Annotated in this window: 53 protein-coding genes, 1 riboswitch and 1 other annotated feature (2 of these 55 running past the window's edge); of the genes, 49 read left to right on the top strand and 4 right to left on the bottom strand. The window is 37.1% G+C overall.

Annotation, left to right across the window (positions count from 1 at the left end; translation table 11 throughout):
* From parE to EPJ90_RS00965, 9 genes are all read left to right on the top strand, one after another.
* Window positions 1-1,667: the 3' portion of a DNA topoisomerase IV subunit B gene (gene parE, locus EPJ90_RS01005; protein WP_125164448.1), read on the top strand. 244 nt of this gene lie to the left of the window's left edge; the window shows 1,667 of its 1,911 coding nt (coding positions 245-1,911); the start codon falls outside the window, past its left edge; it ends in the stop codon at window positions 1,665-1,667.
* Window positions 1,657-4,125 carry a DNA topoisomerase IV subunit A gene (gene parC / locus EPJ90_RS01000; protein ID WP_161636402.1) on the top strand — a complete coding sequence of 823 codons (2,469 nt, stop codon included), beginning with the start codon at window positions 1,657-1,659 and terminating at the stop codon, window positions 4,123-4,125. Before parE ends, parC begins: the two co-directional genes overlap by 11 nt.
* Window positions 4,126-4,225: 100 nt before the next feature.
* Window positions 4,226-5,530 carry an adenylosuccinate lyase gene (gene purB, locus EPJ90_RS00995; RefSeq protein ID WP_200542442.1) on the top strand — a complete coding sequence of 435 codons (1,305 nt, stop codon included), beginning with the start codon at window positions 4,226-4,228 and terminating at the stop codon, window positions 5,528-5,530.
* Entirely contained in the window at window positions 5,520-6,542 is a 1,023-nt protein-coding gene (locus EPJ90_RS00990) for a GTPase (RefSeq protein WP_200542441.1), read from the top strand. The genes purB and EPJ90_RS00990 overlap by 11 nt, the downstream gene beginning before the upstream one ends.
* Window positions 6,542-6,826, top strand: coding sequence for a YhbY family RNA-binding protein (locus EPJ90_RS00985; RefSeq protein WP_125164452.1), 285 nt, complete (start codon window positions 6,542-6,544; stop codon window positions 6,824-6,826). The genes EPJ90_RS00990 and EPJ90_RS00985 overlap by 1 nt, the downstream gene beginning before the upstream one ends.
* Window positions 6,823-7,833 (top strand): nicotinate (nicotinamide) nucleotide adenylyltransferase, encoded by a 1,011-nt coding sequence (nadD, locus tag EPJ90_RS00980; RefSeq protein ID WP_161636405.1) that lies wholly within the window; start codon window positions 6,823-6,825, stop codon window positions 7,831-7,833. Before EPJ90_RS00985 ends, nadD begins: the two co-directional genes overlap by 4 nt.
* The gene (gene rsfS / locus EPJ90_RS00975; protein ID WP_200542440.1) at window positions 7,826-8,164 is read left to right on the top strand and encodes a ribosome silencing factor; all 339 of its coding nucleotides are present in this window, start codon (window positions 7,826-7,828) and stop codon (window positions 8,162-8,164) included. The genes nadD and rsfS overlap by 8 nt, the downstream gene beginning before the upstream one ends.
* Window positions 8,145-8,816, top strand: a complete 672-nt coding sequence (locus EPJ90_RS00970; RefSeq protein ID WP_200542439.1) for a class I SAM-dependent methyltransferase — start codon at window positions 8,145-8,147, stop codon at window positions 8,814-8,816. Before rsfS ends, EPJ90_RS00970 begins: the two co-directional genes overlap by 20 nt.
* Window positions 8,813-9,490 carry a 5'-methylthioadenosine/adenosylhomocysteine nucleosidase gene (locus EPJ90_RS00965; protein WP_161636407.1) on the top strand — a complete coding sequence of 226 codons (678 nt, stop codon included), beginning with the start codon at window positions 8,813-8,815 and terminating at the stop codon, window positions 9,488-9,490. The genes EPJ90_RS00970 and EPJ90_RS00965 overlap by 4 nt, the downstream gene beginning before the upstream one ends.
* Window positions 9,491-9,542: 52 nt before the next feature.
* Here EPJ90_RS00965 and EPJ90_RS00960 read toward each other — a convergent pair whose 3' ends face one another.
* Window positions 9,543-10,067 (bottom strand): hypothetical protein, encoded by a 525-nt coding sequence (locus tag EPJ90_RS00960; protein ID WP_161636408.1) that lies wholly within the window; start codon window positions 10,065-10,067, stop codon window positions 9,543-9,545.
* Between the two features lie 124 nt (window positions 10,068-10,191).
* Here EPJ90_RS00960 and EPJ90_RS00955 point away from each other — a divergent pair, with 124 nt between their 5' ends.
* The 8 genes from EPJ90_RS00955 (at window position 10,192) to EPJ90_RS00920 (ending at window position 21,671) form a co-directional block, all read left to right on the top strand.
* A complete protein-coding gene (locus EPJ90_RS00955; protein ID WP_161636409.1) occupies window positions 10,192-13,116 on the top strand; it encodes an AAA family ATPase in 2,925 nt (974 codons plus the stop codon).
* Entirely contained in the window at window positions 13,116-14,075 is a 960-nt protein-coding gene (gene ftsY / locus EPJ90_RS00950) for a signal recognition particle-docking protein FtsY (RefSeq protein ID WP_161636410.1), read from the top strand. Before EPJ90_RS00955 ends, ftsY begins: the two co-directional genes overlap by 1 nt.
* Window positions 14,065-14,382, top strand: coding sequence for a YlxM family DNA-binding protein (gene ylxM / locus EPJ90_RS00945; protein WP_125164458.1), 318 nt, complete (start codon window positions 14,065-14,067; stop codon window positions 14,380-14,382). Before ftsY ends, ylxM begins: the two co-directional genes overlap by 11 nt.
* On the top strand, window positions 14,375-15,577 hold the full coding sequence (locus EPJ90_RS00940) for an acetate/propionate family kinase (protein WP_161636411.1): 1,203 nt from the start codon (window positions 14,375-14,377) through the stop codon (window positions 15,575-15,577). Before ylxM ends, EPJ90_RS00940 begins: the two co-directional genes overlap by 8 nt.
* Window positions 15,564-16,487, top strand: a complete 924-nt coding sequence (locus EPJ90_RS00935) for a DHH family phosphoesterase (RefSeq protein WP_200542438.1) — start codon at window positions 15,564-15,566, stop codon at window positions 16,485-16,487. The genes EPJ90_RS00940 and EPJ90_RS00935 overlap by 14 nt, the downstream gene beginning before the upstream one ends.
* A 39-nt stretch (window positions 16,488-16,526) precedes the next feature.
* The gene (locus tag EPJ90_RS00930; RefSeq protein ID WP_200542437.1) at window positions 16,527-19,592 is read left to right on the top strand and encodes a DNA polymerase III subunit alpha; all 3,066 of its coding nucleotides are present in this window, start codon (window positions 16,527-16,529) and stop codon (window positions 19,590-19,592) included.
* 20 nt (window positions 19,593-19,612) lie between these two features.
* Entirely contained in the window at window positions 19,613-20,281 is a 669-nt protein-coding gene (locus EPJ90_RS00925) for a response regulator transcription factor (protein ID WP_003773749.1), read from the top strand.
* Between the two features lie 127 nt (window positions 20,282-20,408).
* A complete protein-coding gene (locus EPJ90_RS00920) occupies window positions 20,409-21,671 on the top strand; it encodes a sensor histidine kinase (RefSeq protein WP_244660359.1) in 1,263 nt (420 codons plus the stop codon).
* A 37-nt stretch (window positions 21,672-21,708) separates the two neighbouring features.
* Here EPJ90_RS00920 and EPJ90_RS00915 read toward each other — a convergent pair whose 3' ends face one another.
* The gene (locus EPJ90_RS00915) at window positions 21,709-23,079 is read right to left on the bottom strand and encodes a polysaccharide deacetylase family protein (RefSeq protein WP_200542436.1); all 1,371 of its coding nucleotides are present in this window, start codon (window positions 23,077-23,079) and stop codon (window positions 21,709-21,711) included.
* 369 nt (window positions 23,080-23,448) lie between these two features.
* Window positions 23,449-23,519: a sequence feature (ribosomal protein L21 leader region), on the top strand.
* A gap of 18 nt (window positions 23,520-23,537) precedes the next feature.
* Here EPJ90_RS00915 and rplU point away from each other — a divergent pair.
* From rplU to rbfA, 19 genes are all read left to right on the top strand, one after another.
* On the top strand, window positions 23,538-23,852 hold the full coding sequence (rplU, locus tag EPJ90_RS00910; RefSeq protein WP_125164464.1) for a 50S ribosomal protein L21: 315 nt from the start codon (window positions 23,538-23,540) through the stop codon (window positions 23,850-23,852).
* A gap of 4 nt (window positions 23,853-23,856) precedes the next feature.
* Window positions 23,857-24,177: a ribosomal-processing cysteine protease Prp gene (locus tag EPJ90_RS00905; protein ID WP_125164465.1), complete on the top strand. Its 321-nt coding sequence runs from the start codon at window positions 23,857-23,859 to the stop codon at window positions 24,175-24,177.
* Window positions 24,174-24,458: a 50S ribosomal protein L27 gene (gene rpmA, locus EPJ90_RS00900; RefSeq protein WP_003773744.1), complete on the top strand. Its 285-nt coding sequence runs from the start codon at window positions 24,174-24,176 to the stop codon at window positions 24,456-24,458. Before EPJ90_RS00905 ends, rpmA begins: the two co-directional genes overlap by 4 nt.
* Before the next feature lie 53 nt (window positions 24,459-24,511).
* Window positions 24,512-25,795 (top strand): GTPase ObgE, encoded by a 1,284-nt coding sequence (obgE, locus tag EPJ90_RS00895; RefSeq protein WP_200542435.1) that lies wholly within the window; start codon window positions 24,512-24,514, stop codon window positions 25,793-25,795.
* Window positions 25,796-25,809: 14 nt separating this feature from the next.
* Window positions 25,810-26,397, top strand: coding sequence for a Holliday junction branch migration protein RuvA (ruvA, locus tag EPJ90_RS00890; RefSeq protein ID WP_161636416.1), 588 nt, complete (start codon window positions 25,810-25,812; stop codon window positions 26,395-26,397).
* On the top strand, window positions 26,398-27,408 hold the full coding sequence (ruvB, locus tag EPJ90_RS00885; protein WP_161636417.1) for a Holliday junction branch migration DNA helicase RuvB: 1,011 nt from the start codon (window positions 26,398-26,400) through the stop codon (window positions 27,406-27,408).
* Between the two features lie 9 nt (window positions 27,409-27,417).
* Complete coding sequence (gene murG, locus EPJ90_RS00880) at window positions 27,418-28,509, top strand: undecaprenyldiphospho-muramoylpentapeptide beta-N-acetylglucosaminyltransferase (protein ID WP_200542434.1); 1,092 nt, start codon at window positions 27,418-27,420, stop codon at window positions 28,507-28,509.
* The gene (locus EPJ90_RS00875; protein ID WP_161636419.1) at window positions 28,493-29,305 is read left to right on the top strand and encodes a cell division protein FtsQ/DivIB; all 813 of its coding nucleotides are present in this window, start codon (window positions 28,493-28,495) and stop codon (window positions 29,303-29,305) included. Before murG ends, EPJ90_RS00875 begins: the two co-directional genes overlap by 17 nt.
* A gap of 32 nt (window positions 29,306-29,337) precedes the next feature.
* Window positions 29,338-29,697, top strand: coding sequence for an Asp23/Gls24 family envelope stress response protein (locus EPJ90_RS00870; RefSeq protein WP_016357183.1), 360 nt, complete (start codon window positions 29,338-29,340; stop codon window positions 29,695-29,697).
* Window positions 29,697-31,322: a DAK2 domain-containing protein gene (locus tag EPJ90_RS00865; protein WP_200542433.1), complete on the top strand. Its 1,626-nt coding sequence runs from the start codon at window positions 29,697-29,699 to the stop codon at window positions 31,320-31,322. The genes EPJ90_RS00870 and EPJ90_RS00865 overlap by 1 nt, the downstream gene beginning before the upstream one ends.
* A gap of 25 nt (window positions 31,323-31,347) precedes the next feature.
* Window positions 31,348-33,306, top strand: coding sequence for an ATP-dependent DNA helicase RecG (locus EPJ90_RS00860; RefSeq protein ID WP_200542432.1), 1,959 nt, complete (start codon window positions 31,348-31,350; stop codon window positions 33,304-33,306).
* Between the two features lie 27 nt (window positions 33,307-33,333).
* Entirely contained in the window at window positions 33,334-34,014 is a 681-nt protein-coding gene (gene rnc, locus EPJ90_RS00855) for a ribonuclease III (RefSeq protein ID WP_003773729.1), read from the top strand.
* A 16-nt stretch (window positions 34,015-34,030) separates the two neighbouring features.
* Complete coding sequence (locus tag EPJ90_RS00850) at window positions 34,031-38,332, top strand: PolC-type DNA polymerase III (RefSeq protein ID WP_200542431.1); 4,302 nt, start codon at window positions 34,031-34,033, stop codon at window positions 38,330-38,332.
* Window positions 38,333-38,481: 149 nt separating this feature from the next.
* Window positions 38,482-38,913 (top strand): ribosome maturation factor RimP, encoded by a 432-nt coding sequence (gene rimP / locus EPJ90_RS00845; protein WP_125164473.1) that lies wholly within the window; start codon window positions 38,482-38,484, stop codon window positions 38,911-38,913.
* 12 nt (window positions 38,914-38,925) lie between these two features.
* Window positions 38,926-40,491: a transcription termination factor NusA gene (gene nusA / locus EPJ90_RS00840; RefSeq protein WP_200542430.1), complete on the top strand. Its 1,566-nt coding sequence runs from the start codon at window positions 38,926-38,928 to the stop codon at window positions 40,489-40,491.
* A 16-nt stretch (window positions 40,492-40,507) separates the two neighbouring features.
* A complete protein-coding gene (rnpM, locus tag EPJ90_RS00835) occupies window positions 40,508-40,762 on the top strand; it encodes an RNase P modulator RnpM (protein ID WP_161636424.1) in 255 nt (84 codons plus the stop codon).
* Complete coding sequence (locus tag EPJ90_RS00830; RefSeq protein ID WP_125164476.1) at window positions 40,752-41,078, top strand: L7Ae/L30e/S12e/Gadd45 family ribosomal protein; 327 nt, start codon at window positions 40,752-40,754, stop codon at window positions 41,076-41,078. Before rnpM ends, EPJ90_RS00830 begins: the two co-directional genes overlap by 11 nt.
* Complete coding sequence (gene infB / locus EPJ90_RS00825; RefSeq protein ID WP_200542429.1) at window positions 41,071-42,927, top strand: translation initiation factor IF-2; 1,857 nt, start codon at window positions 41,071-41,073, stop codon at window positions 42,925-42,927. Before EPJ90_RS00830 ends, infB begins: the two co-directional genes overlap by 8 nt.
* Window positions 42,928-42,944: 17 nt before the next feature.
* Complete coding sequence (gene rbfA, locus EPJ90_RS00820) at window positions 42,945-43,280, top strand: 30S ribosome-binding factor RbfA (RefSeq protein WP_125164478.1); 336 nt, start codon at window positions 42,945-42,947, stop codon at window positions 43,278-43,280.
* Window positions 43,281-43,367: 87 nt separating this feature from the next.
* Here the strand turns inward: rbfA and EPJ90_RS00815 are convergent, their stop codons facing one another.
* Together EPJ90_RS00815 and EPJ90_RS08670 are read right to left on the bottom strand one after the other, a co-directional pair.
* Window positions 43,368-44,102, bottom strand: coding sequence for an amino acid ABC transporter ATP-binding protein (locus tag EPJ90_RS00815; RefSeq protein WP_125164479.1), 735 nt, complete (start codon window positions 44,100-44,102; stop codon window positions 43,368-43,370).
* Window positions 44,103-44,104: 2 nt separating this feature from the next.
* On the bottom strand, window positions 44,105-45,703 hold the full coding sequence (locus tag EPJ90_RS08670; RefSeq protein ID WP_342671841.1) for an ABC transporter permease subunit: 1,599 nt from the start codon (window positions 45,701-45,703) through the stop codon (window positions 44,105-44,107).
* Between the two features lie 76 nt (window positions 45,704-45,779).
* Window positions 45,780-45,946: riboswitch (Lysine riboswitch) on the bottom strand.
* A 100-nt stretch (window positions 45,947-46,046) separates the two neighbouring features.
* On the opposite strand from EPJ90_RS08670, the gene truB reads away from it, so the two are divergent.
* The 13 genes from truB to EPJ90_RS00745 all read left to right on the top strand — a co-directional run.
* Entirely contained in the window at window positions 46,047-46,880 is an 834-nt protein-coding gene (truB, locus tag EPJ90_RS00805; protein WP_161636428.1) for a tRNA pseudouridine(55) synthase TruB, read from the top strand.
* Window positions 46,880-47,818, top strand: coding sequence for a bifunctional riboflavin kinase/FAD synthetase (locus EPJ90_RS00800; RefSeq protein ID WP_161636429.1), 939 nt, complete (start codon window positions 46,880-46,882; stop codon window positions 47,816-47,818). The genes truB and EPJ90_RS00800 overlap by 1 nt, the downstream gene beginning before the upstream one ends.
* A complete protein-coding gene (locus tag EPJ90_RS00795) occupies window positions 47,802-49,097 on the top strand; it encodes an RsmF rRNA methyltransferase first C-terminal domain-containing protein (protein WP_161636430.1) in 1,296 nt (431 codons plus the stop codon). The genes EPJ90_RS00800 and EPJ90_RS00795 overlap by 17 nt, the downstream gene beginning before the upstream one ends.
* Window positions 49,098-49,112: 15 nt before the next feature.
* Complete coding sequence (locus EPJ90_RS00790) at window positions 49,113-49,631, top strand: DUF4303 domain-containing protein (protein ID WP_161636431.1); 519 nt, start codon at window positions 49,113-49,115, stop codon at window positions 49,629-49,631.
* 90 nt (window positions 49,632-49,721) lie between these two features.
* Window positions 49,722-50,051: an Asp23/Gls24 family envelope stress response protein gene (locus EPJ90_RS00785; protein ID WP_003773701.1), complete on the top strand. Its 330-nt coding sequence runs from the start codon at window positions 49,722-49,724 to the stop codon at window positions 50,049-50,051.
* Window positions 50,052-50,095: 44 nt separating this feature from the next.
* Window positions 50,096-50,494: a transcription antitermination protein NusB gene (locus EPJ90_RS00780; RefSeq protein ID WP_228410241.1), complete on the top strand. Its 399-nt coding sequence runs from the start codon at window positions 50,096-50,098 to the stop codon at window positions 50,492-50,494.
* A complete protein-coding gene (gene xseA / locus EPJ90_RS00775) occupies window positions 50,491-51,981 on the top strand; it encodes an exodeoxyribonuclease VII large subunit (protein WP_200542427.1) in 1,491 nt (496 codons plus the stop codon). Before EPJ90_RS00780 ends, xseA begins: the two co-directional genes overlap by 4 nt.
* Window positions 51,974-52,183 (top strand): exodeoxyribonuclease VII small subunit, encoded by a 210-nt coding sequence (gene xseB, locus EPJ90_RS00770; RefSeq protein WP_123171450.1) that lies wholly within the window; start codon window positions 51,974-51,976, stop codon window positions 52,181-52,183. Before xseA ends, xseB begins: the two co-directional genes overlap by 8 nt.
* Window positions 52,176-53,015 carry a polyprenyl synthetase family protein gene (locus tag EPJ90_RS00765; RefSeq protein WP_200542426.1) on the top strand — a complete coding sequence of 280 codons (840 nt, stop codon included), beginning with the start codon at window positions 52,176-52,178 and terminating at the stop codon, window positions 53,013-53,015. The genes xseB and EPJ90_RS00765 overlap by 8 nt, the downstream gene beginning before the upstream one ends.
* 12 nt (window positions 53,016-53,027) lie before the next feature.
* Window positions 53,028-54,806, top strand: coding sequence for a 1-deoxy-D-xylulose-5-phosphate synthase N-terminal domain-containing protein (locus EPJ90_RS00760; RefSeq protein ID WP_161636434.1), 1,779 nt, complete (start codon window positions 53,028-53,030; stop codon window positions 54,804-54,806).
* A gap of 15 nt (window positions 54,807-54,821) precedes the next feature.
* On the top strand, window positions 54,822-56,477 hold the full coding sequence (recN, locus tag EPJ90_RS00755; RefSeq protein WP_161636435.1) for a DNA repair protein RecN: 1,656 nt from the start codon (window positions 54,822-54,824) through the stop codon (window positions 56,475-56,477).
* Complete coding sequence (gene dinB, locus EPJ90_RS00750) at window positions 56,465-57,646, top strand: DNA polymerase IV (RefSeq protein WP_200542425.1); 1,182 nt, start codon at window positions 56,465-56,467, stop codon at window positions 57,644-57,646. Before recN ends, dinB begins: the two co-directional genes overlap by 13 nt.
* Window positions 57,627-57,671, top strand: the 5' portion of a protein-coding gene (locus EPJ90_RS00745) for a tyrosine-type recombinase/integrase (RefSeq protein WP_161636437.1). 870 nt of this gene lie beyond the right edge of the window; the window shows 45 of its 915 coding nt (coding positions 1-45); the start codon lies at window positions 57,627-57,629; the stop codon falls past the right edge of the window. The genes dinB and EPJ90_RS00745 overlap by 20 nt, the downstream gene beginning before the upstream one ends.

Genomic DNA, 57,671 nt, shown 5'->3' with positions numbered 1-57,671 from the left:
CTCACACAAGTGGTGTTAGTGCATTGCAGGTCATTTTTACTGTGCTTCATGCCGGCGGAAAATTTTCAGAGGCAGGTGGATACAAAACAAGTGGAGGTCTTCACGGAGTTGGTGCATCTGTTGTAAATGCGCTGAGTGAAGAAGTTAATGTAAGTGTATTCCGTAAAGACGGAACTTATAATATGACGTTTAGAAATGGTGGTAAAGAAATCGAACCCCTTAAAAAAACAAGTGATCGGGGTCCGATTGGAAGTCGCGTTCGTTTTAAAGCTGATCCAACTATTTTTAAAAATTCAAAATTTAGTTTTGATACCATTTGTGAACGTGTTCAAGAGAGCGCATTTTTACTACAAGGGATTCAGTTTATTGTTACGGACGAGCGTGTCAATATCACACGAGAATATCGTTATGAAAAAGGACTTGAGGCCTTTATGGAGTATATTCATGAAGATCAAGAAGTATTAAATGATGTTATTTTACTAAATGGTTCTGATCAAGGAATTTCAGTTCAAATTGCATTGCAATATAATGAAGGCTATAACGAAGACACCTATTCATACGTTAACTTGGTTCGAACCCATGATGGAGGGACTCATGTTGCAGGTTTTCGTTCTGGATTTACGAAAGTCATCAATGAATGGGCTCGTAAACATAACCTTTTAAAGGAAAAAGAAAAGAATTTTGAAGGAAATGATGTTCGTGAAGGGCTTTCTGTCATTCTATCAGTAAGTATTCCTGAGAATCTTCTTCAATTTGAAGGACAAACAAAAGGGAAATTAGGAACGCCTGCCGCAAAAGGTGTTGTTGATGCGGTAATCTCAGAGCAGTTACCTTACTACTTGGATGTTCATCATGAAGAAGCTACAAAGATCATCACTAAAATTCAAAAAGCTTCGCATGCCCGTTTAGCGGCTCGTAAAGCACGTGAACAGGCACGAAATGGAAAACGAAATAAGATTGAACGTATTTTGTCAGGAAAACTTGCGAATGCTCAAACGCGAAATAAAAACAAGAATGAATTGTATTTAGTCGAAGGGGATTCAGCGGGTGGTAGTGCTAAGCAAGGACGTGATAGTAAATTCCAAGCGATTCTACCGTTGCGTGGTAAGGTTTTAAATACGCAAAAGGCAAAATTTGAAGATATTCTCAAAAATGAAGAATTAAATACAATTATTCATTGTGTGGGTGCTGGTGTTGGGAAAGATTTTGAGTTAAAAGATTGTAACTATAATAAAATCATTATTATGACCGATGCGGATACAGATGGTGCTCATATTCAAGTGCTGCTTTTAACCTTTTTCTTTAGACACATGCGTCCGCTTGTTGAGGCAGGGTATGTTTATATTGCGCAACCGCCGCTTTACCGTGTTAAATCCGGTAAAAATGTCCATTACGCTTATACTGAAGAGGAATTGGATGCATACCGTAAACAGTATGGTAAGGTTGAACTTCAACGCTATAAAGGACTCGGGGAAATGAATGCGGATCAACTTTGGGAAACCACGATGGATCCAGCGAGCCGTTCGTTAATTCAAGTTCAAATCGATGACTTTTTAGTCGCTGATAAACGTGTCTCCGTACTTATGGGTGACAAGGTTGATGTTCGTCGCGATTGGATAGAACAAAATGTCGCATTTACGTTAGAGGAGGATCCACATGTCGCATGATTCATTAATTAAATTACCGATCGAAGACATCGTTGGTGAACGCTTTGGCCGGTATTCTAAATACATTATTCAAGAACGTGCGCTCCCAGATGTGCGTGATGGATTAAAACCTGTACAACGTCGTATTTTATATGCGATGTATCATGATAAAAACTTCTATGATAAACCATATCGAAAATCCGCAAAAACAGTGGGTCTTGTTATTGGTAATTATCATCCTCATGGAGATAGTTCAGTTTATGAAGCAATGGTTCGAATGTCTCAATCATGGAAGATGAATATGCCCTTGATTGATATGCAAGGAAATAATGGTAGTATTGATGATGATCCCGCAGCTGCGATGCGATATACAGAAGCTCGTATTTCAAAATTGTCTCAAAAACTTCTTGAAAACATTGATGAAGACGTCGTCCCTTTTGTACTGAACTTTGATGATATGACGACTGAGCCTTCCGTTTTACCAGCACGATATCCAAACCTTCTTGTGAATGGTTCGACAGGGATTGCGGCTGGATATGCAACCAATATACCGCCATTCAACCTTAATGAAATTATGGATGCTTCAATTTATCGCTTACATAATCCAGAGTGCGGTGTAGATGAAATCATGACTATGGTTCAAGGCCCTGATTTTCCAACAGGTGCCATTATTCAGGGTAGAGATGGAATTGAAGATATTATTCGTAAAGGAAAAGGACGCATTGTAGTTCGCGCTAAGGCAGATATCGTAGAAAATAAAAGCATGAAGCAAATTGTTATTACCGAATTACCTTATGAAGTGATTAAGTCTAATGTTGTTCGTAAAATTGACGAATTGCGTTTTACTAAAGCCAGTGAGGGATTTGGTGATGTGATGGATGTCCGTGATGAATCCGATCGTACAGGGTTACGGATCGTCATTGACTGTAAACGTGATGCTAATGTAGAAAGCATTCTCAATCTTTTCTATAAATACACGGAATTACAAGTTTATTACAATGCGAATATGGTTGCGATTGTTGATCAACGTCCACAGGTTTGTGGTCTTTTAGAAATTCTTGATGCCTACTTAAAATTTAGACAAGAAGTTGTGCTTAACCGTAGTAAATATCGTTATGAACAAAAAGAAAAACGATTACATATTCTTGAAGGGTTAATGAAAGCAACATCAATACTTGATGAGATTATTGCAGTCATTCGTCGTTCAAATAACCGCTCTGAATCACGCAATAATATCATGGCCGAGTTTGGATTTACCGAAGCGCAAGCAACCGCAATCGTTGATTTACAACTGTATCGTTTATCTTCAACGGACATTAATGCCCTTCGCGATGAATTCGCAAAACTGGCAAATGAATTAGAATATCTCGATTTAGTCATTAACAATATCGATATGTTAAACAATCTTATTGTTAAAGAATTCATGGAAATCAAAGAAACTTTTGATACGCCACGCAAATCATCAATAGAAGCGGAGATTTCAGAACTTGAGGTCGATCACCTCAGTCTTATTACAAATGAAGCGGTTATGGTTACCGTCTCGCGTGATGGATATCTCAAGAAAGTGTCATTACGTTCATACGGTTCAAGTCAAAAAGATGTGATAGCACTTATGGATGAAGACATGCCAGTATTTAGTTCAGAAGTAGAAACAACCGATTATCTCGTCTTTGTAACGTCTAAAGGTCGATATGGCATGATTCTTGTGCATGAAATTGATGAGGCTCGTTGGCGTGATACGGGTTCACACATTAACCAATACATGAAATGTGATCCAAATGAAAAAATCATCAGTGTCTTTACATTAAAATCGTTTGATACCTATCAATTTATCGTGACATCAACAGCATCGGGTATGGTGAAGAAAACAGCCATTTCAGAACTTGAAGTTAAGCGTACAAATCGACTTTACGATGTCATGAAGTTAGGGAAACATGATGAGTTGGTGGGTGCTGTCATTACTTCGAATGAAGATCATTTACTACTTGTAAGTAAAGAAGGACAATGCATGCGCCTTGATCTCTCAGAAATTAATCCAATTGGTTTGCGTGCTAAAGGTGTTATTGGAATGAAACTCAAATTAAATGATCGCATTGTCTCGACAATAGGATTATCGGATGAAAGTGACGTTGTTTTCGTATCAGATCGATTCCAAATGAAACGTATTAAGGCGCAAGATATTGCAATCAATAACCGTGCAACTCAAGGGACTTCAATTGTGAAAACGGTTAAGAGCAATCCGCACTATTTAGGTGAAGTTTTTGTGGGTAATATACAAGATCATATCTTAATATATAATGACCATACATCAATTATTTCAATTAAAGATGTGCCTATTATGTCATCAGATGCAACATTCTCAACGGTTACGGATGAAAAAGATTTCTCAATACTGAGACCGCTTGTTCATGTTGTAAAGGTTGCGTTTCCTAAATCAGAGGCGAAAAGCATTGATGAACCTTTGAAACTTGATTTATAATTATGTATAATTGTAGGGTAGAGTTATTACGTTCGACCTTACAAAACCAAGTCTGGCGGTTGTATACTTCCAGACTTTATTATTTCAATTAGGAGGTTTTATGATTAATCGGTATTCAAGAGATGTAATGAAAACAATATTTAATGATCAATTTCGTTTTGAAGCGTGGCTAAAAGTTGAGATCCATGCTGCAGAGGCATTCAATCAATTGGGCGTTGTTCCTGATAATGATTTAAAAGCATTACAAGAAAATGCTTCCTTTGATATCAATCGAATTTATGAAATTGAAGCGGAAACACGTCATGATGTTGTCGCATTTACCAGAGCCGTAAGTGAGACACTGGGTGATGAAAAACGATGGGTTCATTACGGCTTAACGAGTACTGATGTTGTTGATACGGCATATGGATATATTTATAAGCAAGCAAATGATATCCTGGAACAAGGTCTTATTGATTTTATTGAGGTGTTAAGACAACAAGCCATTCGCTATAAAGATACTCCATGCATAGGACGTACGCATGGAATTCATGCTGATATTACAAGTTTTGGCTTAAAGTTTGCGCTTTGGTATGATGAGATGAATCGAAATTTAACGCGCTTTCAAAGTGCACGTAAAGATTTAGAAGCAGGTAAAATTAGTGGTGCTGTTGGAAATTTTGCGAATACAGATCCTTATGTACAAGATTATGTATGTGCGCAATTAGGCATTACGTCCACAAATATATCAACCCAGGTACTTCAGCGAGATCGCCATGCATTCTATATGTCGACACTGGCATTAATTGCGACAAGCATTGAAAAAATTGCAACAGAAATCCGACACCTTCAACGAACAGAAGTTGGTGAATTGGAAGAATTCTTTAATAAAGGTCAAAAAGGATCTTCTGCGATGCCTCATAAACGAAATCCAATCAGCAGTGAAAACATGGCGGGTTGTGCACGTGTGATACGTGGCTATATGATGACATCCTTCGAAAACGTCGCATTATGGCATGAGCGTGATATTTCACATTCCAGTGCGGAACGTATCATTTTCCCGGATGCAATCACCTTATTGGATTATATGTTGCATCGATTTACACGAATTGTTGCGAATTTAGTTGTTTATGAAGACAAAATGATGGATAATATCAACTTGACACACGGTGTTATTTTTGCACAACGTGTAATGACAACATTGATTGATAGCGAGGGATTAAGTCGAGAAGCGGCGTATGATTTAATACAGCCACTTGCAATGGAAGCATACAATACGCATACATCGTTTTTGGATGTGCTTCTTAAAAATGAGAATGTTTTAACATTGATGACTGAAGATCAATTAAAAGAGTGTTTTGATTTAAACTACTTCTTAAGAAGAGTTGATACCATTTTTGAAAGGGTAAATATATATGGAAAATAAAAAATGCGTTGGTTGTGGTTCAGTCTTACAAACTGAAGATACAATGGGACGTGGTTACGCGAAATCAATTGAGAATGATTATTGTCAATCATGTTTTCGTTTAAAGCATTATCGCGATTTTAAACGTGTTAAAGCTGATGTTAATGATGGAACAACGCTTGAGTTTATTGAGCGTTTTGATGGCCATATTCTATGGGTTTTAGATATTATGCATTTAAATCAAAGTATGCACACAGGGTTGCTTCGTGCATTAAGAAATAAAAGTGTTGTACTTGTCGTGAATAAGCGTGATCTTTTACCGAAGTCTGTTTCAAACAACAAACTTACAAATGCAATTATGCGTGCACTGAAAAATGAAGATGTATCGTTGATGGATGTTGTTTATGTTTCAGCCTTGAAAAAGAATACACTTGAAGCGTTGACACCATACTTGGAGGATGCTCCGTGTGCGTTTGTAGGATGTGTCAATGCAGGGAAGTCTTCTTTACTCAATGCATTAATGGGAAAAAACGATTTATCGGTATCGCCGGTTGCATCCACAACTGCGGATGTGTTACATATTGAAACGGAACATTACGATGTTTACGACACACCGGGATTAAGCAATGAAACTGAATTGCTCTCTAAGTTTACAGATGAGAACTTGGTGATGTTAGCGCCACAAAAAACACTGAAACCTGCTGTATATCAATTATATGAAAAACAAACGATTTTACTGGGGAATCTTGGGGCAATCACGGTTACTCCTAAGTCACACGTTCACGTTGTTTCATATCTTCCATTTGAGCTGAAACGGATAAAACCGGAACGGTTGGAAGCAAATTTTGAATTGGACCATGATTTTATGATTCAAAATCCTTCATACCGTAAGAAAAAATGGCCGGTAACGGATAAGCACATTGATATTGAAATTTTCGATGTTGGATTTATCAGTATTCAAGGTGAGTTAAAAGAATTAGAGACTCGTTTCGATAAAGAAGCGGAAGTCGTAATCAGAAAGGCGATCATTTAATGTTAAGTAAAGATCAAAAAAAAGAATTAAAACGTATTTCTCATGAAGAAAAAACAACTGTATTTATTGGAAAAAATGGATTAACTGAAACTGTTTATGAAACGTTTGAGACATCTATGTTAGCTCACAATCTTGTGAAGGTAAGTATTCAAAAAAATTCAGATGTTACAATTTTAGAAGCAATTGAAGCATTTGAAGATCGATTTAGTTGTGATTTAGTAAGTAAAATAGGGCGCGTTGCAGTTTTCTATCGTTACAGTAAAAACGGACGAATTAAAGTTTGAGAAAAATAATCTTGTTTGGCGGGAGTTTTGACCCCATTCATGATGGCCATTTAACGATGGCGAAGCACGCCCTAAAACAACGTAATGCGGATGAGCTTTGGTTTATTGTCAGTGCACAAAATCCGTTTAAAGAAGGAAGTTCCGCATTCCATCATCGATTTGAGATGGTGAAGTTGATGACTCGACCTTTTAAAAAAATGAAGGTTCTTGATCTAGAATCGAGAATGCCTTTACCCTCGTACTCAATCGATACCGTAAGGGTATTAAAAGCCCAGTATAATGATTGTGAATTTGAGTGGTTAATTGGTTCAGATCAACTGCCGACTTTAAATCAATGGAAGGCATTTGACGAACTACGTCAACAGGTACAATTCGTCATTTATTCACGCGATTCAAATGTTGATACGCAATTTCCACGTGTCATCGGTCCAGTTCTACCGATAAGTTCGACTGAAATTCGAAAAGGTTTCATTACCAAGACGGCACCATGCGTCCTTCAATACATGACGGAACGTGGTTTATATCTCGACGAAATTTTACGGAATCGTGTGTCAATGCGACGATATGAACATGTATTAAGAGTAAAAGATCTCGCATTAGAAATTGCAGCTGTACATCATGTTGATGCGCATCGCGTTGCGCTCGCATGTATGATTCATGATTTGTGTAAAGAAGATTCTGATGAAATCTTACTTAACATCATGAAGGCAACGTTTCCCCATCATATCGATTTGCATTCTGCATTTTACCATGGTTTTGCGGCAGCGTCAGAATTATCAAAAAAATACTATGTGCGAGATAAACAAGTATTAAATGCTATTAGAGGACATGTTAATGGTGCTTCGACTCATAAAATTGGAATGATTTTATATATTGCTGATAAATGTGAGCGAGGCAGAGGCTATGACAGTGAACCTTTAATATCTTTATCAAAACGTAATTTAGTTGAAGGATTTCAAGAAGTGAAAAGGGCACAAGGTGCCTATCTAAGGAGAAATAATGAATAATTTATTAGATGTAATTGTGAAAACAATTGACGAAAAAAAAGCAAATGACATTGTTACAGTTGATTTTAAACGAGAAAATCCATTATGTGACTATTTTGTAATTGCGGATGCACCAAGCGTTCGCCAACTTAATGCTATTGCTGAGTTTGTTGAAGAAGCGATTGAAAAAGAAGGATATAAAATTCGCAGTATTGAACGTCAACATGGTTCAACCTGGATTCTTATTGATGCATACGATGTAGTAGTTCACCTGTTTTTAACTGAGGAACGTGGCCACTACAACTTAGAAAAACTCTATCAGGACTATATTAATGAAAACGTATTACGATAGTCTTTTTTCCTCAAAAGAAGGTACTCAGTTATACAAAGCGTTTGTTCGAAAACATGCTGTTGGTAATACCCTTTTAGAAATGGCATGTGGAACGGGTGATTTGCTTCATGAACTTGATGATTATTTTGATGTTAAGGGTGTTGACCTCGATGATTCCATGCTCGCGTTAGGGTATGAAAAGTATCCTGAATTAGCCAATAAAATGGTTCAAGGTGATTTTCTTACGTATGAAGATCAAAAAACGTATGACACACTTATTTGTGTTGGAGACAGTCTTAATTACATATTAACTGAAGAAGATTTATTAAACTTTGTTGAGCGAAGCGTTGCTTTATCATCCAATATTATTTTGGATTGTCACCATCCCTATCGCTTAAATGAATTTGCCGATGATTACTATGAAGAAGGGTCAACCGATACCTTTGATTATGCATACCAAATTGAAGTGGATGGATCTCATTTAGTTCATGTCATTAATTTTTTAGATGGAACCTTTGACAGTGTTTATCAATGGGTATTTGATCCACAAATTTTAATTGATGCGTATGAAAAACATGGTTATTCTGTAAAAATATATACGGACTTTAATCACAAGGGGATTTGTGATGAGGGTGAGAAAGTAATGCTTGTCATTACAAAGGAGCGCTTATGATTCTCATTATTGGTGCGATGCAAGAAGAAGTTCAAGCATTGACGTCACTTATGTCGGGGGTAACATCGAGCAATGTTGCCGGTATTGATGTTTATATGGGTGTCTTGTCTCGTCAAGAAGTGGTTGTTGCACAAAGTGGTGTTGGTAAGGTTAATGCTGCTTACACTGCTTCTTGTTTGATAGGCATATACAATCCGCATCTTGTCTTGAATATTGGAAGTGCCGGTGGATTAAAAGCTGATCAAAAGCATGGTGATATGGTTGTGGCAACACATCTTCAATATCACGATTTGGATATTGGACCGGGAACCGACACGGACCCACGCTTTATTTTTAAAACAGATTCAAATCTTTTCCAAATTGCAAAACAAACTCTTGAAAGCATGGGAAAACGTTTCCATGTTGGATTAATCGTTTCGGGAGATCAATTTGTGACAAAATCATCACAAGCTTTCCTTAACATCCAAAAACATTTCTCAGATGCAATTTGTGTCGAAATGGAAGCGACTGCGATTGCTCATGTGTGTTATCGAAGTCAAACACCATTTATCGTTTTAAGAGGGCTCTCTGATGTTACACATGATCCTGAAAACGATCTCGATTTTGAACAGTACTTACCTCTTGCAAGTAAAGTGAGTGCGATGTTGTGCCAACAATTTATTCTGAATTTGTAAAAGAAAAAGTACGAGATGATCTCGTACTTTTTGATTGCTATCGTAAGATAGTTTATGATTTTTTGCTTTCGATTCCATAAGGACCAGTCCAAAGACCGTTATCGAAGAACCATGTTTTTAAATCATCGCTTGTAAAGGGATTATCTTGTTTAAATACAAGTGTTGACTTAACATCAACTTTATCCTTTTTAGCTTCAATTACGACAAATGCAGGATATTTCTCAACACCCAATAATTGTTTTAAGCGTGTTACTGAGATGTTTTGAGCATCAGACATATCAATCGTTGTAATTTCAGGTGTGGGACGTACTTCTTGTTCTGTTGTTAAAGGGGCAAGTAATGCATCTTCAACATAATCGGAGTCGGAATTACCATCTTTTAGTAAGAATACGTGTTGTCCTGGATTATCATTTAAAAATGTCTGAATTTCATTAAGTTTAATAACCGTTTCGCTTTTAGGCATACCGGTACTCAGCGTTAGAGCACTTGTTTTTGGTTTGAATTGATCGTATAAAACGACAAATAATGAAACGAGTGCAACTGCAGTAAACGCAATTAGAATAATTCGTTTTCGCATATTTCCTCCTAACGTAGCCAATAAAAGAATAGCACTTTGTTCAGAGAAAATCAAATTGTAGGATACATCTTTCATGTTTCATCATATTACGGTATAATAAGTTCATATGAGAATGGGGGTTTCTATGTTCCTCAAAAAGATAGAAATGCAGGGTTTTAAATCCTTTGCGGATAAAGTAGTTATAAATTTTGATGATGCCGTTACGGGTATTGTAGGTCCAAATGGATGTGGTAAAAGTAACATTAGTGATGCGATACGTTGGGTTTTAGGCGAACAGTCCGTAAAATCAATGCGTGGCTCGAGTATGACTGATGTTATTTTTAATGGGTCTGAAACGCGCCGGAAGGTCAATCTTGCGGAAGTTACTTTAGTCTTCGATAATGAAGCACGGCCTTTAAACAGTGATTATGAAGAATTAGAAGTAACACGAAGACTCTATCGGGATACTCGTGAGTCTGAATATTTAATCAATAAAGTTCCATGTCGATTACGCGATGTTCATGATTTAGTAATGGATACGGGTTTGGGTAGAGATTCATTATCCATCATCTCGCAAGGGACAATTAGTTATTTTGCCGAAGCAAAACCTATTGAACGTCGTGTGATTTTTGAAGAGGCAGCTGGTGTCTCCAAATATAAGAAACGTAAAATTGAATCCATCAATAAACTTGAACGGACAAAAGAAAATGTTGATCGTATGCAAGATATTGTGGATGAGATAACACGTCAGGTTAGTTCATTGAAACGTGCTGCTAAAAAGGCAGAACAATATAAAGAAAAAAAAGCGTTGCTTGAATCGATTGAAGTTTCAGTTATCTGTCGAGAGATCAAAGAACTGGAAGAACTTATTAACTCAAATAAAAACGATACCTATCGTTTAGAATCGGAGATTGCAACCTTAGAAACAAATATTGGCGTCTATGATCATGAACTCCAAGAGAAACGTCAAGAAATTTTTAAGATGGATCAAGATATCGTTAAAGGGCAAGAAAAGGTTATGCAATTTGTCCGTGAGATTGGTATCTTAGAAACGCGAAAAGTTGAAATTGATGAACGCCGTAAGTACACATTGGAAGTCGGCGATAAACAAGCAAAGGCACAAGAACTCTTTGCTGCTATGAATGATGCGAAGTTGGAATATGATGAACGTAAAGAACGTCATCAGAAACTAAATGCTGAAGTGGAATTGTTAACTGAAACAACGTATGAAAAAAATCGAGAACTTGCAGATAAACAACAATCCCTGAATACGTTGTTGTCATCTCTAAACCAATTAAAAAACAGATTGGAACTTGTGGTGCATCGATTGGAACGCCCTTTTGAATCTCAAGCAGGTGTTCAAGCTGTTATGAATAACAAAGCATCGCTTTTTGGGGTTCTTGATGCTGTGGGGAATGTTTTTACCCCTAAAGAGGGTTTGGAAGTCGCCATCACAACGGCTTTGGCTGGTTCGATGGTTCATATTGTTACTGAGAATGATAAAGCAGCAGTGAATGCGATTAACTTTTTAAAGAAAAATATGTCAGGGAGAGCAACTTTTATTCCTCTTACATCATGTAAATCACGTTCTGTTGCGGATGATGCCTTAACGGTTTGTGAACATGCTCCAGGATTTATGGGCGTTGCTTCAGATTTTGTATCCAATGATCCGGTATTTGAAATCTTAAAAGAGAGTTTGCTGGGCAATGTTCTTGTCGTATCCACAATTGAAGATGCTAACCGTCTTGCGAAACAATTACACCATTCCTATAAAATTGTCACGCTTGATGGGGATGTTATGCATCGTGGTGGAACAATGTCGGGTGGTAAGACTAGAAATAACCAACAGTCCATGTTGACGCTTAAACGTGACAAGGAATCTTTAGAAGAAGAAATCACAAAGCTTAAAGATCGAATTGTATTCTCGGAAAACGAAGTGCGAATGTTGCAAACAACGATCAAAGAAACGAACGACATCTTAATGCAACGCCGAATTGCTTTAGCGCAATTGGAACCATTGCTTGATGTCAAACGATCGAAGTATGAGCGTTTACAACAAGAGTATGAAGAAATAAATCCAAATGATGAGTTTATGACCGAGGATGTTGTTGACGAAGTTGTAGGAAAGCTTAATCGTGCTTATATGGAGCGTGATGAGTTAAGTTCTAATCTTGCCTTGATTCGCGAACGTCGTTTGGCACTTGGGAATGATGTTCAACGTAAAGAAGTCTTGATGCGTCAATATCGAAGTGAGTTAAATAAATTGACGCAAGAAAAACATGAAGTGAATTTGAGTGATACCAAGAATGCAACACGACTTGAATCAAATCTTGAACGTTTATCAAGTGAGTATCAAATGACCTTTGAATATGCGCTTGAAAATATTTATGATGAATCGGCTGCAAACGGTCGTGATGAAGTTCTTAAGCTGCGCGGCGAAATTGCTGCATTGGGAAATGTTAACCTTGAAGCCCCAGAAGAATATCAAGAAGCGTTTGAACGTCATGAATTTCTAACGAAACAGCTCGATGATCTTATTTCTTCTCGTGATAAACTTCTTAGTGTCATCGAAGAGATGGATCAAATCATGGTTAAACAATTTAAAGAAATGTTTGATAAGATTAACGGGGAGTTGGGTTCAGTATTTGGTGCTTTGTTTGGTGGAGGGAAGGCGAAACTTGTGTTGGAAGATGAAGATGATCTTCTAAATACCGGAATCGATATTGATGTACAGCCACCAGGGAAATCGGTTCAAAATATTCGTCTGTTTTCAGGAGGCGAAAAGAGTTTAATCGCAATTTCAGTTTTGTTTGCGATATTAAAAGCACGACATGTCCCATTATGTATTTTTGATGAGGTTGAAGCTGCGCTGGACCAAGCAAATGTTGAGCGTCTTGCAAACTACATCAAAGATTTCAGTGATGACACCCAATTCTTAGTAATTACGCATAGATCGGGAACGATGGCACAATGTGATGTCTTGTATGGTGTAACCATGCCGACACGTGGTGTTTCATCCATGTTGCGTGTACGTTTGGATGAGGCAATTGAATTAAAGGAGGAAGTATAATGGGATTTTTTGATATGTTTAAAAAATCAAATAAAAAAGATCAAAAAGAACAAGCACTTTATTCCACCGGGTTGGATTCAACCAAAGCATCTTTTGGTAATAAGCTTAAACAAATGTTTACAGGTAAACCTAAGTTTGATGATGCTTGGTATGATCATCTTTTAGCGGTTTTGATTCAAAGTGATGTATCTTTAAAAAGCGCTCAAAAAATTATTAAAACATTTCGAAAAAATGTGAAAACTTCGATGAGTGAAGAAGAAGCTTTGGAAACGCTTGTGGAAGTGATTTTAAGACAGTATGGGGATAATTTGGAACCATATGCCATTGAACCAGGACGCCTCAATGCAATTCTTGTTGTGGGTGTGAATGGTTCGGGAAAAACGACGACTTGCGCAAAATTGGCGTATAACTATCAACAAGAAGGTCATAAAGTATTGTTGGTAGGTGGAGATACTTTTAGAGCAGCTGGAAGTAACCAACTAAAAGTATGGGCTGATGAGCTTGGTGTTGATTTTATTGGCGGTAAGGATAATCAAGATCCGGCATCGGTCTATGTTGATGCAGCGCGGTATGCCAAAGAACATGATTTTGATGTCATGATTTGTGATAGTGCAGGTCGCTTACAAAATAAAGTAAACCTTATGAAAGAACTCGAAAAAATGAAGCGTGTTTTAGAGCGTGAAGTGGGAAGTATTGATCATACCTACCTAGTGATTGATGGTAATACCGGACAAAATGGACTATCTCAAGCGAAAATGTTTACTGAGGTCACGCCTGTTGATTCCTTAATCGTTACGAAACTGGATGGTTCACCTAAAGGTGGGGTTCTGCTAAGTATCAAAGATGAATTGGATTTAAAGGTAAGTCATATTGGTTTGGGTGAATCGGTCAGCGATTTAAGAGCGTTCGATATCGAGAGTTATCTCTATCATCTTGTGAATGATAACCATGAGCATTGAGAAAGCAATCGAATTAAATCGGCTTTTTGATTACTACGAAAGTTTGTTAACAGAAAAACAAATACAAGTTTTTCAATATTATTACCAAGATGACTTGTCATATCAAGAAATTGCGGATATCCTTAATATTAGTCGTTCGGCTGTTTATGATAACTTAAATCGAACAACCAAATTACTCGAAGAGTATGAGCAGAAGTTGGGAGTTGCGACATCCTATCAAAAATTATTTGATAAACTTTATGCCCTAGGGGATGGGGAAGTCAATAGAATCTTAGATGATTTCAATAGAGGAGGAAATTATGAGTAAAGTTTTAGCGGTAAATGCCGGAAGTAGTTCATTGAAATTTCAATTATTAGAAATGCCAGAAGCAGAAGTGCTTACAAGTGGTATTGTTGAGCGTATTGGTTTAAATGATGGAATTATCACATTTAAATATAACGATCAAAAAGATACAGATACTTTAGATATTCCAGATCACCATGTAGCGGTAGATCTTGTATTAAAAGGTCTTGTCGAAAAAAATATTGTTTCTGATTTATCAGAAATCGTTGCAGCGGGTCACCGTGTTGTTCATGGTGGTGAGTATTTCCAAGGGAGTGCATTATGTGATGAAGTGTCTGTAGCGCAAGTTGAAGAACTTGCTGATTTAGCTCCTTTACATAATCCAGCAAACCTTATTGGTTATCGCGCATTTAAAGAAGCGTTACCAAATGCTACACATATTTTCGCATTTGATACAGCATTCCACCAAACAATGCCTGAAGAAGTGTTTATGTATGCATTACCATACGAATACTACAGCGATTTAGCGGTTCGTCGTTATGGTGCACATGGTATTTCTCATGAATATGTTGCACAACGCACAGCAGAATTAATGGGTAAAAACGTTGAAGATGTTAACTTAATTACACTTCACTTAGGTAATGGTGCTTCGATTTCTGCAGTTGAAGGCGGAAAATGTGTTAATACATCAATGGGTTTCACACCATTAGCAGGACTCATGATGGGTACACGTACAGGTGATTTAGATCCTGCAATCGTGACTTATTTAATGCGTAAGCTTGATATTACAGCCGAAGAAGTTTTAGATATTTTCAACAAAAAATCTGGAATGGCTGGAATTAGTGGGATTTCAAGTGATGCTCGTGATATCGAAAATGGTATTGATGACGGCAATGAACGTGCAATTTTAACACGTAAGATGTATGCACAACGTGTATTACAATATGTGGGTGCTTATGCACTTCAATTAGGTCATGTTGATGGTCTTGTCTTTACAGCGGGTCTTGGAGAAAACGATACAGGAACACGTGAAGCAATTTTAGATGTGTTACAACCAGGATTAAAACTTGATTATGACCGTGAATTAAATAGTAAAACACGTGGTAAGGAAGTTAAATTGAGTACCGATGCTTCTTCAATGGATATTTGGGTTTGTCCAACAAATGAAGAACTCGTAATCGCAACAGACGCTTACCGAATTCATAATGAACAAAACTAAATTTCAAGAATATGTCGAATCTTATGATAAGATTTGCTTATTTCGCCATGTCCAACCAGATGGGGATGCTTTAGGTTCCCAGGTTGGTCTGGCAAAATGGTTGAAGTTAAACTATCCTGATAAGGAAATCTTAATGTTAGGAAGCGATCTCCATAATTTTACGATTTATGAACCCATGGATCAGGTAGAAAATCTTGGCTCGTTTTTAGCGATTGTTTTAGATAGCGCAAATCAAGAACGTATCGATGATCAACGTTTTCAAGAGGCAAAAGCGATTATTAAGATTGATCACCATCCAGAAGTAGATATTTATGGTGATTTACAAATCGTGGATTCGAGTCGAGGCAGCGTTTGTGAAATTGTCGCGGATTTATTGCGAGAACTTCAGATGAACATGGATGAAACGATTGCTAATACGCTTCTTTCGGGTATTTTGACCGACACACAAAAGTTCTCAATTGAAACAACTTCTTCTAAAACACTCCGTGCAGCAGCTTGGCTTATGGATGAAGGGGCGAACATTACAAAACTTAATCATGCGCTTTTCCTGCGTTCGCGCAGAAATTTTGAAATCAATCGCGAGATTCAAAATCATATCCAAGTAAAAGATGCTTTTGCATATGTTATCATTGACCAAGCATTGCTTGATCAAATGGGAATTACTGAGTCTGATGCGAAAATGTTTACAGGTTCAATGGCAGGTGTGCGTGAGTTTAAGATTTGGGGATTGTTTATCCAAACTGAAGATGGAACGTTTAAAGCATCGTTAAGATCTCAAAATAATACAATTAATACCATTGCGCAACGCTATAACGGTGGTGGACATCGTCTTGCTTGTGGTATTAAAGGTTTGACCTATCAAACGATGGAATCACTTATTCAAGAATTGGCAGAAACATCGCTATTATAGCGATGTTTTTTCATGTATAATAATGATAGAGGTGGCAAAATGGCGACACATTTAATGGTTCGCAGTCATTATTCGCTCTTAAAAGGAATGATGTCTGTAGACTTAATCTGCGAAAAAACAAAAGAATTTGGTATGAAGAGCATCGCCCTGACTGATCGGCATGTTCTTTTTGGTGCACTTGATTTTTATGTAGAAGCACAAAAACGTAATCTTAAACCGATTTTCGGTATGGAAATTACGATTGATGCTGATGATTTTCAATATGATTCACTCGTTCTCGCACGTACGAATGAGGGGTATCAAGGGCTTATTCACTTATCCTATCTTCTTTCACAACAAGAATGTGTATCGGAGGCGGATGTGATTCCTTTTCAATCCGATTTAGTGTTCATTGCATACTCCGAACAAGGGCCCTTTGAAAAAGGGATGCTCGGTAAAGATTTGGATGATGTTGCAATCGTAATGGAACGACTCAACGCTTCGTTTTCGCATTTCTATATTGGATTATCACATCAAGAGTCCGGTTTTTTTGCAACTGTTAACGATCAACTTCGTCAAATGGCGGCTTTAAGAGGGATTGAATGTGTTGCGCTTCCGAAAGTATATTACGAAAATAAAGATGATGAGGAAGCGTTTCGAGCTTTGCAAGCAATCGATAAAGGAACTTATTTAGAAGATAAAACGCTTGTTTCTTCCCCGAATCGGCATTTTACGACGTGTGATGATTTTACGGTGCTTTATCAGGAATCTGAAATTGAACTTACTAATGCCATCGCGGAAATGTGTCATGTATCGATCCTTGATTTGACAACAGAATTACCGGAGTTTGAAACGCATCAAGATGTAAGTAATAAGATTTATTTAGAACAGTTGAGTCATTTTGGCTTGAAGCGCAGATTAAATCAATCTGTACCTGTGAAATACCAAGAACGTTTGGACTATGAGTTGAAAATTATCAATGACATGAATTTTACAGATTACTTCTTAATCGTCTATGACGTGATTCGCTATGCGAAAAAAGAGGGGATTTATGTAGGACCAGGTCGTGGGAGTTCTGCGGGTTCCCTTGTTGCCTATTGTTTAGGTATCGTTGAAATTGATCCGATTGAGTATGATTTGTTATTTGAACGATTTTTAAACCCTGAACGTGTATCAATGCCCGACATTGATATAGATTTTCCAGATGATAAGCGGCAATTTGTAATTGATTACGTAAGGGAAAAATATGGTGATAATTATGTTGCTCATATTGTGACATTTGGGACACTCAAGGCGCGGCAAGCGTTTCGGGATACAGCTCGAGTATTGCAAGTTCCAATTCGTAAGGTTGATCAAGTTTCAAAACTTATTGATCCACTTTTAGATTTGCGTCAAAATTACAATCAGAACAGTCGATTTAAATCGCTTCTACAATCTGAGAATATCTTAACCAAAACGTTTGAGCTTGCGTGTAGTCTTGAAGGTATGCCACGACATACGTCGACCCATGCTGCTGGAATTGTGTTGAGTAAAAAACCACTTGAAAATGTGGTCCCTATTATTCAATTAGACTCAGAGACCAAAGCGGTCCAATATGATATGAGTCGTCTTGAGTCAATTGGTCTTGTGAAGATAGATTTTCTGGGGCTCAGAAATTTGACGATTATTGACAATATCAGTCGTCAAATTAATGAACAGGAGCCATTTGACATTATGGCAATTCCTCTTGACGATAAAAAAACTTACGATTTAATTTCACGGGCAGAAACGGTTGGGGTGTTTCAACTTGAATCCGATGGGATGAAAGCATTGTTAAAAAAAGTGAAACCGTATAAGTTTAGTGATATTGTAGATACCATTGCACTGTTTAGACCGGGACCTATGGAAAATATTCCATTGTACCTCGAAAATCGTGCGCATCCCCAAAACGTCAAGTATATTCATGAGGACTTAAAAAAAATTACGGAAAGTACCAATGGGATTCTGATTTATCAAGAGCAGATTATGCAAGTTGCTCAAATTATGGCGGGATTCAGTTTAGCTCGAGCGGATATTTTACGTAAAGCAATGAGTAAGAAAGATGCTAAAGAACTTGATGGTTTAAAAGCGGAGTTTGTTCAAGGATGTATCGATAAAGGTCATAGTAATGTTTTTGCGCAAGAGCTTTTTGCGCTTATCTATAAATTTGCGAATTATGGATTTAATAAATCTCATTCGGTTGCATATGGTTTAATCGCCTATCAATTGTCTTATTTAAAAGCAAATTATCCGCATTTATTCTATACTTATTTACTCACCAGTGTGATTGGAAGTGAGGTTAAAACACGACAATATATTGATGAATGTCGTCGTAGGAAGGTTGAGTTACGACCGGTTAACTTGGAACAAAGCACTAATCATTATACACTTGAGGGATTTGCGATTCGCTTGCCATTTACCGTTATTAAAGGTATTAGTAAAAGTATCGGGGCTAGAATAAGCACTGAAGTAAATAAAAATGGACCATATTTGAGTTACTACAACGCAATTAGCAGACTGAATTTAGTAGGCATCAAGAAAAGTCAGTTTGAGTTATTGATTCAAGCAGGTGCGTTTGACTATTTAAATCCTGATCGTTTGAGTATGATTGCATCTCTTGAAGAAGCGTTACGCTATGCGAACATCATTCGAGTTGAGAAAGATGGTCAATCATCCTTGAATATGGATTTAATCAGTGAACCAATCTTTACAATGGTAACTGAAAATCGGCGACAGGTTCTCAATGATGAACTGCTTGTTTTGGGCTTTTACTTTAGTGAGCATCCAACATTCCGCTTAAAACAGAAACATGAAGCGGACTCAGTCATTGATGTTAAAGTTCGTGATAAATATTTCAGAATCATCGCAATGGTTGATCGGATAAAGCTCCATCGAACCAAAAAAGGGGACCAAATGGCCTTTATTCAATTAAGTGATGATACAGGTTTGATTGATGGAGTGGTATTTCCGTCAGTATATGATAAAATAAAAGTGAACCTAGAAATAGGAGCACTTGTCTTAGTGAAGGGGCAGATGCGTGAACCGGGCTCTTTGATCATAATGGATATGTACCGATTTGATTCAAATCCGGAATTTCACGAATCATAAAATGAAAGAGGTGAATTCACATGGTTAGATTTTTGATTGTAGATGATGAAGAGAAAATTAGAGAAGTTGCCAAGGAATATGCAAAGGCGACGGGGTTATTATGTGATGAGGCGTCCGATGGAGCTGAAGCAATAGAAATGGTCAAAAGCAATGACTATGATGTTGTTGTATTGGACATCATGATGCCAAATCTTGATGGTTTTACTGCATGTCGTGAAATAAAGAAAATCAAAGATGTTCCGATAATTATGTTATCTGCACGTCAAGAGGAGTTCGATAAGCTTCTTGGTTTTGAATTGGGAATTGATGACTATGTCACCAAACCGTTTTCGCCAAAGGAATTAATGGCTCGAATCAAAGCGGTAAGTGAACGCGCTAAAGGAATGAAACACAGTGTTTATTCATTTGGTGGTCTTGAAGTGGATATTACAGGCCGTAACTTAATTATCGATGGTGAACGAATTAATGTCACCCCTAAAGAGTTTGACCTATTGGTCTTTCTCATTCAGCACAAAGATCAAGCGCTTTCGCGTGATGTATTGTTAGACAAAGTATGGAATTATAATTATTATGGTGACTATCGTACCGTCGATACTCATATTAAAATGTTAAGACAAAACTTAGGTCCGTATCGTGACTATATCGTAACGGTACGTGGAACAGGCTACAAGTTTGAAATCAACAACTAAAAATATGGCCTTTCGTATTTGGTTCTACTTCCTATTATTAACAGGAATTATGCTGTTATTTTTATGGATGTTACAGATTTCATTTATAGGACCATATTACGAGCGTAATCGATCTCAGACGATCCAAATGAAGGTCACAGAGATTGAACGGTTGTTAGAACGATCGGATATTTCGATAGTCGAAGAAGCAACAGGAAAAATTCTTGCAACTGAAAACATGTGTATTAGTATTTATAACGATCTTGGGGTTCGTACTTATATTGGTGAGAACCCCAATATTCCTTGTCAGTTAAACAATCTAAAAAATTCTACGATGAAAGAGTATATGATTATGGCTGATAATGCTTCTACACATGATTTTTCGATTAATTTTAATAATGGAATCCATGAGCAAGGGATGTATTTTTATGGGAGAAGTACACTCATAAATGGGAAACCGAATTACATTTTTGTTATTTCTCCGATAAAACTTTTAGATTCAACGGTATTTGTTTTAAAAAGACAATTTGGATTGCTAGCACTTGTAGTATTTAGCGTTGCGACAATTGTTGCTTTTATCTTATCGAAGCGACTATCAAGTCCAATTACAAAAATTACCAACAGTGCTAAAAAGTTGGCGGATGGCGATTTATCAGTAGATTTTGAAGGGGATGATTATTCTGAAGTTGAAACTTTGGCAAGCACATTGAATTATGCAACCCAAGAGTTTCGTAAAACCGATGAATTACGAAGAGACCTAGTCGCTAATGTCTCTCATGATATCAAAACACCTTTAACCATGATAAAAGCATATGCAGAGATGATTCAAGATATCTCCGGCGATAATCCAGAGATGCGTGAACAGCATCTTCATGTTATTGTGGATGAGGTTAATCATTTGGAACGTCTTGTAAATGATATGTTAACCTTGTCAAAATATGAAGCCAATGTATTCGATATTAAAGAAACTGAGTATTTTATGTTACAACAAATTCGCAGCACCACCCATTTGTTTTTAGCAATGGATTTACAATTTGAAGTTCATTGTGATCCTAACTTAATGGTGATAGCAGATGAAATTAAAATGGGTCAGGTTCTCTATAATTATATTAATAACGCTACCAAATATGTTGGTGAAGATAATTTAATCATCATTAAAGCAGAAGTTGAAGGGGATTTTGTTGTCGTTTCCGTTACAGATCACGGAATTGGGATTAGCCCTGATATTATTGATCATATTTGGGATCGGTACTATAAGATTGATAAAAACTACCAACGTAGTGGATCAAGCAGTGGGCTGGGTTTATCCATCGTTAAAGCGATTTGTGATGCCAGTGGATCAAAATATTGGGTTGAATCGGAATTGGGTTCGGGAACTTCGTTCTATTATTCTGTAAAAAAAGCAAATTAAAAAGTTAGGTTTAACCCTAACTTTTTTTGACTTCAATTTATTGAATTGGATCAGCATTAAAATAAATAGCATTTGTTTTAACGCTGTCATTGCGAGATTCAAGTAATTCTTTGACCGTTACAAATTTATAGCCTTGATCATGCAGTTTTTTTGCTGCACATTTAAAGCCTTCGTAACTGGATTCATAAATATCATGGAGTAAAATAATTGCACCATCATGTTTATATTTATCGATGGTATTACAAATCTGTTGAGAATCTCGAGATACCCAATCTTCACTGTCTACAGACCAGTTTACAAATGTTACGGGTGCTCCCTCGCGAACCGCTGCATTTGCATTTCCATAGGGTGGACGGACCATAAATGGACCTTTTAATCCTGATGCTTTATACAGTGCATCGTCGGTATCTTTGATTTCCTTATTTACATCCTTAATATCCATTGAATTAAAATCAGGGTGTGTATAAGAGTGATTTGCTATTTGGTGACCACGACGAACAATTTCTTTTACGATTGATGGGTTTTGATTTACCCGCTCCCCAAGCATAAAGAATGTTGCTTGACCTTCATATTTATCCATTTCATCCATAATTAATTGAGTATTACGATGATGTGGACCATCATCAAATGTGAACGCAACCAATTTCTCTTTTGGATCAATACCGCGATCGAGGTAGACAGGCGAAATTTCGCCATTTGTTTTTTCATACGAACCGATCGAATGGGAGAAGTAATCTGTAATTTTAGATAGTTCAAATGAAACGGGATTTTTAAATCCGTCGATTGTAAAGACTACACTTGAATCCGATAATGAAATCGACGCATTTTCGTCAAGTGATGTTGCCTTGAGATAGCTAAGTCGATCCATTTCTTTGGGTTTGGTAAGTGTTGCTCTTACATCGCTGATGAGTTTCTTTCGACCAAGATCATTAAATAAGTCAGTTGCTTTTACAAATTCTCCACTCTCAATATCGTAAGTTCTAGAGATTTGATCTGTAATTTCGTTATTTAATAATGTTTTAATATCTACAGTTACATATTTATCATGGACTTGATAAATTGAGTAATCTTGGAATATTTCAGATTTCTTTCCATCTTTATTTGATAATCCTTTCGAACGCTCTTTGCTTTGAGCGGTAATCGCTTCAATCCAAGTGTTTACTTTTTCATTATCGAGTGTTGGATAATGTAAAACCATGACGTTATCATCGGTTGCTTCTTTGATGACTTCATGATGACCAATTTTTTTATACTCGTTTGAAACACGGGTCATGTATCTCGGATACTTTGAGAAAGGATTAAATATCAAAGTCACGATGATTGTTACAACAACGAGTAGGGCGGCGATAATTGACGCCACTGCCTTCATATTGAGTTTGCGTACCTTAATGCTTCGTTTAGCTTTCATAGACGCACCCACAAAATAAAAATGCTTTCATCCCAAATCCACCTTTCGTTAAGATTTTAACATATAAACAGTGGAAATTAATGATATTATCGGAAACTTAAGAAGAATTTAAGGAATAAAAATCGAAAATGATTTGTAATTCAAAAAAAGAGCTTCTTAACTAGATTTTAAACACAAAAAATCGCTTAATGATTGTATAAATAGCCTTTTGATTTTATTGGGCTTATGTTAAAATTTCTCTTTAAACAAAGCGGTGTTTGAGCTGAAAATAGAGAATAGTCAATATATTAAATAATTTCGATATAGACTAGACATTATATTGGGACTGTTATATAATGTTAAGGCATTTAAAGGCGTAGTTGCATGTCTCTGGACGTACAACCGCACACTGTAAGGTTTAAGTGATTCGTCCACCTTACTTGGCGAGTCTTATGGCAAAAAATTGAAGGAGGTGTACTATGTACGCAATTATTGAAACAGGTGGAAAACAAGTTTTAGTTGAGAAGGATCAAACAATTTTTGTAGAAAAATTGGATGTTCAAGAAGGTGAAGAAGTTGTTTTTGAAACAGTTGTTGCTGTTAAAAACCGCACACTTAAAGTTGGTACTCCATACGTTAAAGGTGCTACTGTAACTGCTAAAGTTGAAAAACATGGAAAAGGTAAGAAAATTACTATCTTCAAGTATAAAGCTAAAAAAGGTTCAACACGTAAAAAACAAGGTCATCGTCAACCGTATACTAAGTTAGTTGTAACTGACATTAACGCAGGATAGTTCGATGATACATGTATCTGTTTTAATTAGTGAAGGCATCTATAAAAAAATGACCGTAACAGGTCATGCTGGTTCAGGTGAACACGGATTTGATCTTGTGTGTGCGGGAGTTAGTTCCATAATGGTTGGTGCTCTCAATGGTTTTGATTCATTAGATGATTCAGTAGAATTGGTCATGACTCAAGAACCACTAATTGAAATCGAAATTAAACATAGTAATGAACTAAATCAAAAACTATTTGAGTTTGTCTTGTTGCAACTTAAAACAATGGAACAAACTCAATCTAAATATATCGAAATAAATGAAAAGGAGGTTACTTCATGAAATTCGTATTAGATATCCAATTATTTGCTTCTAAAAAAGGTGTTGGTTCGACAAAAAACGGTCGTGACTCACATTCAAAACGTTTAGGCTCAAAGCGCGCAGATGGTGAATTCTGTACAGCAGGTTCAATCTTATACCGCCAACGTGGTACAAAGATTCATCCAGGTGTTAACGTAGGCCGTGGTGGCGACGACACTTTATTCGCTAAAGTGGATGGTGTTGTTAAATTCGAACGCATTAGCAAAACTCGCAAATGTGTTTCAGTTTATCCAGTAGCTTAATCTGAAGCCCCCTTAAATAGGGGGTTTTTAATTGAAATGGAAAGGGTGATTTAATGTTTGTAGATCGCGTTAATATAAAAGTAGTAGCCGGAAACGGTGGCGATGGAATGACATCATTCCGTCGCGAAGCATTTGTTCCACTTGGTGGACCTTATGGCGGTGATGGTGGAAAAGGCGGCGATATTATTTTTGTTGCCGATTCGAATAAATCAACATTGCTTGATTTAAGATATAATCGTGTTATCAAGGCTTCACATGGTACACCGGGTAAGAATAAAAAAATGCACGGAGCAGGCGCAGAAGATGTAGTTTTAAGAGTTCCTGTAGGCACTATGGTTATTGATAACGAAAAAGGTATTGTTATTGCTGACTTGACAGAAGTAGGCCAACGTGAGGTTGTAGCGCATGGCGGACGCGGTGGTAGAGGTAATGCTCGATTTGCAACAGCAAATAACCCTGCACCGACTTTTTCAGAAAAAGGTGAATTAGGTCAAGAACTTGATATCACAATTGAGTTGAAACTGCTGGCTGATGTAGGAATAATTGGTTATCCTTCAGTTGGGAAATCAACATTACTTTCTGTGATTTCAAGAGCCAAACCAGAAGTTGCTGATTATCATTTCACAACAATTGCGCCAAATCTTGGGATTTCAAGCAGTCCAGATGGACGATCATTTGCGGTAGCCGATTTACCAGGTCTTATCGAAGATGCCCATCTTGGAAAAGGTCTTGGTCATGTATTCTTGAAGCACATTGAACGATGCCGTGTTTTAGTCCATGTTGTCGATATGGGTGCAGAAGATGGACGTGATCCGATTCAAGACTATAAAGTTATTAATAATGAATTGGAAAAATACAATGAATCGTTATTGAAAAAACCGATGGTTGTGGTCGCCAATAAGATGGATTTAGATGTTGCGCCTTCAAATTTAGAGAAGTTTAAAGCAGCATATCCCGATTTAGAAATTTTTGAACTTGTAACGATGGTTGGGGAAGGGATTGATTCACTTCTTTACCGCCTTGCAGATATTCTTGACGAACATGTTGAAGAGCGTATTGAAGAACAAAGTGAATCCGTTGTCTATAAATATGAAGCTCCAAAACGTAATTTTGATATTGAACAAATCAATCAAACAAAATGGCGTGTTACGGGTGATATTATTGATCGTCAGCTCCGTCAATATGAATTTGATACAGAAGAATCTGCCATCCAATTTGGCCTTGCTATGAAGCGTTTAGGTGTTGATCAAGCACTTCGTGATGCTGGCGTAAAAGATGGAGATATTGTAATTGTTGCAGATATTCAATTTGTTTTTGAAGAAGGTATGGTAGAATAATAATAGGTGATAATATGATTGCATTTATTTCAGGTGTTGCAGTGGATCGAGGAATCGATTATGTTGTGGTCGATAACCATGGTATTGGTTATCAAGTTTTTTGTGGGAATCCAGAAATGGTTACATTAAATGAGAGCATAATATTTCACACTTACCAGCATGTGAGAGAAGATGCAATCATTTTATATGGATTTGTCGATAAACGTGAGTTGGATATTTTTCGCCAATTAATTACGGTTAAAGGCGTCGGACCTAAAACGGGGATTACAATTTTAAGCCGTTTTAGTGGTGAGGATATCATTCGCGCGATTGACCAAGAAGATATGGCTTTCCTTAAGAAACTGCCAGGTGTGGGTCCTAAGATGGCTTCTCAAATGATGTTAGATCTTAAAGGGAAATTTGTCGCATCCGATACACCGTCAACAAAACATGTGGCAATGCCACTTGTTGATGAAGCGTTGGATGCACTGGCCGATCTTGGATTTAAAAAAGTAGAGTTAAACAATATAAAGCAGGAGTTGTCGCTTCTAAATCTTGATTCCGTTGATGAGATGATTAAAGAAGGCTTAAAACTCTTACATTCAAGAAAGAGGGGATTGTAGATGGAAGAACGTCTTATGTCGGGTGAAGCCGTTTTATCCGGTCAAGATTACGAAGAAAGTTTACGTCCCCAAACACTTTCTGCTTATGTTGGTCAAGAGGGATTGAAAGAAAACTTAAAGATTTTTATCGAGGCTGCGAAGTCACGGAATGAAGCACTTGATCATCTCTTGTTTTACGGTCCTCCGGGATTGGGTAAGACTACCATAGCGCATGTTATTGCAAATGAGATGCAGACCGGCATCAAGGTTACAAGTGGACCCAGTATTGAACGAAGTGGTGACCTTGCTGCTATTTTATCAAGTTTAGAACCAGGAGATGTGCTATTTATCGATGAGATTCATCGAATGCCAAAAGCTGTCGAGGAGGTTTTATATCCAGCGATGGAAGATTTTACTTTGGATCTTGTTGTTGGTAAGGATTCATCAACAAGAAGCATTCAAATTGATTTACCACCCTTTACACTTATTGGAGCGACGACGCGAGCAGGGGATCTGTCCTCTCCATTACGTGATCGTTTCGGCATTATTTCTAAGCTCGAATATTACAGTCAAGAAGAACTTGAAACCATTGTTGCCCGAACCAGTCGAGTTTTAAATACGGTTATTGACCGTGAAGGTGTCAGTGAAATTGCAAAACGTTCGCGTGGAACACCTCGAATTGCCAATCGTTTATTTCGTCGTGTTCGTGATTTTGCTCAAGTCTTAAACGATAATGTTGTTGATATTTCAATCACAAAACTTGCGCTCGATAAGTTGAAAGTTGATAATTTAGGGCTTGATGATGTCGATTTACGGTATCTGCGTGGGATTATTGAACGATTTGATGGTGGACCGGTTGGAATTGAGGCTATAGCCGCTTCAATATCCGAAGAAACAATGACGCTAGAAGATGTATATGAACCCTACTTATTACAACTGGGTTTTATAAATCGCACTCCCCGAGGTCGTGTTGTTACGACAAAAGCATATGAACATCTTAAAATTGATGTTAATCAAAGGCTATTTGAATAGAGGTAAAGTATGAAAGTTTGTATAGTTACAGGTGGTAGTGGCGGTCATATTTACCCCGCAATTACTTATGCTGATTTCATTAAGAAAAATCGAAATAGTGAAGTTGTTTTCATTGGAAATGACCATAAAATGGAATCATGGATTGTTCCAGAAGCGGGATATCCGTTTTTTGCGATTCATAACCAAGGACTACAAGGCTCTGTTTTGGATAAAATTAAAGCTGTATTTTCTCAGTTTGGTGCATATCGTTCAGCAAAAAAACATCTTAAAACAATTCAACCAGATGTTGTATTTGCTTTTGGAGGTTATGTATGTGGACCGGTTACTTTTGCGGCAAAATCCCTTAACATTCCCATTGTTTTACATGAGCAAAATGCTTATCCTGGAAAAGCAAATAAGATGATTGCGGATTCTGCGAAAGCGATTGTTACATGTTATGAGGAAGCATTTTCGGGTAGAGATCATGTATATTATCTTGGCAATCCGCGTGCTTCGCTTATTCATGAAGATATCGATAGCTCTGATGAGGTCAAACGGCTTAATTTAGATTTAAATTTAAATACAGTTCTCATGGTTATGGGGTCTCAAGGTTCGACTGCTATGAACAAGAAATTCGTGGATTTTGTAAAACAATACGATGACGCATCGACACAAGTCATCATCGTGACGGGACCACTCCATATTGAGGAATTTAAGAAAACAGTTGGTGAGGTTCATCCAAATATCCGACTGGAAGGGTTTGTTGATCAAAAAGCATTGCTACCAGTCATAGATTTAATTGTATGCAGATCTGGTGCATCAACGGTCGCTGAAATTGAATCATTTGGGCTTCCTTCACTACTTATTCCCAGCCCTTATGTGGCTAATAATCATCAATTCTACAATGCTAAATCGTTATTTGATAAAGGTGCATGTGATATGCTATTAGAGGAAGATATCCATGATAATATCTTAAATAAGCATGTTTTTGAACTGATTCGTAATAAACAACGATTGATTGAATTAGGACGCAATGCGCTTAAACGTGCAACGCCTGATGCGGTTTCAAATATTGCTGATTTAGTTGAAAAGGTGGTGGGGGAAAATGACACGTCGCAATAATCCTGAATTAAACGATGAACGGGAACCAATTGATAAAATTAAGGCCTCGATAGACCTTAAAAAGAAGACAATTCGCCGTAATAAACGCAAACGAAGACTTATCAAATCGATCCAAATTTTAGTTGTAATTGGAGCTCTTTTAGGGATTTACTATTTTGATAAAAGTGATGCTTCACGAATTCACAACGTAAGAGTAAATGGGAATGTGATTCTCAGTGATGACGAAATCAAAGATGCGCTTAACATTCATGAAAATCAACGGATATATTTAACGTTTAGACCTTTTATAAATCAAAAAGGAAAAAAAGTTAAGGGGATTGACAATGTTGATGCTAATGTATATTATCGTCAAGGTATCGTGAATTTAAACGTAACTGAAAAAAAAGCTGTAGGATACACATTAGAACCAACGATACGTATTTATTTTGAAGATGGATATTATAAAGAATTCGAATCGATAGATCCTGCGACAGTTGAACGCTTGCCGTTACTTGTTGGTTTTACGGAAGAATCGATGACTGAATCTTTATTAGCAGCTTTAGCCACCATTGATGATGGCTCGATGGCTTCAGTTTCCGAAATTCATTTTGAACCAACTAAAGTTGAACCAGACTATATGAGGATTGTAATGAATAATGACTATTTTGTTTTTACAAATGTAGAAACTTTACCACAACTGAATAAATATGCTACTATTATAAGTGGGGCTGATCCGAATGCTCGTTGTATCGAGTTTATCGAGTACGGTCCAACTGAAGAAACACAGTCTGCTGTTGTAAAGGCATGTGGATCATAAAAATATAAAAATATGAAAGAGGAGGAGAAATGATGGCGATTGAAAAAACCAATGAATTTGGAAAAATCAATGTTTCAAACGAAGCAATCGCAATGCTAGCTGGCGGTGTCGTGACAGAATGTTATGGTGTTGTTGGTATGGCCTCTCAGCAAGTCTTTAAAGATGGCCTTGCAGAATTGTTAAAAGGTGAAAATTATTCCAAAGGTGTTATTGTGCGTAAAGGGGATAATGGATTTGATTTAGATTTATATATTATTGTGAGTTATAACGTTAAGATTTCAGAAGTAGTACTCGAAGTTCAAAAGAAAGCGAAATACATGTTAGAAAAAACACTTCAACAAAACTTTAATACGATTAATGTTTATGTTCAAGGTATTAAGGTTGTTCAATAATGAATACGATTAATGGTGATATCTTTTTGAAGATGCTTCAAAGTGGTGCCAACAATCTAACAAATAAGCATCATGAAATCAATGCTCTTAACGTTTTCCCAGTTCCAGATGGCGATACTGGAACTAATATGAATCTTACGTTTACAAGTGGTCTAACAGATTCTAAAAAAGCTGTTACCTCTCATTTGGGTCAATTATCCAAAACATTATCTCGTGGTTTATTAATGGGCGCACGTGGAAACTCAGGTGTTATCCTTTCTCAAATCTTCCGAGGTTTTGCTCAATCCGTAGAACATTTGCAAGAAGCAAGTGTAATGGATCTCGCAGAAGCGTTCCAAAAAGGGAAAGAAGTTGCATATAAAGCAGTTATGCGTCCTGTTGAAGGAACAATTCTAACTGTTTTACGTGAAAGTTCACAAGCAACATATGAATTCGTTCTTAAAAACCCGGAAATTTCAGTTATTGAATTTTTTGAGTGTTTAGTATCCGAAGCCAATATTTCTTTAGATGGAACACCAGAACTTTTACCTGTTTTAAAAGAAGTTGGTGTTGTCGATAGTGGTGGTAAAGGTTATGTTACCGTTCTTGAAGGGTTCTTAGCTGAATTAAAAGGCAATCCAATTGAACTTGAAGAGGGTGATGAGTCCAATCATGCTGCTGCATCTGATTTCGAGCATGATGAGTTTGGTTACTGTACTGAATTTATCGTACGTCTCGATGAAGCGTCAATCAACCGTTATAATGAAGATAAATTTAGAGCGCAATTAGAAGCGCTTGGTAATTCTTTGGTTGTTGTTACAGATGAAGATTTGGTCAAAGTTCATGTTCATACATTGAAGCCAGGTAATGCTTTAAACTTAGCGCAACGTTATGGTGAATTTGTTAAACTCAAGATTGAAAATATGTCAGAACAACATAATACGATTTTGGATGCAGAATCAAATGCAACTAAAAATCAAAAACAACATAGTAAATATGCGATTGTCGCGGTTGCTGCAGGATCAGGTGTTGTTGATATGTTTAAAGAACTCCGTGCAGAATATATTATTAGCGGGGGTCAAACGATGAATCCTTCAACTGAAGACTTTGTTGCATTAATTAATAACATTGATGCAGATCACATTTTTATTTTACCGAATAACTCAAATATCATTATGGCTGCGAAACAAGCTCAAGATATTTGTGAAGATAAAGATATTCACGTTATTGAAACCAAGACAATACCTCAAGGTTTATCAGCGTGTGTTATGTTTAATCCAGATGTCGACGTTGAGGATAACTTAAGTGAAATGCTTGAAGCTGTCGCAAATACAAAGACAGGTCAAGTTACATACGCAATTAAAGATACAATGTTTGAATCCATTGAAATTAAACAAAATGATTTCATGGGTATTCTTGAAAAAGACATTGTTGTTACCAACCCAAATCGTTTAGAAACAACAAAAGCACTTTGTGCGAAGTTAATCGATGATGAGAGTGAACTTGTTACCTTAATCACGGGTGAAGATGTATCTAATGAAGAAGCGGATATGGTTGTTGATTTTATTGAATCTACCTATGACGTAGAAGTAGAATCACATCGTGGTGAACAACCTGTTTATTCATACATCATTGGAGTAGAGTAAAAGGGCTTAGCCCTTTTATTTTTATATGAAAATCACGGACAAGCAGTTAAAAATCATTGAAACTTACGGTGCGGATTCGCCCGAAAGTTTTTTAATGGTTTTTCCTTATCGATATGAGCGTCTTGAAGCGAAACCATTCGATGCCTGGCGTTCAGGGGATACCGTTGTTTTTTCGGGACGATTATTGGGTGGTTTTAAAAATTTTACATTTCGTAAGAATCAATCTGTAACAAATTTTAAAGTTGTCTATCAGGATGAAATTGTACCCGTCGCGATCTTTAATCGACGTTATCTAAACACGCGTCACTATGAACAAGGAATCGTTGTCGTGGGTGTTGTTGGGAATGATGGCAAAATTACAGCTAAAACGGTAAGTAATAAAGATATTCGTGATATTATCGGGATTAAGCCAATCTACAGTCAAAAATCTGGAATTAAGCAATATGAAATTGAACGTTTGATTGGGAAGATTATTGAAAACGTATCGTTACCCAATATCATCCCTTCTGAATTTCAGACGCGTTATAAGTTGATGGACCGTTTTGATGCAGTGAAGGCCATTCATATGCCCCAAAGCGAAGTTGAACTTCACCATGGTTTAAGAACTCTTAAATATGAAGAGTTTTTGGCATATCATTTATCCATTAGCTTAAATAACAATGATCGCGAATATGGTATTTCAAAGGTATTTGATGAAGATCGAATTGCGGCAATGGTCAACGAGCTTCCTTTTAAGTTAACGGTCGACCAAGTTCAGTCGTTAAATGATATTCTTGATGATTTAAAAGAGACTAAAAAAATGAATCGTTTGCTTCAAGGTGATGTTGGTAGTGGTAAGACAATTGTTGCATTTCTTTCTGCATTTGCGTGTTATTTAGCTGGTTATCAAGTAGCAATCATGGTACCGACGGAATTACTCTTAATGCAGCATGTGAGAGCATTTCAAAAACTTTTTCCACATGTAGACTGTGTTGTATTGTCGCAAGGGGTTGATCAGCGGGATCAAGTGCTTCAAGCAATTGCTACAGGAAAGGTTCTTGTTGTTTTTGGTACCCATGCTCTTTTCCAAAAAGATGTTATTTTTGATAATTTGGGATTCGTGATTATTGATGAGCAACACCGATTTGGTGTTGAACAACGGCGCGCACTCATTGCGAAAGGAAATCACATTGATACCTTAATGCTTTCTGCTACGCCGATTCCACGAACTTTAGCCGCAAGTCTATTTTTTGATTTAGACGTATCAACGATTTCGACTTATCCAAGTCATCGAAAGCAAATCGAAACTCATTGGATTCGTGAAAATTCCCTTCGCAGTATCATGGAACCAATTCAAAAACGATTAAACAATCACGAGCAAATCTATATCGTTTGTGCTGCGATTGATGAAGGGGAACGAGCGGGTGTTAAAAACGTTCACACATTATCGGGTAATTTAAAACCTGTGTTTGCTAATTATAACGTTGATATTGTCCATGGAAAAATGCCGAGTGACTTAAAGAATGCGAAAATGCAGGCATTTGTTTCGGGCGAGATTGACATTCTCATTAGTACAAGTGTTATCGAAGTTGGATTGGATGTTCATAATGCCAATATGATGATTATCTATAATGCTGAGCAATTTGGATTGGCGACCCTCCATCAGCTTCGGGGTCGTGTTGGCCGTGGAAAAATCCAAGGCGTATGTTATCTACTGAGTGGTAATGAAAGTGATGAAACGGCTCAACGTATGAATGCGTTGGTTTCTTCACATGATGGATTTGAACTCTCGATGATTGATATGAGACTTAGAGGATTTGGTGATGTGCTAGGCCAACGTCAATCTGGGCTTCCAAACTTCATACTGGGTGATATCATTAAGGATGAAAATATTTTAAAACAAGCTAAGATTGATGCACTTACTATTGCTCACGATTTAAATAATAAGGATTATGCAGAAATAATTGCGGATGTCGACCGCCGACAGTATTTTAAAACGACATAATGGTGTATAATATTATAAGGTGATAACATGACAAAATGGGATTTATTGGATTCTATGAAGATTCCATACTTTAATAAAGATTTAATTAATAATGCGTTTATTCATTCTTCATATGTAAATGAAGCAGAAGAATTATTGGAAGATAATGAGCGTCTTGAGTTTATGGGCGATGCAGTTTTACAAATTTGTGTATCAGAGCGTCTTTTTAAGCATCAAGATCATTTTAATGAAGGTGATATGACGCTTTATCGCGCAAAATTAGTTTGTGAGGATGCGCTTGCGCAGTACAGTTTAAAACTTAAACTCAATGACTATTTGATGTTGGGAATGGGTGAGGAGAAAAATGGTGGTAGGGTTCGTGTATCCATTATCGCTGACTTGTTTGAAAGTTTTATTGGTGCCCTCTATTTAGACAGTGGTATTGATAGCGTCAATCGAGTGCTTGATTCTGTAATGAATGATGCGTTTAATGAACTTGAATCGTTGAGCATTACGGATTACAAAACAAAGTTACAGGAATATATCCAATCCGATTCACGTAAGTCGGTGAGTTATGAGGTTATTAATGTTGTGGGTCCTTCCAATGCCCCTGAATTTGAAGTCGTTGTAAAGTTGGATGAACTTATTTTTGGCCAAGGAAAAGGCTTATCAAAAAAGAAAGCAGAACAGATGGCTGCAAAGGATGCTTTTGAAAAATTAGTAAAATAATAAAGGAGATGATATCGTGACCGAAATTTTTGACAAACTTGGAATTAATAAAAATTATTCGTTTCATTTTGAGGATGCGGACATTATCTCATGTAAGTATAATCCAGAACAAAAGAAATTGATTCTAAACTTGAAGGTAATGAAAGCATTACCTTTTTCAGTCTATCGAGAGGTAGAAAAGAAATTAAAATTATATACCAAAACGGATGTTGAAATTAAGGTTGAATCTGAGCAATGTGACTTGGACTTTTTAAACATCAGTCAGTACACTGACATGATTGTTAGGGTAAATAATTTATCGGCAGTCAAAGAAGCGTCATTGCAACTTATGAATCAAGAACTTAAGTTACTCTGTATTGATTCTCGTCATCAAGAGGCAACATCGCGTGAATGCGCCATGTTGTGTGATGCTTTGAAATCATTTGGCATCCATCTTGATGTTTGTGCAGAAATCTCAGTTGAAAATCTTGCAGATGAAATTTCAGAAATGCCTAAGGTTGATAAAGTTGAGGTCATAGACCGTAAAGTGGTATCAAGAGTACCAAAACGACGAAATGGTAAAGGGAATTATAATCCAATTAAGATGAGTTTGCTTACGGATGAAGCCCGTGATGTTTCGGTTGCTGGGAAGGTGTTTGATGTTGAGGTTCGCGAAACGCGTACAGGGAAATTTATCGCGAAGTATTATTTAAGTGATGGGGAGTCAGCAATTTGTGTTGTTGATTTTGCAGATACTGAAGACGAAATCATTTCAAAAGGAATTTGTATTCGAGTCTTTGGGACCTACGTGTTCGATGCGAAATATGAACGTGATTACATTTTTAAAATGGATCGCTATGAAGAAATTGACAATATTTTCCGCCGTTTTGATACTGCTGATGAAAAACGTGTCGAGTTCCATTTACACACGAAATATTCTGAAATGGACGGTATTAACGATGCTTCAGAATATATGGCTCAAGCTTTTGAATGGGGCCATCCCGGAATGATCATAACGGATCATACGGGTGTTCAAGGTTTTCCTAAAGCGTATGGTAATCTCAAGAAATTACGTTCAAAATATCCAGATCACGCATTTAAACTGGGTTACGGCGTTGAAATGAATATGGTTGATGGTGAACTTAAAATTGTTTCAAATGCACATGGTGAACCACTCCAAACAGGATCATATGTTTCTTTTGACTTGGAAACTACGGGACTTTCAAATTATTATGACCACATTATTGAATTTGGTGGTGTTTTAATTGAGAATGGACGTGTTGTTAAGAAGATGCAAACGTTTATCAAAGCACCAGTTCCGGTTCGACCATTTATTCAAGAGTTAACCAATATTACGGATGCTGACTTAATGAATGCACCTACAATCGAAGAAGCAATGGATGAAATTTTAGAGTTTTTAGGGGACCATGTTCTGGTTGCTCATAACGCCCAATTTGATATTGATTTTATTCAAGAAACTCTTCGCCGAATGGGAAGAGCACCAATTCAAAATGCAGTTATTGATACTCTAGATTTATCGCGTGCTCTTTTTGATAATCGTCGTTCATACCGATTAGGTAGTATTGCGCGATTTATGCGAATCGGTTATGACGAAGGGGTTGCTCACCGGGCAGATTATGATGCGGAAGTATTGTCTCTTGTATTTTTAGAAATGTTGCGCTTAGAGCAATTAAGTTCAATGCAAACGATTGATGAATTACAATCCTTAAATAATGAATCAAGTTTTAAGAAATTACGTAAAAGTCATTGTACAGTAATAGCCAAAACACAATCAAGTATTAAGGATTTATATCAATTAATAACGTTATCTCATACCAAATACCTTGCGTTCTTCGGTAAAACATCGAAAGGTGATGCAGTTATGGCAGAACCGAGAATTCTAAGGAGTGAATTAACGCGTTTTCGCGAGAATTTATTAATTGGGGCAGGATGTACTAATTCAGAACTCTTTGAGATTGCGATGAATAAAAGTCAAGAAGCGCTGGAGCGTTGTATTTCGTTTTATGATTATGTAGAGATTATGCCTTTAGATTTATATGCGCCTTTGTTGGAGAGTCAAGCCATTGAAAGTGAGGACCGTTTAGTTGATATTATTAATCGTATTATTACGACAGCGAATAAACTAAATAAACCGATCTTAGCAGTTGGGAATGTTCATTACAATCATCCAAGTGAAAAAGTCATTCGTGATGTCTATATTCACTCACAAGGTATTGGAGGTTCACGTCATCCGCTCTATATCTTTAATGAGCAACGTCGTATGGCTTTTGAAGCACCCGATCAACATTTTAGAAGTACAACCGAGATGTTGGATGCTTTCGCCTTTTTAGGTCCAGATAAAGCATATGAGTACGTCGTGAAAAATCCCGTGAAATTATTGGATCAAATTGAAGATATCGCACCAAAGAAAAAAGAATTGTTTACCCCGCATTTAGAGAACAGTGATGAGCTCCTTAAGGAAATTGTGTATCGCAATGCCCATAACCTTTACGGAAATCCGCTTCCTGAAATTGTTGAGGCGCGCATTGATCGTGAGCTAAAATCAATTTTCGGTAATGGCTATGGAGTTATTTACTATATCTCACATCTTCTTGTAAAGAAATCATTGGATGATGGATATCTTGTCGGATCTCGAGGCTCAGTTGGTTCTTCACTTGTTGCGACCATGGCAGAAATAACCGAAGTTAATCCCTTGGCACCTCATTATGTATGTGACAATTGTCATTATAATGAGTTCTTCCTTGGTGGTGAATACTCTTCAGGATTTGACTTGGACCCGAAAGATTGTCCGAATTGTGGTAAAGCACTGCATTGTGAGGGACAAGATATTCCTTTTGAGACCTTTTTAGGTTTTGAAGGTGATAAAGTACCTGATATTGATTTAAACTTCTCGGGTGATTATCAGGAATTTGCACATGCTTATACGAAAGAAATATTCGGTGAAGAATATGTTTATCGTGCTGGAACAATTTCAACAGTGGCTCAAAAAACTGCTTTTGGTTATGTTCTTGGTTACCATGAAAGTATGAATATTACCAACAGTAATAATGCATGGAATACATATCTTGCGGTTGGTGCCGAAGGGGTTAAACGAACGACTGGACAGCATCCAGGTGGAATTATTGTTGTTCCAGATTACATGGATGTTCATGACTTTACACCCATTCAATATCCTGCGAATAATCCTGATTCGTCGTGGTATACGACGCATTTCGAATTCCATGATATTGATGACAACGTGTTAAAACTTGATATTTTAGGCCATGTCGATCCTACGGCGATGAAGATGTTAGAGCGCCTTACGGGTGTTGACATTCATGATGTGCCGATGAACGATAAAAAAACGTTATCCCTTTTTGGGTCTACAGAAGCATTGGAAGTTGATGAGCGTAAATATCATGAAGTAACAGGGGGACTGGGATTGCCTGAGTTTGGTACTCCATTTGTTCGTGGCATGCTTGAAGCGACACGTCCTAATAAATTCTCTGACTTAGTTCGAATTTCAGGATTATCACACGGAACAGATGTTTGGCGAAATAATGCAGAAGAATTAATAAAACAAGGATTAGCGTTTGATAAGGTAATTGGTTGTCGTGACGATATCATGGTTGACTTGATGCATTATGGCCTTGAAGCAAAAGAAGCATTCACCATTATGGAAAGTGTTCGTAAAGGACGCGGACTCACGGATGATTGGATTGCTTCGATGAAAAAAAATAATGTGCCTGAGTGGTATATCGATTCGTGTTTAAAAATCAAGTACATGTTCCCGAAAGCCCATGCGGTTGCATATGTTATGATGGCGATACGGGTTGCTTGGTTTAAAGTTTACTATGCGCGTGCATATTACGCGGTGTATTTTACATTGCGAGTAAACGCTTATGAGATCGAAACGATGTGTGCTTCACAAGAAATCGTTGCCAGTCGTTTAAACTCAATTAATATGCGCCTGAAGAGTTTCGATACAAAGAAAGACGTTTCGATAAAAGAAAAAAACTTGATTGATACACTTGAAGTAACGCTTGAACTTCAAAGTAGGGGATATAAGGTAAGTCCAATTGATTTAGAATTGTCGAAGGCAACTGAGTTTAGTTTGGATCCGCGCGACGATAAAGCGATTTTACCGCCATTCAATGTTGTTGATGGGTTAGGTGATAATGTTGCCCGTCAGCTTGTGAAGGCGCGAGAAGAGCAACCGTTTATTTCGAAAAAAGATTTAATGACTCGTGGCGGAATCAGCTCAACTTCAGTCAAGAAATTAGACGAGTTGGGTGTTACGACACATCTACAAGATAGTAATCAGATGAGTTTGTTTTAAAAGATTAGATGCTAAAAATTAATCTATTTTTAACTGCTGAAACTGGATGCATAAATTTGCTTTTACCACGGTTTAAGTGTATAATATGCATATACTTTGAAACAGAGGAGTGGTTAAGCCACTCCTTATATATTGTCTAAGGAGCGAATATGGAAAAGTATTTAGAGAAAATTAAACCAACTGCAGAAGCGCTGGGACTTGATATTATTGATGCAGAACTCATTGGCAACGATTTGCTTGAATTGAGTATTGCACGTAAAGACTTCACACCTGTGGACTTAGAAATCTGTGCGAAGGCTGGTGAAGCATTTGGTGAAGCATTGGATTTTGAGATTGGTCTGGATGTAGGTTCTGCTGGTGCAGAACGTGTCATTCTTGAAGAAGATTATGAAAATGTTGTTGATCAATATGTATTAATTAAATTTAAAAATCCAATACAAGGTGCTGACTATGTAGAAGGAACAGTAATATCCGTAGACGAAAACGAGGTTGTTGTATCTTATAGACAAAAAACAGCATTAAAGAAAATTGCAATTGAACGTTTAAATATTAAAATGCTAAGATTAGCGGTTAAAGTTTAAGGAGATAGTGAAATGAACGTTAAGAATGTTATATTAGCGATGCAAGAGATTGAAGATAATCGCAATATTTCAAAAGAGATTATTATTGATGCATTGCAAGACTCATTGATTAAAGCATATCGCAAACAAATCGGGGTTCCGGATGCACTTGTCGATGTAATCATTGATGAAAGAACTCAAGAAATGAAATTATTCCATAAATTCCTTGTGGTTGAAGAAGTAATGGATGACGAATTAGAAGTTGGAATTACAGAACTTCCTGAAGGTGCAGAAGGCCTTCAAGTAGGGGAGTACTACATGATCGAAGAACCAATTGTGGAGTTAGGACGTGCCGCAGCGACGCTTGCGAAAAATGTGATCAAACAAAAAATTCGTGAAGCTGAAAAGCAAGCTGTTTATGATGAATACATTGATCAACTGGGTGAGATGATTATGGCCATGGTTGAAAGTGTTGAAGAAAAATTTGTGGTTCTAAACCTCGGTAAGTCATTGGCAGTCATGCCACGTGCAGCACAAATTGAAGGTGAAACATACCGTGAAGGACAAACACTTAAAGTTGTTATTACGGATGTAAACCGTGATACTAAAGGTGCTCAAATCTTGGTATCGCGTGCTGATGCAATGCTTGTGCGTCGTTTATTTGAAAATGAAGTTCCTGAAATTTTTGAAGGACAAGTTGAGATTAAAGCAATTGCACGTGAAGCAGGTGAACGTACTAAAATCGCCGTATATTCCCATGATTCTGATATTGATCCAATTGGAGCATGTATTGGACCACGTGGAAGTCGTGTTCAAGCCATTATTGAAGAACTTAAAGGTGAAAAAATTGACATCTTTGAGTGGAGTGATAATATGATTGAGCTCATCAACAATGCACTTGCTCCTGCAGAAGTAATTGCAGTTTATCCAAATGCGGATAATAAGGGCCTTGTGGTTATCGTTGATGACAACCAGCTATCCTTAGCGATTGGTAAACGCGGTAAAAATGCGCGTTTAGCAGTTCGTCTGACAAAACAACGCATTGATATTAAGTCTGTATCTGAAGCGCAAGCAGAAGGTATTGATTATGTTTCCTTAATGGCAGCATATGAAGCAGAAATTCGTTCAAAACAAGTTCGAGACGAAATTGTTGAAGAAATCGAAGACCGCGATGAAGTAGTAGAAACAGTCGAAGTTGAAGAATCTACTGATGAAGTAATTCAAGAAGTGGAACAAGACGTTGTCGAAGATGTGACTGAAGAAGAAACTCAACCAGAAGAAGTTGAAGAAACGATTAAAATTGACCGTAAAGATGTTTTCAAACCACGAACAGACTATGTGTCAAAATTCGAACAACTTGCTGATGCATCACGTAAAGAAGAAAGTGATTTACGCCGTCGTAGACGTAAACCAGAACGTGAAGAAGAGAAGCCAGTAAACACAAGCGAACTTCTTAAAGAAAAAGAATATGAAATTCTTCCTGAGTATTCACCTGAAGAACTCAAACAAATTGAGAAACAACAGGCTGCCGAATCGAATTCATGGTTAGAAGAAGAAATTGACTTCGATGAATTTGATGAGTACTACGACGCCGAATAATCTTAGGAGGTGTGTCATGAAGAAAGTACCATTGCGCAAATGTATTGTAACGGGAGAACAACATCCAAAAGCGGATTTGCTTCGCGTTGTATTAACACCCGAGGATACAATTGAAATCGACCCAAGTGGGCGAAAAAACGGGCGTGGAGCATATTTATATGTGACGGAAGAGACCATTGAGAAAGCTCAGAAGTCTCGTGCTCTCGAACGTGCACTGAAAACTAAAGTTCCGGCTGAAATTTATGAGGAGCTTAAGAACTATGTTCGATAAACAAAAAATGTTAAATACGCTTGGTTTATGTCAACGTGGACGAAAGTTAGTTTACGGAGATGAATTGCTTCCAGCAATCACAAAAAACAAAGTGTATGCAGTCGTTTTAGCGGATAATGCATCCGATCGAACACGAAAACAAATCCAAGATAAGTGTAATACAGCGGGAATTCCTGTTATTGGAGGAATTACACGTGAAGAATTGTCGTGGTCAATTGGCATGACAAATCGTGTTGCTGTTGGAGTAAGTGATCGAGGATTTAGTAAAGTATTTAAATCTTACTTAGTAGAAAGAGGTGACGTAGTAAGTGAGTAATAAAAAAAGACAAAGAAATAATAAAAACAAACAGAATCGTAATAATAAGCGTCCCGCTCAGGACAACTTTAAACCGAAAGATAACGTCGTAATTTCGGAGATTGAGTATACTGATGGTATTACGGTTAAGGAATTATCTGAGAAAATAAATAAAAGTCCTGCTGAAGTAATTAAACTTTTATTTATGATGGGAACGATGGTTACGATCAATACGTCTTTAGATGATGATACGGTACAGTTAATCTGTATGGAATATGAAATTGAAGCAACACGTGTTGAGCCTGTTGATGAATTAACATTGGATGATGAAGAAAAAGATGATCCATCAACTTTAGAACAACGTCCTCCAATTGTTACAATTATGGGACATGTTGACCACGGTAAGACAACAACATTGGATACAATTCGTAATACGGATGTCGTTGCGGATGAGTTCGGTGGTATTACCCAACATATTGGGGCTTACCAAATTACTCATAAAGGCAAAAAAATTACCTTTTTAGATACTCCGGGTCATGAGGCTTTTACAGCAATGCGTGCTCGTGGTGCGAGTGTAACCGATATTGTTATTGTTGTCGTTGCTGCGGATGATGGTGTGATGCCACAAACACGCGAGGCAGTTGATCACGCTCGTGCAGCGAACGTTCCACTTATCGTCGCAATTAATAAAATCGATAAACCGAATATTAATATTGATCGTGTATATTCAGAATTTAGTGATCTTGGAGTTATGCCAGAAGAATGGGGTGGAGACACTGTATTCGTTAAAATCTCGGCAAAATCTGGCGAAGGAATTGAAGAATTGCTCGAAACAGTTCTTGTAGCTTCTGAGCTAGAGGAATTGACAGCAAATCCAAATCGCTTGGCGTTTGGTACTGTTATTGAGGCTAAACTTGATAAAAGTCGTGGTCCCGTCGCAACCCTTCTTGTTCAAAAAGGAACATTACGTCAAGGGGATCCAGTTGTAGTAGGAACTACATTTGGTCGAATTCGTAAAATGGTTGATAACCGTGGTCGCGAGTTACAAGAAGCACTACCTTCAATGCCTGTGGAGATTATTGGTCTAAGTGATGTTCCAATTGCAGGGGACTCATTCAGAGCGTTTGATGATGAAAAGAGTTCACGTGCCGTTGCGGATAAACGTAATCAAGCTCGAATTCTAGCAGATCGTAATCAAACAAGTGCATTAAGTCTTGATGATTTATCACAACAAATTGCTGATGGTGAAATTCAAGATATTAATGTTATTCTTAAAACGGATGTTCAAGGTTCAGCAGAAGCGGTTAAAGCAGCGCTGGAACGTATTGAAGTTGGTGATGGACATGATGTTCGTGTAAATGTTATTCGTGCTACTGTAGGTGGTATTACAGAGAATGATATCATGTTAGCATCTGCATCAAATGCTATTATTATTGGATTTAATATCCGACCTACTGCAGCAATTCGAAAGAAAGCTGAAGAAGAAGGAATTGAAATTCGTCTTTACAATATTATCTATAAAGCAATTGAAGCTATGGAAGCAGCGATGAAGGGTATGTTAGCACCTGTGTTTGAAGAAAAAATCTTTGGACAAGCTGAAGTACGTGAGATTTACAAAGTTTCTAAAGTTGGTACAATTGCTGGATGTATGGTTACAGATGGTAAAATGCTTAAAGAATCCGGTGTACGTCTAATGCGTGATGGTGTTGTTATCTATGAAGGGAAAATGGCTTCATTAAAACGATTCCAAAATGATGCAAAAGAAGTATCGCAAGGATTTGAATGTGGTATTACAATTGAAAACTTTAATGATATTAAAGATGGTGACGTTATCGAGTCATTTGGTGAAATTGAAGTTGAACAAAAGTAGAACAGAGGTAATTTAATATGACAGTTAAAAAAGAACGTATTGAATCTATCATTAAGCGTGAACTTGCTCCAGTGATTCAAAATCGCCTGAACGATCCAAGTTTAAAGTTTGTCAGCATAACAGAGGTCGATGTTACTAACGATTTCTCGTTTGCGACAATTTATGTTAGTTTTTTAGAAGATGCTAAGAAAAAACCAGGTATGGATGCTTTAAATAAAGCAAAAGGTATGCTTCGTTCAGAAGTGAGTAAGGCATTAAGTATTCGCCGAACTCCTGAGTTAATTTTTAAACTTGATGAATCATCTGAGTATGGTGCTAAGATCGACGGTATCTTAGAATCACTTAAAAAATAATAAAAAAGGCTTGGACTATAAATCCAAGCTTTTTTTTATGGGAGTATAAAAAAACGGCATTTACTTGCCGTTTTTTTTGGGGTTTAATCATACCTTCATGAATCGCGTTAAGAACTGTTTCGTACGCTCCTCCTTAGGATTCAAGAATAATTCCTCAGGGGATCCTTCTTCCAAAATAATTCCGCTATCCATGAATAAGATGCGGTCACTGACTTCTCGAGCAAAATCCATTTCATGAGTAACAATAAACATGGTATAGCCTTCTTTGGCTAAGCTTTTAATCACTTCAAGTACATCTCCGACCATTTCAGGGTCTAGGGCTGATGTGGGCTCGTCTAAGAGGAGAAATTCGGGTTTCATACATAATGCACGCGCAATCGCAATACGCTGTTTTTGACCTCCAGAAAGCTGTTTAACGCTTTGGTCTTTAAACTCAACCATGCCAACGCGTTCAAGATTTTTAATGGCTTCTGCCTCTGCTTCTTTTGGATCCACTTTTAATACTTTAATCGGGGCAAGCGTACAATTTTCTAATACAGATTTATTGTTAAAAAGATTAAATGACTGAAAGATCATACCAACTTGTGAACGGTATTGATTAATATCCATTCCATGATCCGTTACATCTTCATTGTTAAACGTGATTGTTCCGTTGTCAAACGTTTCAAGAAGGTTAATACAACGTAAAAGTGTTGATTTACCACTACCACTTGAACCAATACACGAAACAACTTCACCTTTTTTTATTTCAAGATTGATGTCTTTCAAAACTTGCAATTCACCAAATGATTTATTTAAATGTGATATGGATAAGAAACTCATTGTTAATTACCTCCTTCTTTTTTATCGAAGTGAACTTTATGGGTTACTGATGCGGGATAACTCCCTTTTGGTGCATCCATTCGTTTTTCAATCATATTTAAGATTTGAGTTGAGCATATTGTTAGGACAAGGTAGATAAGCGAAACAATAAAGAATGGCTCCATTTGTCGGTAATAGATACCGGTTAAACGGTTACCTTGGAAGAACAGTTCTGATACTGTAATCACATTTAATACCGATGAATCTTTAATATTTACAACAAATTCATTCCCAATTGCAGGGATTGCATTACGAATGGCTTGCGGTAAGATAACATAACGTAATGTTTGTGCCTCAGTCATGCCAAGTGAACGTGCAGCTTCATTTTGCCCTTTATCTATCGCTTGAATTCCGGCACGAATGATTTCAGACATATAAGCAGAGGTATTAATCGAAATAATGATGATCCCTGCTGTAAGAGGGGAGATGGCAACTTCTAAACCACGTAAACCATAATAGATTAAGATTCCTTGAACCATCATTGGAGTTCCACGTAAATATTGAACATAGGCTGTGACAATAACATTCATTAAGCGTTTTAAAAGACGGGTAATCCCTTTATCGCGCTCGCTGATTTTAATTTGACGAAGCCCTGCAATAACAAGACCAATAATCAAACCGAATGTTGTCCCAGTCAAGGCAATTAAGAGGGTAATTCCCAATCCATTTAAAAATAATTTCCAGTTGTTTTGAATAAGGAATCCAACACCGGCAAAGAATCCAGATGGCATTAATTTAGTTTGGTCTTCACTCGAACTTGGTTGTCGCTTAATGGCTTCGGACATCATGGCGTCACGTTGTTCAGGTGATAGTTTACTTAATGCAGCGTTAACGTCATCAAGAAGCTTGTCATTACCTTTAGCAAGCCCAATTGAAACAGTTACTTCCTCTGCATCGACGATAAATCCGTTATTACCTTCAAACTCAACAATCGCTAAGTTTGGATTACTGCTTGTAATCGCAAGTGCAACGGGTTTTTCAGATACAAATGCATCAATGGCATTATTATTAACGGCGGTTGTTAAGAAAGGAAAGGACTCAAGGGGAACACCATGATTAACTGATGGAATTTGATCTACAAGCTGATCATGCATGGTTCCAATTTGTGCTGAAACATGCGCTCCGGAAAAATCGCTTAATGCGGTTGCATTTGCATAAGGACTGTCTTTTTTAGTAACTAAAACCATCTCACTTGTATAATAAACATCGGTGAAGTCAACTTCTTGACGACGTTCTTCTGTATTGGTCATCCCAGCAATAATGAGATCAATGTCTCCAACTTTTGCGGATTCCAATAGACCTTTAAATACTGCGTGTTCTTTGATTACAAGATTGCGATTGAGTTCGTTCGCGATGTGACGTGCCATCTGAACATCATAACCATCACAATAGCTATGTCCATCTGATAAAGGTTCTGTAAATTCAGTTTCTATCGACTGTGTCCAATTAAATGGGGCATAATTGCATTCCATTCCAACGACTAAATCATCCTGTCGCTTTGACGAGTTCGTACAACCGGTAATGGTTAGTAGAACGAAAAATATTAGTAATACTTTTTTCATGTTTTTGCTCTGCATAACATGTCTCCTCCTAAAATAAACAAAAAAAGACCCACGCTAGAGGTCCATATTGAAATAAGGATAGTCTAGCTCCACTTCACTAAGGAAGGAGTGTTATAGGTATTTCCTATAACCCCACAGTAAAAATTTGCGGTTTTTACCGTTCGGCGATGGTTGCCTTTTTGTATCTTCAAAGCCTGCAAGCTCCAATACATACTTATCTGCATCGCTACCTCTAATATTGTCTTTTAATAGACTTATCATATCACTCAGTGAAATTAAGTCAAGTTTGCTTTTGACTAATTGTGAAAAACCTATATAATTTATAGGTAGAAATGAGGTTCTTATGGACGGTATCTTATGTATTAATAAACCACAAGAAATGACATCATTTGATGTGGTAGCGAAAGTACGAAAATTATTAAAAGTTAAAGTAGGCCACAGCGGGACGTTGGATCCAATGGCTACCGGTGTTTTAGTGTTAGCCGTGAATCAAGCAACTAAAGCACTTCCTTATTTAGGGTTGAACGATAAAACGTATCGCGGTAAGTGTAAATTAGGATTACGAACATCGACTGGAGATGTTTGGGGAGATGTCGAAGAACATGCGGATATCCCTGAAGTTTCTGAAACAAACGTATTAGCATGTTTTGAAACGTTAACGGGACCTCAAACACAACGTGTTCCTAAAGTTTCAGCAAAAAAAATAAATGGAAAAAAATCATACGAGTATGTATTTAACGATGAAGAAGTGAAACAACTTTATACAGATATAACAATTTATAAATTAGAACTTATTGCCATTGAAGGGGATGAAATTGAGTTTAGAGCTTTTGTGTCCAATGGTACATATATACGTACGCTTTGTGAAGATATCGGTGTTTTATTAGGGACTTTGGGAACGATGTCTGCTTTGGAACGTGAACAAGTCGGACCGTATAGACTTGAAGATGCTATAACATTAGAAGCATTAACACCCGAAGTTGAGTTGATATCGGTTAAAGATACAATTGCACTGCCTAAGATTGTTAATCCTCGCATGGAGGATTATGTTAAAAATGGAAAGAGACTTAAATTAGATATTGTTGAAGATCAAGTGCTTATCGATACAGGAGCATATTATGCTGTCTATGAGCGTGAACATGATACAACATTTAAATCAGTAAGAGGACTTTGGTAATGAAGCAAATTACAATACGAGACTATTTACAACTTCACCGTAATAACCATCAACTTGCAGCGTGTATTGGTTATTTTGATGGATTGCATCGAGGGCATCAAATATTAATTAATGAAGCAAAAAACATCGCACAACAATTCAATTATGAGACTGCGCTGATTACCTTCGATCCCGATCCATGGACCGTTCTTCATAATAAATCACATGTTAAACATTTAACACCGATCAAGGAAAAGGTACGTATTGCGGAATCATTAGGTATTGATTATCTGATTACGATAGAGTTTACAAAAGATTTATCAAAACTTTCACCCCTTGAATTTATTGAGAAAATTCTCGTTCCACTCAATGTTAAGACCTTAATTTGTGGTGCAGATTATAAATTTGGTTATCGTGGTGTGGGAACCGTTGAAGACTTAAATGAGATGGGTCACTATTACTTTGATACCCACGTTGTTCCATTGGACCATGTTAATGAGCAAAAAATTGGTACAACAGCCATAACGCAAGCAATTTTAAATGGTGATGTCGAACAAGCTAATGACTTATTAGGACGTTTGTATGCGATTAGTGGATTTGTAGTAGGCGGTCAACATCGTGGCCGTGAGATTGGCTTTCCAACGGCGAACATGGATGTTGTCGATGAATATGTAATACCGAAGCAAGGCGTTTATGCTGGGTTTGTAGAAGTTAAAGGGAAAACCTATCAATCTGTTATTAATATTGGTCATAATCCAACATTTAATACGACTGAACACCTATCCCTTGAGACTTATATTCTTGATTTTGATGAGGATATTTATGGTGAAGTGATCAAACAATCTTTTGTGAAGCGACTACGTGATGAATTAAAATTTGAATCAATTGATGCACTTGTGACACAAATGCATTGCGATGTAAAAGAAGCGAGATTAATTTTAGATGAAATTGACCGCTGATTATAAAGAGATGCTCATCGAATCTTTTGGTGAGGCACAGTTTCAAAAAATAGTTGAAGCGTATCAGATGGATTCTGTACATGGTTTACGATTGAACCCTTTAAAGCCGTGTACCTTACCGTTTAGTGGAACCGAATCCTTAATCAATCACCAAATCCTTATTCCGGATGACTATGCGAAGACGGTAACACATCCACTAAGTCATGCCGGTTGTTATTACATTCAAGATCCAACCGCAACGACACCGGTTACAGCGCTTCATGTAGAACCTCATGATATTGTTTTAGATTTATGTGCAGCACCAGGAGGAAAAACGACGCAAATTCTCAGTACATTGACGACCGGATTTCTAATCAGTAATGAAATTGACTCAAAGCGCAATATCAAACTTCAGCACAATTACGATCGTTGGGGATCAGAGCGGGGTGTTGTGACCCAGATGGATACGGATGATCTTGTGCACATACTTGCGAATACATTTGATAAGGTTTTGTTGGATGCGCCATGTAGTGGTGAAGGCCTCTATCGCCGTACCCCTGATTTTGCGCTTGAATATAAAAAAAGCGAAGCGTTACGTTTTAGCGTGCTACAAAAACATTTACTTGAGAATGCTTTTACCGCATGTATTGATGGTGGTGTTATCGTATATTCGACATGCACCTTGAATTTTCATGAAAACGAACATGTGATTCTTTCTTTTCTGGAAGAACATCCAGAATGTCAGTTAGAGGTTGTTGATCTTCCAGAAAAAAACGATGGTTATCTTGGTTTGGGAAATAAGGTTTCGCGCTATTTTCCATCAAAAGATGGTGAAGGACATTTTATAGCTCGAATTCGAGTATCTAAATCCAATAAAGAACGTCATCAATTAAAGTTTGGGAAACATAAGCCCACACCCTTTGACTGCTTTGATCGAACCCTTGTCGGTAATATTAAAGAACGTGCTGGCAAGCTCTATGGGCTGAGACATCGAGGTTTTCTTGAAGAACCACTTCATATAACCCGAGATGGTGTTTTTATGGGGGAAATCAAGAAAAATCGAATTGAATACAGCCATACACTTGCGCAATCGTTAAATTTTACCGATGCATTTGAACATCTTGAACTGGACCTAGAATCTGCATACCGCTACTTATACGGGCACCCTGTAAGGACACCGATTCAAGGCATGCATTGTGTTACCTATAAAGGACATGTTCTGGGTTTTGTTAAAGGTGATGGTAAGAAAGGGAACAATCGTTATCCCAAGGGATTACGAAATAACTTTGAGTCTTATTAAGAGGAGGTGGGGAACATGGTTGTAAGTAAGCGAACAGCTATTACTAATATTAAAAAAGAAACGGCTTCATTTCTTGAAGAAAATATGAGACATTTTATCATTGATAATGCAGCCATGGAATTTTATGCAATGGCGATCGATGTAAATCCGCAAAACGGTATGTTAAGCATTTCGTTAAATACTGATTTTGATTTTAATAAAAAATTGCATCAATATCGCATTCAAAGTAATAACAACCGTTATAATGAACGTGAAGCCATTGAAACACTAAAATTCACAACCAATGAATGGCATTATCAAGCATTCGCATCATCTTGTCCCATTAGCCAAGAGCTCTATGATCACTATTTCAGACAAAATTTTGAAGCTTATCTTGAAATTATTACATCATGTTTAGTTGAATTTAAAACGACTGCAGTCTATGACGAAATTTCGAAATGTGATTGTTTTACAATTCTATGCAAAGCGGAAGAAGAACCTTATGCTATATCACTGGGACGCACCCAGCGCATAGAGGAGAAAATGTCGATTTAACACGGGTTCAGTGATAATTCGTAAACCTTTTGAGTTCTTTCTTTTGTTTAGATTTTTTTTCTGTTATAATTAGTTTAGTAGGTGATAAATATGTCAAATGAATATGTCTTAATTCAAAATGAGAAGACTGGTCTTGGTCAAATTGCAATTTCGAACAATGTTATTAATCATATTGTTCAGATTACAGTGAATGAAAATGATGCTATCTTTTTTGAAGATGGATCAGGAAAAAAATCATTGATCGTTTCAAACGAAAATGGTCACGTTAATGTAGACCTTAAAGTACGCGTTAAATATGGTAAAGATGTTGAACGTGTATGTCGTGCATTACAAAATGATTTGCAACGCAACATTGAATTGATGGTTGATTTCAGTAATACATCAATCAATATTAATGTTGTCGGATTTAAGTTTAATTAGAAGCAGGATTCTGCTTCTTTTACTGTGGAGGTTTTTTTATGGTAATGTCGCGATATAACGAACGACAAAATGCAATGTCAGCAATCTATATTCATCTCTTAAGAGAGCAAACTATGCAAGAAGTTCTTGAGGATAATCGTTTTGTTTCAGAGGTAGGGACGTTTATTCAAGATTTTAATTTGCAAGATGAGATGCTTCAAGTTGTGATGAATGTCGAAGCACGTAAAGATATTTATTCGCGAGCAATCGATCATTATTTAACGAAATGGCGTTTTGACCGTCTCGGTTTTATTGAACAAGCAATTCTTTTAATGGCTTGTGCTGAATTGGAACTCGGTTATCAAGATAAAGTTGTTATTGTTAATGAAGCGGTTAATCTCGCTAAAGATTTTTCAGATGAAGAGTCTTATAAATTAATTAATGGAGTCATTGATGCACTATGATAACTCAGGATGTAATTACGGTTACAGAATTTGTTCATGAATTAAAAGGTGTTATTGATCAACATCCTTCTTTTAAGAATGTCGCATTAGTCGGTGAGCTTTCGAATTTTAAAGCACATCATAGTGGGCATTTTTATTTTTCCCTAAAGGATGATAAAAGTAGAGTTACGTGCGCTATGTTCCGTCGCAGTGCAAGTAAAGTTTTATTTAAGCCAAAAGACGGTGATAAGGTTGTTATTTTTGGTCGCTGTGAAGTGTACACGGATACCGGTACGGTGCAAATTTATGCAGATCGTATGAATTTAGATGGTTTGGGTGATTTGTATATCCAGTTTGAGAAATTAAAAAAAGATTTTGAAAATCGAGGTTATTTTGATCCCAAGCATCGAAAGCAAATTCCTAAGTATCCTCAACGTATCGGCGTTATTGTAGGGGAGAACAGCGCCGCTTATGCCGATATATCCCGTACACTTCAAGAGCGTTGGCCACTGGCACAACAAATTGATCTCTTGGCTTATGTACAAGGGGAGCATGCCTCTAACAGTTTGGTTCAACAAATCAAAACAGCACATCTTCAAAATATCGATACCATCATTTTAGGTCGGGGTGGGGGATCGATTGAAGACCTATGGGCATTTAATACACCCGAAGTTGTTGAAGCAATCTTCTCTAGTGAAATTCCAATTATTTCAGGTATTGGTCATGAAAGTGATGTTACATTATCAGATTTTGTTGCAGATTATCGTGCTGCGACACCCACTGCTGCAGCCGTTGCTGCAACACCGAATTGGGTCGAGATGAACACCATGATTCGTGATTATAAAAACCAGTATTATCTTGCAGTTCGAAATAAGTATCTTAGACGGATGGGTGACTTTACATCCTTGATTCAAAGCAGTGCATTAAAAGATCCAATTCTTTTAGTCGAACGCAAACAACAAAAGTTAGATACGTTGACAGTCCGAATTACACATCAACAAACTTTATTTGATGAATCAAAGCGGATGCTTACACTGTTTACGAATCGAATGGAAAATTCGTTGCAGATAAAACAAAATAATTCAAACCATGCGATTAACCAGTTTATGAGTTTAAGTACCACTACAATTCAACAAAAATTGAATCAATCATTACAAAAGTTCAATATGATGGAAAATCGATATGTCTTCTATTCGCAATATATTGAACGTAACATTAAACAAAATCAGCTCATGATTCAACAATATAATGGTCGCTTTCAGTCACTTGTGGAGCGGGACTTAAACTTGAAAAAAGAGCGTTTAAACGATATACTTAAGTCACTTAAGTATCGTTCACCCTTGGAGGTAATTCAACGAAATCTTAACCAAGGGTATGTGATTCCACGTAAGAACGATACGCATGTTTTAAGTGTTGATGCACTGAATCTTAATGATCACATTCAGTTAGAATTTAAAGATGGATTTGTGGTGACACAGGTCATCAGTAAGGAGTCTAAAGATGAATAAAGATTTTAATTTTGAAATTGCAATGGCGCGTCTTGCGGAAATTGCAAATGAGTTGGAAAAAGACAGTCTTCCCTTGGATCAAGCAATTGTTCTCTTTGAAGAAGGTTTGAATTTATCCAAGCAATGTCAAGAACGTTTAAGCGGATATGAAAACCAAGTTAAAGCTTTAGTTCAAAAACATCAAGGGGAACAAAATGATTAAAGACATCGATAAACAATTATTAACAATTTTAGCGTATTACCCCGAGACCTCTGTTGTTAAAGAAGCCATGTCGTACTCACTAATGAGTGGAGGAAAGCGTTTAAGACCTCAACTCTTATTGGCGATGCTTCAAGATTTTGGTTGTGATTACCAAATTGGTCTATATCCTGCATGTGCACTTGAAATGGTTCATACCTATTCTTTAGTACACGATGATCTTCCTGCGATGGATGATGATGACATGCGACGTTTTAAACCAACCAATCACAAAGTGTTTGGTGAAGGTGTTGCAATTCTTGCAGGAGATGCACTTTTGACAGGGGCTTTTACAGCTTTGTCACAGGCGTCTTTAGATGCAGATGTTCTCGGAAAGTGTTTTGAAATTTTAGCGCGTAATGCTGGAAGTAATGGGATGATTTTAGGTCAAGAATTGGATATCGATGATCAAATCCAGCATATTGATGATCTCGTTGCGTGCTACAATCTTAAAACCGGTTGCTTATTTGCAGCGGCATTTGAAATGGCAGCCGTAATTGCAGGGCAGGATGCGTACCAAAAATTAGCTCATGAGTTGGGCTTATCCCTGGGCGTTGCTTTTCAATTCCAAGATGATCTTCTTGAAGTTACAAAATCTTCAGAGGAAATCGGGAAGAGCAATCAAAGCGATGCAGAACGCGATAAAACAACTGTTGTGAGTTTATTGGGTCTTGCACAAGCTCGCACCTTAACGGAATCGTATTTTTCAAGTATTAAAGATTTATTAAGAAAAATGAATATTGAAAATGGAAATCTGAAACAGATTATTGATGAAATGATGAGTCGCGAATTATAGGAGGCACGTCTCTTGTTTGAACAATTTAGCAAATCGTATGATATTAAATCTTTAACCGTTGATGAATTAGAAAAACTCAGTGATGAAATCGCTGTTTTTCTTGCGTCTAAAACGCGATATGAAGTGGATACTATTATTGAAAATATCAATGTTCTTGAAACCACTCTTGCGCTGCATCATGTATTTGATCTGACTTGTGATAACGTAATTTTTGATGGTGGCAAGCAGGTAATGGTACATAAAATACTTACAGGCAGATCACAGGAGTTGATGCTTCGAAATTCAGGTTCGATGTACCTTGATGATCAAAATACGATGGATCGTTATAGTGGTGGAAAGCCAGGTGAAGGGTTGGGAGTTGCCTTGGCTTATGCTATTGAAAATCCGGATGTTCATAATGTAATTGTTCTGAATGACTACGCATTGAATTACGGTATTACGTACGAATCATTGGTTCAAATTAGTCGTTTTAAGCCAAATTTAACCATCATTTTAATTGATGAACAGCAGTCGCTTTTAAGACATTATACCTCGATGGATGCGTTAATTAAGTCAATTCGTATTAGCAAAACGTATACGGGTCTAAAAAAAGATGTTAAATCGATTTTAGATTCAAATCCAATCAGTAGACCCATACTTGCCACACTGACAAAGATAAGGGATGCAGTCAAAGAAACTGTCTTAGAACCAACTATTTTTAAGCAATTTGGGGTGGATTATCAAGGGCCAATCGATGGTCAAAATCTCAAGGAGTTAATCCGAGTATTTGAATTGTCAAAAAAATATAAAGGTCCGCATGTTATCCATGTGCAGACGCGTCTAAAAAATAAAAAACAACGGAAACTTGAATTTCCAACTTTTAAAACTGATCATGACCGTGCGGAAAATTATCATACTTATCTAGAAGCGATTGATTATCAATTAACAGATATTGCGCAAGATGACCCCGATTTATATGTGCTTTCGGATGCCTATAAACTTAAGGATTATTTGCCAACATTTGCGCTTACACGACCAGATCACTTTATGACGACGTCCGGATCAACACAAGCCTTAATCTCGATAGCGCATGGACTTGTTCGTGAAGGAAAACATGTCCTTATATCAATTCATGCCTCCCAGCTTGAAGGTATTGTGATGCAACTACGTAATCAATTTTCAATCAAACAATGTCCCATTACAATTATTGTAAATGATTCTGGACTTAATCCAGAAGGTGATACGTATCGTCAAGGAATTTTTGATATAGGAATCTTTGCAAATCTTACACATTTTAAAGTGTATATGGGAAAATCAATTGTAGATACGATTTCAATTTTAGAACGGGTAATCCAAGAACCTCAAATTAGTGTGATTAGAATTCCGTCAGGTCTTGAGTATGTTGCCCCGAATACCGAATTAAAACCAGTAAAGGGATGGCATCTTGAACATGATTTTTCATTTGATAGCTCTGGGGTAATTCTTTCTTTTGGACCCTCTATTAATGCACTTAAACAACGAATTCAATCCAACGACTTGGATATAGGATTAATTAATTGTACTGAAATTATGTATGTGGATCCTACTCTATTAGAAGAAATAATTAGATGCAACCTTAAAATTGTAGTCTACGATGTTGAAAGTACGAAAAGCGTTCTTTATCAGAATGTTCTTCAAAGCCTTTATCAGCGTGGTGCAAATAATGAGTGCATCGATTTACATGTTTCATGTATTCATTTAAATAAAACTTCAAAAGATGCGAAATCATCTCAAAAAATACATATTAATAATGTTTTTGATTATTTTCAGTAGTAAAGGAGGAATACCATGCTAACTCATTTGACGATTGACAATTTTGTACTGATTCACCATATTTCGGTGGATTTTTCAGATCATTTTAATGTTTTCACAGGTGAGACGGGAGCGGGTAAGTCTCTATTGGTCGATGCGTTAAATTTCGTTTCGGGACAACGAAGCAGCGCTTCGGTAGTTGGCAAAAATGGGAAAAGTGCTCGTGTCGAGGTCGCTTTTAATCTTGAAAAAGCACAGAATCTTACCAATAAACTTAAAGATTTTGATTTATATGATGATGCGGATGAATATGCAGTCATTTCGAGAGAGATGAATTTGGAAGGACGCAGTATTTGTAGAATTAATCATCGTGTCGTTAACTTGTCGACGGTGAAGTCATGCTTGGATGGTGTTCTCGATATTCATTCACAGCATGAAACGCAATATCTTTTAAACCCGAAGAATCACTTGAAACTACTGGATGAGTTTGCTCAAAATGAAACAGTTCGTTCACAGTATCAAGAATTGTTTCATCTCTATCAAGCCACTGAAGCACGCTTAAACAATCTTGAAAACAGTAATATTAATCCCGATGAGATTGAATTCGCAAATTTTCAGCTTAATGAGATTAATGATCTCAATCCGAGCCTTGATGATTACCATCAAACGAAACAAGATTTAGAAATGTTGTCCAATTTTGAGAAAACAAAAACATTTACGAACGCATTAGAGGATATTTTGGATGGTGACGAGGGTGTTGTAGGGAAACTCTATGAGTTTTTAGATCGTATTGATGTCCTTCGAGATGAAACGCTTCAAGAGCGGTTTAATAATGTTTATTTTGAAGCTGAAGATCTTCGAGATGAGTTGGTACGATATAACAGTGGTTTGGTTTTTGATGAGTATGAATTTAATCGTCTACAAGATCGTGTCTATCAATATGATCAATTAATTCGGAAATATGGTTCAATCGATGGTGTATTAAAAAAACAAGAAGCATTGATTCAACAGATTGAGCAAGCAGAACATTTTGATGATTTTAAGATTGATTTAGAGAATGAATTGAGAGCCGTACAGCTTCAATTGAGTGAAGCAGCGCAATATTTATCACAATCACGTTTTAAAGCTAAAGCGGATCTAGAAGCTGCAGTAATTGCACAACTTGATGATCTCTTGTTGGAAAATGCGCAATTTGTAATTGACCTTAAAAACTCAAGTTTAACGTTAGATGGTGCGGAGACTGCACATTTTCTTGTATCGATGAATAAAGGGATTCAACCTTCTCCATTAGAGCGTGTAGCAAGTGGTGGAGAACTTTCTCGCTTAATGTTGGGTTTAAAAACGATTTTCAGTTCAATTTATGGCGTATCTACACTTATTTTCGATGAAATCGATACGGGAGTTAGTGGTCGAGTTGCGCTCAAAATTGGTTCTAAAATGAGTAAAATTTCTCAAACATCTCAAGTTTTGACGATTTCGCATCTCGCTGCAGTTGCAGCTTGTGCAGATCATCATTTCTTGATTTCTAAAAATGAAGTCAATGATGAAATTGTCACGGATATTCAAGAAATTACTGAAGATGACCGGATTCATCAAATGGCACTCATCATGTCAGGAAATGTCACGGAAGCCGCTCTATATTCTGCCAAAGAACTTCTTAAAGAAGGGCAACACTTACGATGGCACAAGTAATCTTTCATATTGATATCAATGCGTTTTATGCCAGTGCTCATTTAATTGCGGATGCAAGTTTGTATGGAAAACCGGTAGTCGTATGCAGTAACCACAGAGGATCCGTGATTACAACTGCCTCTTATGAAGCACGTTCATTTGGAGTGAAATCGGCTATGCCGCTGGCTCATGCCAAGCGGTTATGTCCCAATTTAGTGGTTATTGAAGTAGATTTTGAACTCTATCAAGATTTATCGGTTAAGTTTATGAATCTTATCCGCAGTTATTCAAGCCTAATGCAACCCGCTAGTATCGATGAATGTTATGTTGATATGACGGAAGTAATTAAAAACTATGAGAAACCACTCGATCTTGCAGTTGAAATCCAACAAAAAGTTTGGGATGAATTAAAACTTCCGATTTCAATTGGCGTCGCACCCAATAAATTCTTAGCTAAAATGGCGAGTGATATGCAGAAACCACGAGGCATCACGGTTTTAAGAATTCGCGAAGTGCCACAAAAATTGTGGCCTTTACCCATTGAACTCATGCATGGAATTGGGAATAAAACAGTTCCTCGATTAAAAAAAATAGGTATTGAATCCATTGGTGATCTTGCGAATCAGAATGCAGACCATTTAAAAAATATTTTGGGAATTAATGCTCACAATTTTGTTCAAAAAGCAAATGGATATGATCATGCAAAGATTGATACTGATGTAACGATGAAGTCAATTGGTCAATCAAAAACTTTTAAAGATGCTATGTCTGATCTCGATGAAATTCGAAATGCAATTTTAAACGAACTGGCTGAAGTTATCCGGCGTATGGAACTTCAAAATGTAGTAGGGAAGACCGTATCTTTTTCAATTCGACTTGATGATTTCAAAACCGCCACACGTTCATTTACATTTGATGAATACACAAGTGATCAAAATTTATTATTTGAGCGTTTGATGAGCTTGTACGATGAATTTGATGGTCTTGGCGGTGTATCATTTATTTCTGTCACCATGACCAATTTAATGCCCAAAGATGAAATCATAGAGCAACTGAATATTTTTGATGATTTGGAGGAAGTTACGGTCAATGACATTATTCATCGGTTAAATAAACAGCTCAATCAAAATCTTTTTAAAACGACTCGTTCAGTTTTAAAGGAGGCAGCTTATGAAAAGCCAAGCGAATGATTTTATACATTATCTTCAATATATT

Source organism: Erysipelothrix sp. strain 2 (EsS2-7-Brazil) (assembly GCF_016617655.1).
Taxonomy (GTDB): Bacteria; Bacillota_I; Bacilli_A; order Erysipelotrichales; family Erysipelotrichaceae; genus Erysipelothrix; species Erysipelothrix piscisicarius.
This window is presented reverse-complemented; position numbering and strand designations above follow the sequence as displayed.

What these genes read in the sequence shown, in the direction of transcription:
- EPJ90_RS08670 (WP_342671841.1), bottom strand. Translation starts at nt 45,703, where the DNA reads ATGAAAAAAGTATTACTAATATTTTTCGTTCTACTAACCATTACCGGT.
- EPJ90_RS00925 (WP_003773749.1), top strand. Translation starts at nt 19,613, where the DNA reads ATGGTTAGATTTTTGATTGTAGATGATGAAGAGAAAATTAGAGAAGTT.
- murG (WP_200542434.1), top strand. Translation starts at nt 27,418, where the DNA reads ATGAAAGTTTGTATAGTTACAGGTGGTAGTGGCGGTCATATTTACCCC.
- rnpM (WP_161636424.1), top strand. Translation starts at nt 40,508, where the DNA reads ATGAAGAAAGTACCATTGCGCAAATGTATTGTAACGGGAGAACAACAT.
- ylxM (WP_125164458.1), top strand. Translation starts at nt 14,065, where the DNA reads ATGAGCATTGAGAAAGCAATCGAATTAAATCGGCTTTTTGATTACTAC.
- truB (WP_161636428.1), top strand. Translation starts at nt 46,047, where the DNA reads ATGGACGGTATCTTATGTATTAATAAACCACAAGAAATGACATCATTT.
- EPJ90_RS00960 (WP_161636408.1), bottom strand. Translation starts at nt 10,067, where the DNA reads ATGCGAAAACGAATTATTCTAATTGCGTTTACTGCAGTTGCACTCGTT.
- EPJ90_RS00920 (WP_244660359.1), top strand. Translation starts at nt 20,409, where the DNA reads ATGAAGGTCACAGAGATTGAACGGTTGTTAGAACGATCGGATATTTCG.
- xseA (WP_200542427.1), top strand. Translation starts at nt 50,491, where the DNA reads ATGATAACTCAGGATGTAATTACGGTTACAGAATTTGTTCATGAATTA.
- ftsY (WP_161636410.1), top strand. Translation starts at nt 13,116, where the DNA reads ATGGGATTTTTTGATATGTTTAAAAAATCAAATAAAAAAGATCAAAAA.
- EPJ90_RS00800 (WP_161636429.1), top strand. Translation starts at nt 46,880, where the DNA reads ATGAAGCAAATTACAATACGAGACTATTTACAACTTCACCGTAATAAC.
- nusA (WP_200542430.1), top strand. Translation starts at nt 38,926, where the DNA reads ATGAACGTTAAGAATGTTATATTAGCGATGCAAGAGATTGAAGATAAT.
- rpmA (WP_003773744.1), top strand. Translation starts at nt 24,174, where the DNA reads ATGAAATTCGTATTAGATATCCAATTATTTGCTTCTAAAAAAGGTGTT.
- EPJ90_RS00985 (WP_125164452.1), top strand. Translation starts at nt 6,542, where the DNA reads ATGTTAAGTAAAGATCAAAAAAAAGAATTAAAACGTATTTCTCATGAA.
- rimP (WP_125164473.1), top strand. Translation starts at nt 38,482, where the DNA reads ATGGAAAAGTATTTAGAGAAAATTAAACCAACTGCAGAAGCGCTGGGA.
- EPJ90_RS00905 (WP_125164465.1), top strand. Translation starts at nt 23,857, where the DNA reads ATGATACATGTATCTGTTTTAATTAGTGAAGGCATCTATAAAAAAATG.
- EPJ90_RS00785 (WP_003773701.1), top strand. Translation starts at nt 49,722, where the DNA reads ATGTCAAATGAATATGTCTTAATTCAAAATGAGAAGACTGGTCTTGGT.
- ruvA (WP_161636416.1), top strand. Translation starts at nt 25,810, where the DNA reads ATGATTGCATTTATTTCAGGTGTTGCAGTGGATCGAGGAATCGATTAT.
- rnc (WP_003773729.1), top strand. Translation starts at nt 33,334, where the DNA reads ATGACAAAATGGGATTTATTGGATTCTATGAAGATTCCATACTTTAAT.
- EPJ90_RS00830 (WP_125164476.1), top strand. Translation starts at nt 40,752, where the DNA reads ATGTTCGATAAACAAAAAATGTTAAATACGCTTGGTTTATGTCAACGT.
- EPJ90_RS00940 (WP_161636411.1), top strand. Translation starts at nt 14,375, where the DNA reads ATGAGTAAAGTTTTAGCGGTAAATGCCGGAAGTAGTTCATTGAAATTT.
- dinB (WP_200542425.1), top strand. Translation starts at nt 56,465, where the DNA reads ATGGCACAAGTAATCTTTCATATTGATATCAATGCGTTTTATGCCAGT.
- EPJ90_RS00765 (WP_200542426.1), top strand. Translation starts at nt 52,176, where the DNA reads ATGATTAAAGACATCGATAAACAATTATTAACAATTTTAGCGTATTAC.
- xseB (WP_123171450.1), top strand. Translation starts at nt 51,974, where the DNA reads ATGAATAAAGATTTTAATTTTGAAATTGCAATGGCGCGTCTTGCGGAA.
- EPJ90_RS00865 (WP_200542433.1), top strand. Translation starts at nt 29,697, where the DNA reads ATGAATACGATTAATGGTGATATCTTTTTGAAGATGCTTCAAAGTGGT.
- purB (WP_200542442.1), top strand. Translation starts at nt 4,226, where the DNA reads ATGATTAATCGGTATTCAAGAGATGTAATGAAAACAATATTTAATGAT.
- recN (WP_161636435.1), top strand. Translation starts at nt 54,822, where the DNA reads ATGCTAACTCATTTGACGATTGACAATTTTGTACTGATTCACCATATT.
- EPJ90_RS00935 (WP_200542438.1), top strand. Translation starts at nt 15,564, where the DNA reads ATGAACAAAACTAAATTTCAAGAATATGTCGAATCTTATGATAAGATT.
- EPJ90_RS00780 (WP_228410241.1), top strand. Translation starts at nt 50,096, where the DNA reads ATGTCGCGATATAACGAACGACAAAATGCAATGTCAGCAATCTATATT.
- EPJ90_RS00990 (WP_200542441.1), top strand. Translation starts at nt 5,520, where the DNA reads ATGGAAAATAAAAAATGCGTTGGTTGTGGTTCAGTCTTACAAACTGAA.
- EPJ90_RS00970 (WP_200542439.1), top strand. Translation starts at nt 8,145, where the DNA reads ATGAAAACGTATTACGATAGTCTTTTTTCCTCAAAAGAAGGTACTCAG.
- EPJ90_RS00860 (WP_200542432.1), top strand. Translation starts at nt 31,348, where the DNA reads ATGAAAATCACGGACAAGCAGTTAAAAATCATTGAAACTTACGGTGCG.
- EPJ90_RS00795 (WP_161636430.1), top strand. Translation starts at nt 47,802, where the DNA reads ATGAAATTGACCGCTGATTATAAAGAGATGCTCATCGAATCTTTTGGT.
- EPJ90_RS00790 (WP_161636431.1), top strand. Translation starts at nt 49,113, where the DNA reads ATGGTTGTAAGTAAGCGAACAGCTATTACTAATATTAAAAAAGAAACG.
- rsfS (WP_200542440.1), top strand. Translation starts at nt 7,826, where the DNA reads ATGAATAATTTATTAGATGTAATTGTGAAAACAATTGACGAAAAAAAA.
- EPJ90_RS00965 (WP_161636407.1), top strand. Translation starts at nt 8,813, where the DNA reads ATGATTCTCATTATTGGTGCGATGCAAGAAGAAGTTCAAGCATTGACG.
- rplU (WP_125164464.1), top strand. Translation starts at nt 23,538, where the DNA reads ATGTACGCAATTATTGAAACAGGTGGAAAACAAGTTTTAGTTGAGAAG.
- obgE (WP_200542435.1), top strand. Translation starts at nt 24,512, where the DNA reads ATGTTTGTAGATCGCGTTAATATAAAAGTAGTAGCCGGAAACGGTGGC.
- ruvB (WP_161636417.1), top strand. Translation starts at nt 26,398, where the DNA reads ATGGAAGAACGTCTTATGTCGGGTGAAGCCGTTTTATCCGGTCAAGAT.
- EPJ90_RS00955 (WP_161636409.1), top strand. Translation starts at nt 10,192, where the DNA reads ATGTTCCTCAAAAAGATAGAAATGCAGGGTTTTAAATCCTTTGCGGAT.
- EPJ90_RS00915 (WP_200542436.1), bottom strand. Translation starts at nt 23,079, where the DNA reads ATGAAAGCTAAACGAAGCATTAAGGTACGCAAACTCAATATGAAGGCA.
- EPJ90_RS00875 (WP_161636419.1), top strand. Translation starts at nt 28,493, where the DNA reads ATGACACGTCGCAATAATCCTGAATTAAACGATGAACGGGAACCAATT.
- parC (WP_161636402.1), top strand. Translation starts at nt 1,657, where the DNA reads ATGTCGCATGATTCATTAATTAAATTACCGATCGAAGACATCGTTGGT.
- EPJ90_RS00870 (WP_016357183.1), top strand. Translation starts at nt 29,338, where the DNA reads ATGGCGATTGAAAAAACCAATGAATTTGGAAAAATCAATGTTTCAAAC.
- rbfA (WP_125164478.1), top strand. Translation starts at nt 42,945, where the DNA reads ATGACAGTTAAAAAAGAACGTATTGAATCTATCATTAAGCGTGAACTT.
- EPJ90_RS00930 (WP_200542437.1), top strand. Translation starts at nt 16,527, where the DNA reads ATGGCGACACATTTAATGGTTCGCAGTCATTATTCGCTCTTAAAAGGA.
- EPJ90_RS00815 (WP_125164479.1), bottom strand. Translation starts at nt 44,102, where the DNA reads ATGAGTTTCTTATCCATATCACATTTAAATAAATCATTTGGTGAATTG.